The 56,308-nt window shown below is 71.8% G+C and carries 56 protein-coding genes (2 of these 56 cut by a window edge); 31 read left to right on the forward strand and 25 right to left on the reverse strand.

All coding sequences use genetic code 11. The features are described from left to right. Positions 1-63: the final stretch of a ParB/RepB/Spo0J family partition protein gene (locus BCF44_RS19925; RefSeq protein ID WP_116175813.1), read on the forward strand. Its footprint begins 900 nt before the window's first position; only the last 63 of its 963 coding nucleotides appear in the window; the start codon falls outside the window, past its left edge; the stop codon is at positions 61-63. Positions 64-103: 40 nt separating this feature from the next. On the opposite strand, the gene BCF44_RS19930 is transcribed toward BCF44_RS19925, so the two are convergent. Then, positions 104-1,420 carry an MFS transporter gene (locus BCF44_RS19930; protein WP_170217627.1) on the reverse strand — a complete coding sequence of 439 codons (1,317 nt, stop codon included), beginning with the start codon at positions 1,418-1,420 and terminating at the stop codon, positions 104-106. Between the two features lie 188 nt (positions 1,421-1,608). Here BCF44_RS19930 and BCF44_RS19935 point away from each other — a divergent pair, with 188 nt between their 5' ends. Further along, positions 1,609-3,096 (forward strand): aldehyde dehydrogenase family protein, encoded by a 1,488-nt coding sequence (locus BCF44_RS19935; protein ID WP_116175815.1) that lies wholly within the window; start codon positions 1,609-1,611, stop codon positions 3,094-3,096. Between the two features lie 9 nt (positions 3,097-3,105). Here BCF44_RS19935 and BCF44_RS19940 read toward each other — a convergent pair whose 3' ends face one another. After that, positions 3,106-4,104 carry a hypothetical protein gene (locus BCF44_RS19940; protein WP_116175816.1) on the reverse strand — a complete coding sequence of 333 codons (999 nt, stop codon included), beginning with the start codon at positions 4,102-4,104 and terminating at the stop codon, positions 3,106-3,108. 12 nt (positions 4,105-4,116) lie between these two features. Beyond that, positions 4,117-5,145: an aromatic ring-hydroxylating oxygenase subunit alpha gene (locus tag BCF44_RS19945; protein ID WP_170217628.1), complete on the reverse strand. Its 1,029-nt coding sequence runs from the start codon at positions 5,143-5,145 to the stop codon at positions 4,117-4,119. A 171-nt stretch (positions 5,146-5,316) separates the two neighbouring features. Here BCF44_RS19945 and BCF44_RS19950 point away from each other — a divergent pair, with 171 nt between their 5' ends. From BCF44_RS19950 to BCF44_RS19990, 9 genes are all read left to right on the forward strand, one after another. Next, on the forward strand, positions 5,317-6,960 hold the full coding sequence (locus BCF44_RS19950) for a class I adenylate-forming enzyme family protein (RefSeq protein ID WP_211353112.1): 1,644 nt from the start codon (positions 5,317-5,319) through the stop codon (positions 6,958-6,960). Positions 6,961-6,987: 27 nt separating this feature from the next. After that, on the forward strand, positions 6,988-7,575 hold the full coding sequence (locus BCF44_RS19955; protein ID WP_116175818.1) for a TIGR03086 family metal-binding protein: 588 nt from the start codon (positions 6,988-6,990) through the stop codon (positions 7,573-7,575). Positions 7,576-7,854: 279 nt separating this feature from the next. Beyond that, complete coding sequence (locus tag BCF44_RS19960) at positions 7,855-9,585, forward strand: non-ribosomal peptide synthetase (protein WP_116175819.1); 1,731 nt, start codon at positions 7,855-7,857, stop codon at positions 9,583-9,585. Beyond that, the gene (locus BCF44_RS19965; protein WP_246015300.1) at positions 9,582-10,355 is read left to right on the forward strand and encodes a thioesterase II family protein; all 774 of its coding nucleotides are present in this window, start codon (positions 9,582-9,584) and stop codon (positions 10,353-10,355) included. The genes BCF44_RS19960 and BCF44_RS19965 overlap by 4 nt, the downstream gene beginning before the upstream one ends. Then, on the forward strand, positions 10,352-11,551 hold the full coding sequence (locus BCF44_RS19970; protein ID WP_116175820.1) for a cytochrome P450: 1,200 nt from the start codon (positions 10,352-10,354) through the stop codon (positions 11,549-11,551). The genes BCF44_RS19965 and BCF44_RS19970 overlap by 4 nt, the downstream gene beginning before the upstream one ends. A 74-nt stretch (positions 11,552-11,625) precedes the next feature. Then, positions 11,626-12,192 (forward strand): DUF3090 domain-containing protein, encoded by a 567-nt coding sequence (locus tag BCF44_RS19975; protein ID WP_116175821.1) that lies wholly within the window; start codon positions 11,626-11,628, stop codon positions 12,190-12,192. A 7-nt stretch (positions 12,193-12,199) separates the two neighbouring features. After that, on the forward strand, positions 12,200-12,994 hold the full coding sequence (locus tag BCF44_RS19980) for an SCO1664 family protein (RefSeq protein ID WP_116175822.1): 795 nt from the start codon (positions 12,200-12,202) through the stop codon (positions 12,992-12,994). Positions 12,995-13,076: 82 nt separating this feature from the next. After that, the gene (locus BCF44_RS19985; protein ID WP_116175823.1) at positions 13,077-13,403 is read left to right on the forward strand and encodes a YciI family protein; all 327 of its coding nucleotides are present in this window, start codon (positions 13,077-13,079) and stop codon (positions 13,401-13,403) included. Beyond that, complete coding sequence (locus BCF44_RS19990; protein ID WP_379801612.1) at positions 13,391-15,070, forward strand: DUF6596 domain-containing protein; 1,680 nt, start codon at positions 13,391-13,393, stop codon at positions 15,068-15,070. The genes BCF44_RS19985 and BCF44_RS19990 overlap by 13 nt, the downstream gene beginning before the upstream one ends. On the opposite strand, the gene BCF44_RS19995 is transcribed toward BCF44_RS19990, so the two are convergent. Next, positions 15,067-16,239, reverse strand: a complete 1,173-nt coding sequence (locus tag BCF44_RS19995) for a trans-sulfuration enzyme family protein (protein WP_116175824.1) — start codon at positions 16,237-16,239, stop codon at positions 15,067-15,069. The two genes, BCF44_RS19990 and BCF44_RS19995, sit on opposite strands and share 4 nt — an antisense overlap. Before the next feature lie 62 nt (positions 16,240-16,301). Between BCF44_RS19995 and BCF44_RS20000 the strand changes: the two genes are divergently transcribed. The 3 genes from BCF44_RS20000 to BCF44_RS20010 are packed head-to-tail and all read left to right on the forward strand — an operon-like array spanning position 16,302 to position 18,515. Continuing rightward, positions 16,302-17,729 carry an aminotransferase-like domain-containing protein gene (locus tag BCF44_RS20000; RefSeq protein ID WP_246015301.1) on the forward strand — a complete coding sequence of 476 codons (1,428 nt, stop codon included), beginning with the start codon at positions 16,302-16,304 and terminating at the stop codon, positions 17,727-17,729. 57 nt (positions 17,730-17,786) lie between these two features. Beyond that, positions 17,787-18,101, forward strand: a complete 315-nt coding sequence (locus tag BCF44_RS20005) for a hypothetical protein (RefSeq protein ID WP_147328548.1) — start codon at positions 17,787-17,789, stop codon at positions 18,099-18,101. A 15-nt stretch (positions 18,102-18,116) separates the two neighbouring features. Beyond that, positions 18,117-18,515: a RidA family protein gene (locus BCF44_RS20010; RefSeq protein WP_116175826.1), complete on the forward strand. Its 399-nt coding sequence runs from the start codon at positions 18,117-18,119 to the stop codon at positions 18,513-18,515. A 1-nt stretch (position 18,516) separates the two neighbouring features. Here BCF44_RS20010 and BCF44_RS20015 read toward each other — a convergent pair whose 3' ends face one another. The 6 genes from BCF44_RS20015 to BCF44_RS20040 form a co-directional block, all read right to left on the reverse strand. Further along, a complete protein-coding gene (locus tag BCF44_RS20015; RefSeq protein ID WP_116175827.1) occupies positions 18,517-19,278 on the reverse strand; it encodes an SDR family NAD(P)-dependent oxidoreductase in 762 nt (253 codons plus the stop codon). 11 nt (positions 19,279-19,289) lie between these two features. Continuing rightward, the gene (locus tag BCF44_RS20020; RefSeq protein ID WP_170217630.1) at positions 19,290-20,012 is read right to left on the reverse strand and encodes an SRPBCC family protein; all 723 of its coding nucleotides are present in this window, start codon (positions 20,010-20,012) and stop codon (positions 19,290-19,292) included. Continuing rightward, positions 20,009-20,587: an ArsR/SmtB family transcription factor gene (locus tag BCF44_RS20025; RefSeq protein WP_116175829.1), complete on the reverse strand. Its 579-nt coding sequence runs from the start codon at positions 20,585-20,587 to the stop codon at positions 20,009-20,011. Before BCF44_RS20025 ends, BCF44_RS20020 begins: the two co-directional genes overlap by 4 nt. Positions 20,588-20,714: 127 nt before the next feature. Further along, a complete protein-coding gene (locus BCF44_RS20030; protein WP_116175830.1) occupies positions 20,715-21,314 on the reverse strand; it encodes a lamin tail domain-containing protein in 600 nt (199 codons plus the stop codon). Between the two features lie 364 nt (positions 21,315-21,678). Further along, positions 21,679-24,720, reverse strand: coding sequence for an AfsR/SARP family transcriptional regulator (locus tag BCF44_RS20035; protein WP_116175831.1), 3,042 nt, complete (start codon positions 24,718-24,720; stop codon positions 21,679-21,681). Between the two features lie 11 nt (positions 24,721-24,731). After that, entirely contained in the window at positions 24,732-27,575 is a 2,844-nt protein-coding gene (locus BCF44_RS20040; RefSeq protein ID WP_116175832.1) for a GH92 family glycosyl hydrolase, read from the reverse strand. Positions 27,576-27,776: 201 nt separating this feature from the next. On the opposite strand from BCF44_RS20040, the gene BCF44_RS20045 reads away from it, so the two are divergent. After that, positions 27,777-28,250 (forward strand): hypothetical protein, encoded by a 474-nt coding sequence (locus BCF44_RS20045; RefSeq protein WP_116175833.1) that lies wholly within the window; start codon positions 27,777-27,779, stop codon positions 28,248-28,250. A gap of 66 nt (positions 28,251-28,316) precedes the next feature. Continuing rightward, positions 28,317-28,775 carry a hypothetical protein gene (locus BCF44_RS20050; protein WP_116175834.1) on the forward strand — a complete coding sequence of 153 codons (459 nt, stop codon included), beginning with the start codon at positions 28,317-28,319 and terminating at the stop codon, positions 28,773-28,775. Here BCF44_RS20050 and BCF44_RS20055 read toward each other — a convergent pair. After that, positions 28,772-29,245 carry a GNAT family N-acetyltransferase gene (locus BCF44_RS20055; RefSeq protein ID WP_116175835.1) on the reverse strand — a complete coding sequence of 158 codons (474 nt, stop codon included), beginning with the start codon at positions 29,243-29,245 and terminating at the stop codon, positions 28,772-28,774. The genes BCF44_RS20050 and BCF44_RS20055 overlap by 4 nt on opposite strands. A gap of 42 nt (positions 29,246-29,287) precedes the next feature. Between BCF44_RS20055 and BCF44_RS20060 the strand changes: the two genes are divergently transcribed. Both BCF44_RS20060 and BCF44_RS20065 read left to right on the forward strand, forming a co-directional pair. Beyond that, on the forward strand, positions 29,288-29,830 hold the full coding sequence (locus BCF44_RS20060) for a TetR/AcrR family transcriptional regulator (RefSeq protein ID WP_116175836.1): 543 nt from the start codon (positions 29,288-29,290) through the stop codon (positions 29,828-29,830). A gap of 55 nt (positions 29,831-29,885) precedes the next feature. Next, on the forward strand, positions 29,886-30,644 hold the full coding sequence (locus BCF44_RS20065; protein WP_116175837.1) for an isocitrate lyase/PEP mutase family protein: 759 nt from the start codon (positions 29,886-29,888) through the stop codon (positions 30,642-30,644). Here BCF44_RS20065 and BCF44_RS20070 read toward each other — a convergent pair. Both BCF44_RS20070 and BCF44_RS55565 read right to left on the reverse strand, forming a co-directional pair. After that, positions 30,614-31,738 (reverse strand): helix-turn-helix domain-containing protein, encoded by a 1,125-nt coding sequence (locus BCF44_RS20070; protein WP_116175838.1) that lies wholly within the window; start codon positions 31,736-31,738, stop codon positions 30,614-30,616. The genes BCF44_RS20065 and BCF44_RS20070 overlap by 31 nt on opposite strands. Further along, positions 31,735-32,220, reverse strand: coding sequence for a hypothetical protein (locus BCF44_RS55565; RefSeq protein ID WP_170217631.1), 486 nt, complete (start codon positions 32,218-32,220; stop codon positions 31,735-31,737). Before BCF44_RS55565 ends, BCF44_RS20070 begins: the two co-directional genes overlap by 4 nt. Positions 32,221-32,276: 56 nt before the next feature. Between BCF44_RS55565 and BCF44_RS20080 the strand changes: the two genes are divergently transcribed. The 4 genes from BCF44_RS20080 (at position 32,277) to BCF44_RS20095 (ending at position 35,605) form a co-directional block, all read left to right on the forward strand. Next, a complete protein-coding gene (locus tag BCF44_RS20080) occupies positions 32,277-33,122 on the forward strand; it encodes an acyl-CoA thioester hydrolase/BAAT C-terminal domain-containing protein (protein WP_170217632.1) in 846 nt (281 codons plus the stop codon). A gap of 11 nt (positions 33,123-33,133) precedes the next feature. Beyond that, positions 33,134-33,940 carry a DUF3097 domain-containing protein gene (locus BCF44_RS20085; RefSeq protein ID WP_116175841.1) on the forward strand — a complete coding sequence of 269 codons (807 nt, stop codon included), beginning with the start codon at positions 33,134-33,136 and terminating at the stop codon, positions 33,938-33,940. Positions 33,941-34,007: 67 nt separating this feature from the next. Further along, positions 34,008-34,439: an NfeD family protein gene (locus tag BCF44_RS20090; RefSeq protein ID WP_116175842.1), complete on the forward strand. Its 432-nt coding sequence runs from the start codon at positions 34,008-34,010 to the stop codon at positions 34,437-34,439. After that, positions 34,439-35,605, forward strand: coding sequence for an SPFH domain-containing protein (locus BCF44_RS20095; protein ID WP_116176030.1), 1,167 nt, complete (start codon positions 34,439-34,441; stop codon positions 35,603-35,605). The genes BCF44_RS20090 and BCF44_RS20095 overlap by 1 nt, the downstream gene beginning before the upstream one ends. 132 nt (positions 35,606-35,737) lie before the next feature. Here the strand turns inward: BCF44_RS20095 and BCF44_RS20100 are convergent, their stop codons facing one another. Beyond that, positions 35,738-36,514 carry a class I SAM-dependent methyltransferase gene (locus BCF44_RS20100; RefSeq protein ID WP_116175843.1) on the reverse strand — a complete coding sequence of 259 codons (777 nt, stop codon included), beginning with the start codon at positions 36,512-36,514 and terminating at the stop codon, positions 35,738-35,740. A 308-nt stretch (positions 36,515-36,822) separates the two neighbouring features. Here BCF44_RS20100 and BCF44_RS20105 point away from each other — a divergent pair, with 308 nt between their 5' ends. Then, a complete protein-coding gene (locus BCF44_RS20105) occupies positions 36,823-38,085 on the forward strand; it encodes a hypothetical protein (RefSeq protein ID WP_147328549.1) in 1,263 nt (420 codons plus the stop codon). A gap of 42 nt (positions 38,086-38,127) precedes the next feature. On the opposite strand, the gene BCF44_RS20110 is transcribed toward BCF44_RS20105, so the two are convergent. The 3 genes from BCF44_RS20110 to BCF44_RS20120 form a co-directional block, all read right to left on the reverse strand. Further along, positions 38,128-38,478, reverse strand: coding sequence for a YciI family protein (locus tag BCF44_RS20110; protein WP_116175845.1), 351 nt, complete (start codon positions 38,476-38,478; stop codon positions 38,128-38,130). A 14-nt stretch (positions 38,479-38,492) separates the two neighbouring features. Beyond that, positions 38,493-39,065 carry a dihydrofolate reductase family protein gene (locus BCF44_RS20115; RefSeq protein WP_116175846.1) on the reverse strand — a complete coding sequence of 191 codons (573 nt, stop codon included), beginning with the start codon at positions 39,063-39,065 and terminating at the stop codon, positions 38,493-38,495. A gap of 109 nt (positions 39,066-39,174) precedes the next feature. After that, positions 39,175-39,696, reverse strand: coding sequence for a CGNR zinc finger domain-containing protein (locus tag BCF44_RS20120; RefSeq protein ID WP_116175847.1), 522 nt, complete (start codon positions 39,694-39,696; stop codon positions 39,175-39,177). 70 nt (positions 39,697-39,766) lie between these two features. Here BCF44_RS20120 and BCF44_RS20125 point away from each other — a divergent pair, with 70 nt between their 5' ends. Next, complete coding sequence (locus tag BCF44_RS20125; RefSeq protein ID WP_116175848.1) at positions 39,767-41,086, forward strand: MATE family efflux transporter; 1,320 nt, start codon at positions 39,767-39,769, stop codon at positions 41,084-41,086. Here the strand turns inward: BCF44_RS20125 and BCF44_RS20130 are convergent. Continuing rightward, a complete protein-coding gene (locus tag BCF44_RS20130) occupies positions 41,077-41,709 on the reverse strand; it encodes an RING finger protein (RefSeq protein ID WP_116175849.1) in 633 nt (210 codons plus the stop codon). The two genes, BCF44_RS20125 and BCF44_RS20130, sit on opposite strands and share 10 nt — an antisense overlap. A gap of 85 nt (positions 41,710-41,794) precedes the next feature. Then, a complete protein-coding gene (locus BCF44_RS20135; RefSeq protein WP_116175850.1) occupies positions 41,795-42,655 on the reverse strand; it encodes a dihydrodipicolinate synthase family protein in 861 nt (286 codons plus the stop codon). A gap of 70 nt (positions 42,656-42,725) precedes the next feature. Between BCF44_RS20135 and BCF44_RS20140 the strand changes: the two genes are divergently transcribed. After that, positions 42,726-43,604, forward strand: coding sequence for a LysR family transcriptional regulator (locus tag BCF44_RS20140; protein ID WP_116175851.1), 879 nt, complete (start codon positions 42,726-42,728; stop codon positions 43,602-43,604). Here the strand turns inward: BCF44_RS20140 and BCF44_RS20145 are convergent. Beyond that, complete coding sequence (locus tag BCF44_RS20145; protein WP_116175852.1) at positions 43,601-45,013, reverse strand: amidase; 1,413 nt, start codon at positions 45,011-45,013, stop codon at positions 43,601-43,603. The genes BCF44_RS20140 and BCF44_RS20145 overlap by 4 nt on opposite strands. A gap of 23 nt (positions 45,014-45,036) precedes the next feature. Continuing rightward, positions 45,037-45,420 carry a DUF1707 SHOCT-like domain-containing protein gene (locus BCF44_RS20150; RefSeq protein ID WP_211353114.1) on the reverse strand — a complete coding sequence of 128 codons (384 nt, stop codon included), beginning with the start codon at positions 45,418-45,420 and terminating at the stop codon, positions 45,037-45,039. Positions 45,421-45,511: 91 nt separating this feature from the next. Between BCF44_RS20150 and BCF44_RS20155 the strand changes: the two genes are divergently transcribed. From BCF44_RS20155 to BCF44_RS20165, 3 genes are all read left to right on the forward strand, one after another. Continuing rightward, positions 45,512-46,249: an SDR family NAD(P)-dependent oxidoreductase gene (locus tag BCF44_RS20155; protein WP_170217633.1), complete on the forward strand. Its 738-nt coding sequence runs from the start codon at positions 45,512-45,514 to the stop codon at positions 46,247-46,249. Positions 46,250-46,331: 82 nt separating this feature from the next. Continuing rightward, positions 46,332-46,967, forward strand: coding sequence for a TetR/AcrR family transcriptional regulator (locus tag BCF44_RS20160; protein WP_116175854.1), 636 nt, complete (start codon positions 46,332-46,334; stop codon positions 46,965-46,967). A gap of 59 nt (positions 46,968-47,026) precedes the next feature. Then, on the forward strand, positions 47,027-47,314 hold the full coding sequence (locus BCF44_RS20165) for a hypothetical protein (RefSeq protein ID WP_147328550.1): 288 nt from the start codon (positions 47,027-47,029) through the stop codon (positions 47,312-47,314). On the opposite strand, the gene BCF44_RS20170 is transcribed toward BCF44_RS20165, so the two are convergent. From BCF44_RS20170 to BCF44_RS20180, 3 genes are read right to left on the reverse strand one after another with little or no spacing between them, the layout of a single operon-like run. Beyond that, positions 47,315-48,199 (reverse strand): ferredoxin family protein, encoded by an 885-nt coding sequence (locus BCF44_RS20170; RefSeq protein WP_246015302.1) that lies wholly within the window; start codon positions 48,197-48,199, stop codon positions 47,315-47,317. It abuts the gene before it with no gap. 10 nt (positions 48,200-48,209) lie between these two features. Next, complete coding sequence (locus BCF44_RS20175; RefSeq protein ID WP_116175857.1) at positions 48,210-49,409, reverse strand: cysteine desulfurase-like protein; 1,200 nt, start codon at positions 49,407-49,409, stop codon at positions 48,210-48,212. Then, positions 49,406-49,852 carry a hypothetical protein gene (locus BCF44_RS20180; RefSeq protein WP_116175858.1) on the reverse strand — a complete coding sequence of 149 codons (447 nt, stop codon included), beginning with the start codon at positions 49,850-49,852 and terminating at the stop codon, positions 49,406-49,408. Before BCF44_RS20180 ends, BCF44_RS20175 begins: the two co-directional genes overlap by 4 nt. Before the next feature lie 23 nt (positions 49,853-49,875). On the opposite strand from BCF44_RS20180, the gene BCF44_RS20185 reads away from it, so the two are divergent. Both BCF44_RS20185 and BCF44_RS20190 read left to right on the forward strand, forming a co-directional pair. Beyond that, a complete protein-coding gene (locus BCF44_RS20185; protein WP_211353115.1) occupies positions 49,876-51,426 on the forward strand; it encodes an acyl-CoA carboxylase subunit beta in 1,551 nt (516 codons plus the stop codon). Continuing rightward, positions 51,423-54,500 (forward strand): UvrD-helicase domain-containing protein, encoded by a 3,078-nt coding sequence (locus BCF44_RS20190; protein ID WP_246015304.1) that lies wholly within the window; start codon positions 51,423-51,425, stop codon positions 54,498-54,500. Before BCF44_RS20185 ends, BCF44_RS20190 begins: the two co-directional genes overlap by 4 nt. 3 nt (positions 54,501-54,503) lie before the next feature. Here the strand turns inward: BCF44_RS20190 and BCF44_RS20195 are convergent, their stop codons facing one another. Then, positions 54,504-55,940 (reverse strand): protein kinase domain-containing protein, encoded by a 1,437-nt coding sequence (locus BCF44_RS20195; RefSeq protein ID WP_116175859.1) that lies wholly within the window; start codon positions 55,938-55,940, stop codon positions 54,504-54,506. A 163-nt stretch (positions 55,941-56,103) separates the two neighbouring features. On the opposite strand from BCF44_RS20195, the gene BCF44_RS20200 reads away from it, so the two are divergent. Continuing rightward, positions 56,104-56,308, forward strand: the beginning of a protein-coding gene (locus BCF44_RS20200) for a septation protein IspZ (RefSeq protein ID WP_246015306.1). The gene runs 440 nt beyond the window's last position; the window shows 205 of its 645 coding nt (coding positions 1-205); the start codon lies at positions 56,104-56,106; its stop codon lies off the right edge, out of view.

Below are 56,308 nucleotides of genomic sequence, written 5' to 3' on the forward strand. Positions count from 1 at the left end.
GCCTGGCACACCGCCGACGCGTGGCAGCGGTTCGCCCGTGAGCTCGAACAGCGCGAGTCGTGACGACTGTGGCCTCGGCGTCGAGACGCCGAGGCCACGTTCATCAGTCCAGGTCACGCGCCGGCTCCGGCACCGCGAGCAGCCCGCCGACCGTCGCCAGTCCGCCGATCACCAGCGCGCCCATGACGAACGTCGTCAGGTTCGCCACCCCGCCGCTCCAGGCGTTGACGAGGGTGGGCACCAGACCGGCCAGCGCGAAGCTGAAGTTGATCGACAGCGCCACCCCGGACGCCCGCACCGCGGTGGGGAACCGCTGGTTCAGGAACACCGGCATCGGCCCGAACGCGCCGACGCTCAGGCAGGACATCGCCACCGTCACCACGGCCACCGGCACCAGCGCCTGCGGCCCGTTCAGACCCGCCAGCAAATGGAACAGCACCGGCAGCGCGATCGTGTTGAGAACCGCCACGGCGATCATCACCCGCTTGCGGCCGTACAGCTGGCTCAGGTGCCCCACCAGCGGGCCGAACGCCAGCGTCAGCAGGTTCACCACCACCAGCAGGCCGCTCACCGTGACCGGCGGCAGGTGGTTGACCACCTGGAGATAGGTCGGCAGGAAGCCCAGCGTCAGCAGGAAGTGCGTGGCGATGCCGAACACCACGGGCATGTTGAGCAGCATCAGCTTGCGGTGCGCGCCGAGCACCTCGCGGACCGGCCGGCGGGTCTTGTTGGCGTCCCGGTCCCACATCGGCGACTCCTCCAGGAACACCACCAGGACCAGGCTCAGCACCACCGGCAGGCCGCCGGCGAAGAACATCGCCCGCCAGCCCCACGCGGCGAACTGGTTGCCGGGAAACGCCTGCAACGCAAGGAAGAGCGCCAACGACGCGAGCACGCTGCCGACCGTCGTGCCGCCGCCGCCCACGATCCCCGACACCAGGCCACGCCAGCGCGGGCGCACGGTCTCGATGGCCATGGTGAGCGTGGAGGCGAACACGCCGCCGACGAACATGCCCTGCGCCAAGCGAAGCACCAGCAGCAGGACCGGGGCGATCACGCCGGCGGACGCCTCCACCGGCAGCGCTCCGATCGTGCACGTGACCGCGCCGACGCCGAACAACGCGAGGATCATCGCTCGCCGGCGGCCGAAGCGGTCGGCGATGCTGCCCATCACCGCCGCGCCGATCGGGCGCATCAGCAGCGTCGCGGCGAGCGTGCTGAACGCGCCGGCGAGCGAGAGAGCCTTGTTGTCACTGGGAAAGAACAGCGTCGCGATCACCGGCGCCACGAACACCGCGACGTACATGTCGTAGAAGTCCAGGGTGAAACCGACCGACGAGGAGAGCGTCGCCCGGAATCCGCGGCCCGGCCTCGCCCCCGTCACGGCGCGCGCCGGCGTTCTGTCGATCGTCGTAGTCATGGAAGCCCCTGATGAGTCGGCCGAGGCGGCGGAAGGACGCCAGTCTGCGGCGGCTCCGCACCGGTGTCCACACGCGCTCGAACACCGCCAACGGGCCCGAAAAGCCTTGTGCCGCAAGGTTGACAGTCCCGGGCCGGGCAGGGGAGTTTGCATCGCGACCGCTCGTTCCGCAGCGCAGGGAGGACACCATGACCGCGACCGCCGAAGTGAGAACGCTGACATCGCAGTGGATCGGGGGCGAGTGGACGCCCTCGGACGCGCGGCAGGGCATCGCGGTGACCGATCCGAGCGACGAGACCACGATCGCCACCGTGCCGGCCGGCACCGAGTCAGACATGCGCCGCGCGATCGCCGCCGCCTCCGGCGCGGCCGAGGCCTGGGCGCAAACCCCCGTGGCGCAACGCCTTGCGTTCCTCGAGCGGCTGCTGATCGGCCTGGACAAGCACCGCGAGGACCTCGCCGAGACCATCACCAGTGAGGTCGGCGCGCCCACCATGCTGGCCCGCCGCCTGCACGTCGGCATGGCGCTGGGCATCGCCGAGTCCTTTGTGGACATCACCCGGAACTTCGAATTCGAGCGCCGGGTCGGCAACTCGCTGGTGGTGCGCGAGGCGGCCGGCGTGGTCGGCGCGATCACGCCGTGGAACGTGCCGCTGATCCTGGCCCTGCAGAAGATCGTGCCGGCGCTGATGGCCGGCTGCACGGTGGTGCACAAGCCGTCCGAGCTGACGCCGCTGCACGCGTACCTGCTCGCCGAGATCCTCGCCGAGGCGGACCTGCCACCCGGCGTGTTCAACATGGTCGTCGGCGAGGGCCTGACCGCCGGCGCCGCGCTGGCCGCGCACCCGGACGTGGACCTGCTGTCGTTCACCGGCTCCGTGCGCGCCGGCCGTGAGGTCGCGCGGCTGGCCTCGCAGCACCTCGCCCAGGTGCACCTGGAGCTCGGCGGCAAGAGCGCCAGCCTGGTGCTGGACGACGCCGACCTGGACTCGGCCGTGCGGGCCACGGTGGACCAGATCTGCTTCAACTCCGGCCAGGCGTGCTTGCAGTGGAGCCGGCTGCTGGTGCCCGCCGACCGTTACGACGAGGCGCTGGAGATCGCGGCTCAGACGGCCAACAACTACCGGGTCGGGCCGCCGCGCGCGGAGGACACCGACCTCGGCCCGCTGGTCTCGGCGGCGGCCCTGGAGCGGGTGCGCGGCTACATCAACACCGGCATCGCCGAAGGCGCCCGGCTGGTGGCCGGCGGCCCGGAGCCAGTGGAGGGCCTGCCGGTCGGCCACTACGTGCGACCCACCGTCTTCGGCGACGTCACCGAGGACATGACGCTCGCCCGTGAGGAGGTCTTCGGGCCGGTCCTGTCGGTCATGCGCTACGAGGACGAGCAGGACGCCATCCGGCTGGCCAACAACACCGCCTACGGCCTGCACGGCTCGGTCTGGTCCGGCGACGTGGACCGCGCGCAGCGCGTGGCCCGCCGGATCCGCACCGGCCAGGTCGACATCAACGGCGGCCCGTTCAACATCCTCGCGCCGTTCGGCGGCGTGAAGGGCTCGGGCTACGGCCGGGAATGCGGCGTGGAGGGACTCGACGGCTTCTGCGCCGTCAAGTCCCTCCAGCTGCCGGTGGAGGAGAACGCCGAGCCGGTCGGCCCCCGGCTGCGTCGCGCGGAGTGACCGGCTCCGCTACCCGACCGCGACTGGCGGTCGGGTAGCGGCCCGGGCGCGCAGCCCGGTGACCGCGGCGAACACCACGAGGCCGACAACGCCCCACACCGCGAGCACGGTGATCGAACCCGCCACGCCGGCACCGCCGAAGTAGTGCGCGGCGGAAATGGCCGGGATGACCTGGCTCATCGGCAGAATCGGTTGCAGGAACTGGAAGAACGCCGGCAGGAAGTGCGCGAGACCGGCGGGACCGCCGGTGGTCGGCACGCCGAGCACGACGAACAGCAGACCGGCCAGAGCGATGCCGCGCGGGTTGATCCGCGCCAGCGCCGCCGTGGACGCCGCGACCGCCAGCGAGAACAGCGCAAGCAGCAGCGCCAGCGTCAGGAAGTGGCCGGTCAAAGCGCCGATCACGCCGTCGGCCAACGTTGCCGCGCCGAAGCCCGCCACCAGCGCGAAGGTGATCAGCAGCAGCACGTGCACCTCGGCGCGGGCTCCCCGTCCGACCAGCGCGCTCGCCGCGCCGAAGATCAGGCTCGGGAACAGCAGCGCCAGCACGACGAAGAACGGCGACAGCCCCTGGCGGTCACCCGGCGGCAACGGCGCGGCGTCCACGACGTGCAGGGTCTGGCCCTGCGCTGCGGCGACCTTCGTGAAGACCTGCGTGAGCACGTTGACCGGCACGCTGCCGCCCGCGCTCGCGACCATCAGTTCGGCGTCCCGGCCGTCCTCGACGAACGCCCCGTGATGGGAGCCGTCCGCGACCGCAGCCCGCGCCTGACCGGCGTCGGGATAGCGGTCGAACTTGAACGCCCCCGGCTGCTGCGAGTCCACGGCCGCCTGCACGTGCGCGGCCACGTCGTCCGCAGCCACCAGCGCCACCGGCAGCGACCTGGGCGCCGGGGCGTGGAACGCCGCCAGCAGCGATCCGACCAGACAGAGTCCGAAAACCAGGCCAACGGCCGCGCCCAGCACGATTCGGCGTTCCGCCGGGCGCAGCCCCCTCTCGTTGTCCACGATTGCTCCTCGTCAGCCGGCCTGCTCGGCGGCGATCATGCGTTCGATGATCCGGCGGGCGCGCAGGGCCCCGTTGTCCGCGCGCAAGTTGATCTCGAAAGGATAGTCGGGCTCATAGGGCGCGATCACCCGTTCGATCGCCTCCACCGCGTCCACGTCCTGCATCAGCACGCCGGGCGTGCCCTCCTGCCAGATCTGGCTGACGGCCTCGTCGTCGACGTGGTAATCGCGGGCGATGAGCCAGAAGTAGTGCGCGGACGTCTCCGTTTCCGGCGTCACGCAGTGGACCGCCTTGTGCCGGCAGGCCCGCGGGTCGTCGCTGGCCGCGCCGGCCGGCTTGGCCAGCACGTGGCTGATGTGGAATCCGGGCGCGGTGTACTCGGCGACCGACTCCCGGTCGATCATGCCGGACAGGCCCATCACCTTCTCGAACAGCGGCGGGCACAGCACCGACGGCATCGGCCGGGTGACGAACACCGTGTCGCCGCGCACCTCGGTCGTCGCGGGCGTCTCGGCGACCTCGTTGGTGCCGATGGAGTCCGCGTGCAGGAACGACACGTGCGTCAGATCCAGCAGGTTCTCGTTGAGCAGCTGGGCACGGGCGTTCATGTGCAGCGTGCCACGCACGATCGCCCAGTCCGGCGAGTCCAGCCACGGATGCACCGGGATCATGCTCTCGTCGGCCTTGTCCGGGTCGCCGAGCCAGATCCACAGCAGGCCGCCGCGGTCCCGCACGGGGTAGCGGTGCACGCGACAGTTCGGCGGGACGGGGTTCTGGGACGGCACCTTGGTCGCCTGGCCGTCCGGGCCGTAGACGATGCCGTGGTAGCCGCACTCGACGCTGTCGCCGGTGAGCTTGCCCAGCGTCAGCGGCATCTGGCGGTGCACGCAGCGGTCGGTGAGCGCGACCGGCGTGCCGTCGACCCTGCGGTAGAAGCAGATCGGATCACCGAGAATCCACCGCGACAGCAGGGTGCGACCGAAATCCTGGGCGTGGCCCGCGACATACCACTGATTACGCGGAAAGGATTTGGGATACACGCGCCATTCGTAGGGCGGCGGCCGCGTGACTGTCAAGGAATTGCCGGATCCGTGGTTGAACGCGGTGTTGTTCGATCACGGATCCGTGGCGCATCCTTGGGCCTCGCCGCGGCCGGGCGGCTCACTGCCCGATTCGCGCTTTTCGTTATCAATTCGTGGAGGGGCACAGTCATGACGGACGGATACATCACGCTCGGCGGCCGCTGGCACAAGCTGATGCGCCGGGCGTTCGCCGGCCGCGGCCTGTGGATCGGCGAGATCTTCCACAACGCGGCCCGCAGGCACGGCAGCACCACCGTCGAGCTGGACCGGCCGCTGGCCTGCGTGTCCGACGACCGCCTGGTGCTCACAGTGGCCGACCTGGCCGAGATCGTGGACGAGCTGGCCGCGCGGCTGTGGGCCGCCGGCGTGCGGCCGGGCGACCGGCTGGCGATCCACAAGACCGACAACTTCGACATCGCGCTGCTGGCGTGTGCCGCCGCCCGGATCGGCGGCGTGCCGGCGATGCTCTCGCCCGCGCTGGACGGCGACGTCGTCGGCAAGCTGCTCATCCGCATCGACCAGCCGTGGCTGATCACCGACGCCGAGACCCTCGACGGCAAGCTCGCCGACGAGCGCGTGACCGAGAAGTCCCGGGGAGTCCTGCTGTCCTCGGGCGGCCCCCGGCCGGGGACGGTGTCGCTGGCCGCGCACGCCGGGGCGGCCACGCCGGCGCCGGTCCGCCAGGGCCTGCGGGCGCCGATGCTCGTCACGCACAGCTCGGGCACCACCGGCGTGCCGAAGCTGGCCGTGCACTGCCCGGAGGGCCTGTGGCACCGGGTCGCGCCGCAGAAGATCATCGCGTGGCCGATCCGCGGCCGGGACAAGGCGTTCCTGTCCATGACGCTGGTGCACACCCGCTTCTACATGGCGCTGGAGATGTTCCTCAGCCGCGGCAACCCGATGGTGATCGCCGTCGACCCGGACCCGGCCAGCATCGGCCCGCTGCTGGTCAAGACCCGTCCCGGTTTCCTGGAGACGCACCCGAACACGTTCGTCGACTGGGAGGTGCTGGCCGACGCGCCGGGCTCGCCGCTGGGCGGCGTCCGCTACTTCCACGCCGCGTTCGACGCCATCCACCCGCGGACCATGGCGAACATGTTGAACGCGTCCAAGCGCCGCAACCCGCTGTTCTTCCGGTTCTACGGCCAGTCGGAGATCGGCCCCGTCTCCGGGCACTGGTACACCCGCCGCAGCGCGCCCAAGGCCGCCGGCCAGTGCGTCGGCTTCCGGCTGTTCGGCTTCATCTCCATGCGGGTCGTCGACGACGCCGGCCGGCCGCAGCGGCCCGGCGGGCACGGCCACATCGAGGTCCGCGGGCCCAGCGAGATCCTCACGTACCTCGGCGAGGAGGACCGCTACGCCCGCGAGGTGCACGACGGCTGGTGGCGGATGGGCGACATGGGGTACCTGGACCGGCTCGGGCGGCTGTACCTGCTGGACCGGGAGGTCGACCAGATCGAGTCGCTGCCCAGCAACCTCGAGGTCGAGGACGTCCTGATGTCGCGGCTGCACGAACTGCGCGAGGTCGTCGTCGTGGCCGACGGCGAGGGCCGGCCCGTCCCGGTGATCGCCACCCGTGACGAGCGTCCGCTGCCCGCCGACCGCTGGGCCGACGCCGTCCGCGACATGCCCGCGATGGCCCCCGTCGTGCACGCGCCGTACCAGCAGCTGCCGTACACCGCGACCCGCAAGATCCGCCGCAGCGAGCTGTCGCGTCGTCTCGCGGCGGGACTGATCGACGACCTCTCCCGTACAGTCGGTAGCCACGAGTAACGGATGATCAACGGAAGGTGATTCTCGATGGACTACCGGCCTGGCAACCGGCGCGCGCTCGAGCTCGTGGGTGAGATCGTCGCGCGGGTGCGCCCGGACCAGCTCGGCAATGCCACGCCGTGCGCGCCGTGGACGCTGGGGGAGCTGCTGGAGCACGTGGTCAGCCAGAACATCCGGTTCGCCGCCGCGGCCCGGGGCGAGGATCCCGACGTCGCCTGTCCCTCCGACCGCGCCGACCTCGGCGGCGACCCCGGGCGGGCCTTCGCCGAGTCGGCCAAGCTCGTCAACGAGGCCTTCGCCGCCCCCGAGCTGGTCAACCGCCTGGTCGTGCTGCCCGAGCTCCCCGCCCCGCTGCCCGGCATGGTCACCGTCGGCTTCCACCTCACAGACACCTACGTGCACGGCTGGGACATCGCCGTCTCCGCCGGCGTCGAGTTCGCGCCTCCGGGCGACCTGACCGCCGCGGTGCTGGACCGAGCCGCCAAGATCCCCGACGCCGCTCGGGCCGAGGGCGGCCCGTTCGGCCCGGTGGTGTCCACGGATCCGGGCACCGGCGACGTGGACAAGGTGCTCGCCCTGACCGGCCGCGTGCCGGACTGGTCGCCAACCGACTGACCGGCACTCGCAGGCATCGTCCTGGCCCCAAAAACCCACCTTCCGACCGCCCGGGAAATCTTCGGATTTCCCGGGCGGGTTTCTGTTCGAACGCGTATTTCCCGTGCTTGAACACCGGGCGGCCTGTCAAGGGATCGGCGTCGGTCACGCCGGGACTCCTGCCGACCGCATATCCGTGTTGCGTCCCCGCGTCGGCGTCGCCTCTAATGGCCCGAGGAAACAGGCGTCGTCGCCGTTTCCCCACAATTGTCGACGTGCGGTTTCGCGCAAGGAGCATCGATGATCCAGTCTGTGCATTCCCCCGTGCGCGGGGTCGACCGTCTGGCCGACGCCGTGACGCGATGGTCCCGTCTCAGCGGGAACGCCACCGCGGTGTCCGCGGCCGACGGCGAACTCACCTTCACCGAACTCGCCGAGCAGGTCGCGGCGCTGGCCGGCAAGCTGGCGGCGCACGGCGTCGGCCGGCGCACCCCGGTCGGTCTGCTGCTGGGCCGCTCGCGGCTCGGCCTGGCCAGCCTGCTCGCGGTCTTTTCCCTTGGCGCGACGGCGGTTCTGCTCGACGAGCGGCACCCGTCGGAGCGGATCGGCTTCGCGCTCCGCGACACCGGAACGCGAGTGGTGCTCGGCGAGCGGGCCGACGCCGGCCTGCTTCCCGGCGACGTCAAGCTGATCGACCCGAACACGGCGGGCGTGCACCCGGCCGAGCCGGTCGTGCCGGAACCCGAGGACTGCGCGTACATCGTCTACACCTCGGGCACGACCGGCTGGCCCAAGGGCGTGGAGGTGACGTACCGCAACCTCGGCACGTTCCTCGACGCGGTCACCACCATCGGCCTGGAGCCCGGCGGCCTCGGCATCAACGCGGTCTCGCCGGCCTTCGACGGCTGGCTCTGGTGCACGTTGGTCTACCTCGTGCACGGTCAGGGCGTCGCCCTGGTGGACTTCAACGCCGCCAGCGGCTCCGGCGACCTCGCCGCGCTGGTCGCCGACCGCAAGCCGGCGACAGTCTGCCTGACGCCGACGCTGCTGGCGGCCCTCGGCGAGATCCCGACCACCGACGTGATCATGGTGGCCGGCGAGGCCTGCCCGCCGGCGCTGCTGGCCCGGCTCGCCGACACGCCCCGCGTCCTCAACGTCTACGGCCCCACCGAGGCGACCATCGCCTGCACCTGGGCCGACACCGCGCGCGGCGACGACCCGTCCACCATCGGCCGGCCGATCCCCGGCTACCGGATCCACGTGCTGGACGAGCACGGCGAGCCGGTCGCCGACGGCGTCGAGGGGGAACTGCACGTGGCGGGCCCGGCCGTCAGCCGCGGCTACCGCAACCAGCCGGAGCTGACCGCGGAGCGGTTCGTCGCCGACCCGGACGGCGAGGGGCGCATGTACCGCACCGGCGATATGGTCGTCGTTCGGCCGGACGGCCAACTGGAGTACCGCGGCCGCGCCGACGCCCAGGTGAAGGTCCGCGGCTTCCGTGTGGAGCTGCGGGAACTGGAGCAGGTTGTGGCCGAGGTCGACGGCGTCGCCTCCGTCGCCGCGTTCACGGTGTCCACAGGGGACAGTCTGGGCGTCGCTGTCACGGTGCTCGACGGCATGGACGTGGTCGACTGCGTGACCAGGATCCGCGTCCGCTGCGCCATCCGGCTGCCCGACTACCTGCGGCCCACGGCGGTCGGCGTCGTCGACGCGCTGCCGGCACTGCCCACCGGCAAGGTCGACCGCGAGACGTTGAAGAACACGGTCCAGCCGGAGGTCGAGGGCAGCGCCCCCGCCACCGAGCGCGAGCAGCAGGTCTGTGCAGTGTGGAGCGACGTGCTCGACCGCCCGATCAACGACGTGAGTGCGAACTTCTTCGAGGTGGGCGGGCACTCGCTGCTGGCCGCCCGCACGGTCGGCGTGCTGCGGCGCAGCACCGGCCTGCCGCTGTCGGTCGGGCACCTGCTGGCCGACCCGACGCCGGCCGGGCTGGCCCGCGAGCTCGACGCGCTGGCCGGGAACGCGTCGTGACCGGCTCCTGGCTGATGTCCTGGCACCCGGCGCCGACGGGTCGGCCCACGCTGCTGTGCGTGCCGCCCGCCGGCGCCGGCTGCGCCCAGTTCCGCGCGTGGCAACAGGAAGCGGGCGACGACATCGCGGTGCTCGGGGTCCAACTGCCGGGTCGGGAGAACCGCTGGCTCGATCCTTCGCCCGCCTCCGTCGGCGACGCCGTCGACGCGGTGCTGGCCGAACTGGCCGACCGCGTGGCGCCCGGCCAGCCGCTGGTGATCTTCGGGCACAGCTTCGGCGCGCTGCTGGGGTACGAGATCGCCAAGGCGCTGCTCGCCTACGGCCGCACGCCGCCGAAGGCCCTTGTCGTGTCGGCGGTCCGTCCACCCGAGCACTGGGTGGCGCAGAGCCCGGGACGGCGGCTCGCCGACGACGGCCTGGCCGACCTGAACCTGCTGCTGGACGCACGCGGCCTCAGCGCCGACGACCTCGACGAGGACAGCCGCGAGCTGATGCTGGAGGTGCTCCGCCGGGACGCCGAACTGTCGGCCAGCTACCACCCCCGCTGGGGAACCGGCATCGTCTGCCCGCTCGAGGCGTGGGGCGGCACGGACGACGCGACCGTCCGGGCCGACCACGTCGCCGGCTGGGCCGACTACGCCGACGGCGGATTCCAGCAGCGCATGTTCCCCGGCGGCCACTACTTCTGCCTCGAAGACCCCCGCACCGCCCTCCAACTGCTCGGGCCGATGACCGTCCAGGTCCCCGCCATGGAAGGAAAGACACGATGACGCGGACACAGGCGGTCGACCTGTGCGACCCAGACCTGTTCGCCAGCAACGAGTTCTGGTCGGCCTTCGCCTGGCTGCGGGCCAACGACCCGGTGCACTGGCACGAGGAGCCGGAAGGCCCCGGGTTCTGGGCCGTCACCCGGTACAAGGACATCACCGCGGTCTACGCCGACCACGAGTCGTTCAGCTCCCGCTACGGCATGCGCCTGGGCAGCAACGCCGACGCGGTCGCCGCCGTCGCGCAGCGGATGCTGATCGTCTCCGACGTCCCGGACCACACCCAGCTCAAGCGGGTCCTGTCGCGGGCCTTCGCGCCCGGCGAGATGCCCCGCCTGGAGCAGGTCGTCACCCGGGTCGTGCGGCAGGTCGTCGCCGAGGCCGTCGAGACCGGCGAGCTGGACTTCATCGAGGTGGCCAAGCTGCTGCCCAACTACGTGGTGTGCGCGGTGATGGACCTGCCCCGGTCGGAGTGGGCCTGGGTCGGCCAGACCACCACCGACGCCTTCGAGGGCGCGGACGAGCAGACCCGCAGCGGCGCCAACAGCGAGATCTTCCTGTACTTCGACGACCTGGTGCGCCAGCGCCGCGGCAGCGACGCCGAGGACTTCATCAGCCGGATCATCCGCGAGCCGCGGGTGGTCGACGGCGGCGAGCGCCTGCTCACCGACGAGGAAGTGATCTTCAACTGCAACGGCGTGCTGTCCGGGGCCAACGAGACCACCCGCTACTCCACCGCCGGCGGCGTGCTGGCGCTGGCCCAGAACCCCGACCAGTGGCAGGAGCTGCGCGGCGCGTCCGCCGAGGGCATCTCCACCGCCGTCGAGGAGATCCTGCGCTGGACCGTGCCCGGCATGCACACCATGCGCACGGTCACCCGACCGGTGAGCATCGGCGGCGTGGAACTGGCCGTCGGCGACCGGGTGACCAACTGGAACGGCTCGGCCAACCGGGACGAGGAGCTGTTCGCCGAGGCGGACCGGTTCCGGGTCGGGCGGCGGCCCAACCGGCACATCGCGTTCGGCTCCGGGCGGCACCTGTGCCTGGGCGCGCGGCTGGCCCGGCTGGAGATGGCGGCGTTCTTCGGCGAGCTGGTCGAGCGGGTGGCGGCCATCGAGATCACCGGCGAGCCGGTGTTCAACGCGTCCAACTTCACGTGGGGGCTGACGGCGCTGCCGGTGCGGCTGGTGGCCCGGTAGCCGAATCGGACAAACCGCGAACCGGAGGGCACGTGCGGCCCGGGTGGCGCGCGTGCCTTAGGGTCATTACTGCCATGGCTCGTGTCATTCATGTATTCCGCCAGCCCGACCGGTTCGTAGCCGGAACCGTCGGGGAACCTGGTGACCGCACCTTCTACCTCCAGGCGGCCGAGGAAGGCCGCCTGGTCAGCGTGGTGCTGGAGAAAACGCAGCTGTCCGTGCTCGCCGACCGGATCGGCTCGCTGCTGGAGGAGGTGCACCGGCGCTTCGGCGCCGAGGTCCCCGACAGCGCGCCCGACGAGCTGGTCGACACCGAGCCCCTCACGGTGCCGGTCGAGGAGGAGTTCCGCGTCGGCACCATGGGGCTGGGCTGGGACGCCGAGTCCACCGCGGTGGTGGTGGAGCTGCTGGCCGCCACCGAGGACGAGGTGGACGAGGCGGTGGTGCTCGACGACACCGAGGAGGGGCCGGACGCGGTCCGGGTCTTCCTCACGCCGCCGGCCGCCCGCGCCTTCGCCCTGCGCGCCGACCGGGTGGTCAACGCCGGCCGCAAACCCTGCCCGCTGTGCGAGGAGCCGCTCGACCCCAGTGGTCACGTCTGCCCGAGGCAGAACGGCTACCGCCGCACCGAGGACAGCTGAGCCCGCGGTGCTGCCCACCGACCCCGGGGCCCTGGAGCTGGTCGAGCACGGTCGGATCGAGGTGACCGGCCGGCTGGTGGACGCGTCCAACGCGACGCTGTTCGGCGCCATCAGCCACCAGGGCGTGCAGGCCAACTGCGTGTACAAGCCGATCAACGGCGAGCGGCCGCTGTGGGACTTCCCGGACGGCACGCTGGCCGGCCGCGAGGTCGCCACCTACCTGGTGTCCAAGGCGGCCGGCTTCGACGTGGTGCCGCCCACGGTGTTACGGCCCGGTCCGTTCGGGCCGGGCATGGTGCAGCTGTGGGTGGACACCGACGAGGACGCCGACCTGATCGACATCGTCGCCGCGGACGAGGTGCCCGACGGCTGGCGGACCATCCTGCACGCCACCGACCGCTACGGCGACCCGGCCGTGCTGGCGCACGCCGACCACCCGCGGATGCGGCTGATGGCGGCGATGGACGTCGTCGTCAACAACGCCGACCGCAAGGGCGGGCACGTCCTGCACACCGAGGCCGACGCGGTGTACGGCGTGGACCACGGCATCTGCCTGCACGCCGAGACCAAGCTGCGGACCGTGCTGTGGGGCTGGCTGGGGGAGCCGCTGCCGGCCGAGGCCGTGGAGGCGCTGCGCAAGCTGCGGGCCGGCCTGGACGGCGAGGTGGCCGAGCAACTCGCCGAGCACCTCACCCGGCGCGAGGTGTCGGCGCTGATCACCCGCACCGACCTGCTGCTGGCCGCCGGCGTCTACCCGGAGCCCTCCGGCGACTGGCCGGCGATCCCCTGGCCGGCCTTCTGATCGACGTCTTGGGCGCGAAACTGTCCGACCTGCGTGGTTCCATTCGACGTGTCGGTGCGAACCACCGAGACCGGGAGGACACATGCAGTACGCGTTGCTGATCGCCGGCGACCACGAGCCCACGCCCGAGGAGATGGCCCTGGGCTGCGGCGGCTGGTCGGAGGAGATGGAGGCCCGCGGCGTGGTGCGCGGCGGCGCGGGCCTGCGGCCGCCGACCGAGTCGACCACGGTCCGGGTGCGCGACGGACAGGTGCTGCTGACCGACGGCCCGTTCGCCGACACCAAGGAGCAGATCGGCGGCCTGGTCCTGATCGAGTGCGCCGACCTGGACGAGGCGGTGGAGATCGCCGCCAAGCACCCCGCGGCCGGCTACGGGATGATCGAGGTCCGGCCGCTCTGGCAGTCGTGACCGATCCCGTTGCCGATGCCTTCCGCGAGGAGTGGGGCAAGGTCGTCGCCACGCTGATCCGGGTCACCGGCGACTGGGACCTGGCCGAGGAGTGCGCCCAGGAGGCGTTCGCCGCGGCGGTCCGGCAGTGGCCCGTGGAGGGCGTTCCCCGCAAGCCGGGCGCGTGGCTGACCACGATCGCCCGGCACCGGGCCGTCGACCGGATGCGGCGGGAGGCGGTCGGCGCGGCCAAGCTGCGGGAGGTCGCGGTGATGTCGTACGAACCGGAACCGGTTGACGATGCCGGTATCCCGGATGATCGGCTCCGCCTGATCTTCACGTGCTGCCACCCGGCGCTGGTGTTCGAGGCGCAGGTGGCGTTGGCGCTGCGGACGCTGGCCGGCCTGAACATGGCGGAGATCGCCCGCGCGTTCCTCGTGCCGGAGACGACCATGGCACGTCGGCTGGGGCGGGCGAAGGCGAAGATCCGCAACGCCGCCATCCCGTACCGGGTGCCGCCGGCGCGTCTGCTGCCGGAGCGCACGATCGCGGTGCTCGGCGTGCTGTACCTGATGTTCAACGAGGGCTACACCTCGCCGGAGCGGCGGCCGCTCTGCGACGAGGCGATCCGGCTGGCCCGGCTGCTGACCGAGCTGATGCCGGACGAGCCGGAGGCCGGCGGGCTGCTGGCGTTGATGCTGCTGCACGACGCCCGACGCGCCACCCGGCTCGACGCCAACGGCGACGTCGTGCTGTTGGCCGACCAGGACCGGAGCCGGTGGGACGCCGCGCAGATCGCCGAGGGCCGGGCGGCACTGGCGCGGGCGACACGTCTGGACCGGCTCGGGCCTTACCAACTCCAGGCGGCGATCGCCGAAAGCCACGCCACCGGCTCGGACTGGCCGCTGATCGCCCGCCTGTACGAGCAGCTCGCCGCGGTCGTGCCGTCGCCGGTCGTGGCGCTCAATCACGCGGCGGCGGTCGCGATGGCGTTCGGCCCCGCGGCCGGTCTCGCGTTGTTGGACGGGCTCGACATCCCCGGCTACCACCTGCTGCCGGCGACCCGCGCGGACTTCCTCCGTCGAATGGGCCGCCACGCCGAGGCGGCGGTGATATACGAGGAGGCGCTGGGGATGGCGACCGTCGAGGCCGATCGCCGCTTTCTGGTGAAGCGACTGAACGAGACGAGAGGACGGGCCATGGAGCCCAGCGTGATCGAGCGGGGCGAGCAGCCCTACGTCGGCATCCGGCGGACCGTGACGATGCAGACGATCCCGGAGATCGCCGACCAGATCCCGGTGCTCGCCGGCTGGCTCGGCCAGCGCGGCATCGCCCCGGCCGGCGCGCCCTTCCTGCGCTACCTGGTCATAGACATGGCGCGGGAGCTGGTGATCGAGGCCGGTTTCCCGGTGGCGGCCCCGGTCGAGGGCGAGGGCGAGGTGTTCGCCGGCGTTCTGCCGGCGGGTCGCTACGTGTCGGTGGTGCACGTCGGCCACCCGAGCGGCCTGTACGGCGCGATCACCGAGCTCAACGCGTGGGCCGACGCCCAGGGCCTGCGGTGGGACGCCGAGCAGACCCCGGACGGCGACAAGTTCGCCTGCCGGCTGGAGAACTACCTCACCGACCCGCGCGTGCAGCCGGACATGGACAAGTGGGAGACCGAGCTGGCGTTCAAGCTGGCGGACTAGGGGAGCGCCTGCTCGACGTCGGCCCAGATGTCGTCAGCGTGCTCGATGCCGACGGACAGCCGGATCGTGCCCTCGGCGATGCCGGCGGCGCGCAGCGCGTCGGCGTCGAGCTGCCGGTGCGAAGTGCTGGCCGGGTGTAGCGCCATGCTCTCGACCCCGCCCAGTGACGCGGCGAGCTTCACCATCCGGATGCCCTTGGTGAACGTGTAGCCGGCGTCGCGCCCGCCGGCCAAGTCGAAGCTGACCATGCCGCCGAAATCGGCCAGCACCCGCTTGGCCACCTCGTGATCAGGGTGCGTGGCCAGGCCGGGATAGTGCACGGCCTCGACGGACGGGTGCGCGGCGAGCAACTCGGCGATGCGAGCGGCGTTGGCGCAGTGCTGACGCATCCGCAGGGCCAGCGTCTGGATGCCGCGCAGCGTCAGCCACGCCGCGAACGGATCGATCGCCGCGCCCATCTCCATGGTGTGGTGCCAGCCGTCGCGGTACCGCGCGTCGTCGGCGAACACGAGGATGCCGGCGGTGACGTCGGAGTGGCCGCCGAGGTACTTGGTGATCGAGTGCAGCACAACGTCGGCGCCGTGTTCGATCGGCCGGCACAGCAACGGCGTGGCGAAGGTGTTGTCGACGACCGTCAGCAGGCCTGCTTCCTTGCCGGCGGCCAGAAACGCCGGCAGGTCCACGACTCGCGTCACCGGGTTGGTGATCGTCTCCAGGTACAGCATCCTCGTGGACGGCCGCACCGCCGTGGCGACCTCGGCCGGGTCCTCGCCGCGGACGTAGCTGACGTCGATGCCGAAGTGGTCGTGCAGGTAGTTGAGCGTCGCGTACGTGCCGCCGTACAGGCAGCTCAGCGCGATGACGTGGTCGCCGGCGCGCAGCGCGCCCGTCAGCGCGGAGGTGATCGCGCCCATGCCGGACGCCGTCGCCACCGCGGCGGTGCCGCCCTCCAGCGCGGCGACGGTCTCCTCCAACGCGCGGGTCGTCGGGTTGCCGTAGCGGCTGTAGGCGAAGCCCTGGTCGGGGGCGTTGAGCGCGTCCGACAGCGCGTCCGGGTCGTCGAAGCCGAAGTTGGACGCCTGGTAGATGGGCACGCTGATCGGGTGCGAGGTGGGCAGCGGCGGCGTGTGCTGGTGGACCACGCGGGTGGCCGGGTGCTGGGGCGTCATGGCTTCGAGCCTGCTCGGCGGCGGCCGGCCGGGACAGCGCCAATCCCGGCTAGATTGGTCCCGTGACGGAGCCAATCCCGTGGCCGGCGGACCGGCTGGTGGCGCAACTGGGCCGGTGGTCGGCCAGCCGAGGCCCGCTCTACCTGCTGCTGGCCGAGCGGCTGCGGCAGCTCATCGACTCCGGTCAGCTGCCGCAACGCGCGATGCTGCCGCCGGATCGAGTGCTCGCGCAGCGGCTGGCCGTCGGCCGGAACACGGTGGTCGCCGCGTACGAGAGGCTGCGCCAGGACGGCAAGGTCGACCGGCACCAGGGCCGTGGCACCTGGGTGAAGCCGGCCGTGATCGGCGTTCGGCCGAGCGCCGTGCCGGGGACCAATCCGCTGTTCGTGAACTACCTGGAGCCGATGGGGGACGTCCTGTCGCTCGCCTGCGCCGCGCCGCAGGACCCGCCGCCGACGCTGGCCGCGGCCCTGACCAGGGCGATCGGCCGGCTGCCGACGAACGACATCGGCTACTACCCGCTCGGGCTGCCGGAGCTGCGGGTGGCGATCGCCGACCGGTACTGCCGGCAGGGGCTGCCGACGACGTCCGAGCAGATCCTCGTCACCACCGGGGGCCAGCAGGCGCTCGCGCTGATCACGCGCCTGTTCCTGGCCCCCGGGGATCCCGTGCTGGCCCAGACACCGACCTATCCCGGTGCCCTGGAGCTGTTCCGGGAGGCCACCGCGCCGATCACCGGCGTCCTCATCGACGAGCTGGCGGCCGCGATCGTGGCGCACCGGCCGCGGCTGGCCTATGTCAATCCCACCAACCACAATCCGACCGGCGCCACGCTGTCCGGCCTGAGTCGCCGGCGGCTCGTCGAGGCCGCCGCCTCCGCCGACACCGTCCTGATCGACGACGAGGTGCTGGCCGACCTGTCGTTCGACGGCGTCCGCCCGCCCGGGCTCGCCTCGTACGGGTTGGGGCAGGTGCTGACCGTCGGTTCGGTGACCAAGCTGCTGTGGGGCGGGCTGCGGGTCGGGTGGATCCGTGGTTCCGCCGGGGACATCGCGCAGCTCGGGCGGCTCAAGGCGATCCACGACCTTGGCGGCGCCGCGCTGGAGCAGCTGGCCGTCGCCGACCTGCTGCCCGGGCTGGAGCCGATCATCGCCGACCGGGTCGTGGACCTCCGCGTGCGGCATAACCACTTGCGCGCCGAACTGGGGAAACTCCTGCCCGACTGGACGTTCGAGCCGGCCTCGGGCGGCCAGTGCCTGTGGGTGGCGCTGCCGTCCGGCGACGCCTCCGCGTTTGCCCAGGTCGCGCTGCGTCACGCCGTCGCCATCCTGCCCGGGTCGGCCCTCGGCGGCTCCGACTCGCACGTGCGGATCCCGTTCACCGCAACGGTTTCCCTGCTGACCGAAGGCGTGCGCCGCATCGCCGCCGCCTGGCGCGACTACCGCCCGACCACCGGTCCCTCGCCGGCACTACACGCCCTGGTGGTTTGAGGCACGACCGGGTGGTGGCCCTTCCGAGCCCGCTCGCGGCACTGGTAGGCCGGTTGTATGAGGAGAACTCGGTTCGTCGCCGCCACCGCCCTCGCGATGCTCGCGATCACCGCCGTCCCGGCCGCCGCCGCGCCCCCGTCACACCTCGACGGCGTGATGCCGGCGCTGGTCGGCAAGACGGTGTTCGACGCGGACAAGGAGGTGCCGCTCGGCACCCGCCTGCTGCTCGTCGACGGGACCGGGCAGCACCGCAAGGTGATCTGGCCGGCCAACTGGCGCGTCTGCACCCAGAATCCCGCCGGCGGCGCCCCGCTCACGCCCAGCACCGCCGTGACCCTTGTCGTCGTCAAGCTCGAGGAGAAGTGCCCGTGATCATATGATCCGGTCATGGCCGATTCGAACCTGACGCACATCGCCGCGCCCGAAGGTGTCGCCCCCGGCGTCGGATACTCACACGTCGTCATGGGCACCGGGCGGTTCGTCGCGATCTCCGGCCAGGTCGCCCTCGACGAGCAGGGTGACGTCGTCGGCGCCGGGGACGCGGCGGCGCAGGCGCGGCAGGTATTCGCCAACCTCCAGCGCTGCCTGGCCGCCGCCGGCGCGACCTTCGACGACGTCGTCAAGTTCACCTTCTACCTGACCGACATCCGCCACCTGCCGGCCGTCCGCGAGGCTCGTGACGCGTACGTGAACGCATCGCGCCCGCCGGCCAGCAGCGCGGTGCAGGTGACGTCGCTGGTGCGGCCCGAACTGCTGCTGGAGATCGAGGCGTTCGCGGTGATCTGAGTCAGTCGGCGATGGCCCCGCAGGTGATGTTGAGCGAGGTCGCCGTCATGGCGCGGGCCAGGTCGGAGGCGGCGAACACCGCCACGTTGCCGACGTCGGCCAGGCTCGCCGCGCGCTTGAGCATCGTCTTGTCGACGATCATGTCCGTGATCGCCTGCCGGCCGTCGAAGTCCGCGGGCAGGCTCTCCGTGATGCCGCCGGTGTGCAGCCCGAGCACCCGGATGCCGTGCGGGCCGAGCTCGGCCGCCAGTTGGCGACGCAGGAAATCGACCGCGTTGAGCGCCACCTGGAGCCCGCCGATCGAGTAGTCGCGCATCGGCTGGCCGCCACCGTCGCCGCCGAACGTCAGGATCACGCCAGAGCGCTGCCGGATCATGTGCCGGGCGGCCGCGCGAGCGGTCACGAACGTCGAGCGCAGCGCGATGCGCACCGGCCGCTCGAAGTCCTCCAACTCCATCTCGACCAGCGGCGTCCCTTGGTGATCCGCGATGTCGATCACGCTCACCGAGATGTCTACGCTGCCGTCTTCGGCCGCCACCTCGTCCGCGTGCGCATTCACCGCCGCCTCGTCCAACGCATCAACCACCGCCGGCTCCGCGCGCCCGCCTGCTTTCCGAATCCGCTCCGCCACATCGTCGAGCGTCTTCGCCGTACGGCCCGTCAGATGCACCTTCGCGCCCTCGCGGGCGAATGCCGTCGACAGCGCCGTGCCGATCGTGCCCGCTGCCCCGTAGACGATCGCGTTCTTCCCCGCCAACAGCATGCGCCCGCTCCTCAAATGGTTTCGACGAACCCGTTCAGCCATTCCCGCCACCGGCGGCGTTCCTTGATCGCCCTTGCTTCGGCCTCCGGCCCGTACAGGCGGCCCGTGACGTTGATCGACAGCGTCACCGCGTCCATCGGGAAGCAGGACACGGCGAACATTCCCGGCTTTTTCGTCCGCACCAGCGCGAAATACGGTCCTCTGTGGTCGACCTCGCCGCTGATCAACGGACCGTCACACGTGTTGTCGCCGATCCCCAACTCCCCGGCCAGCCTCTCGCCGATCTCCGCCCGCGCCGTCGGCGGCGCTTTCACCGGCACGATCAGATCGACCTTCGCCGCCGGTTGTCCCGCGAAGTGGGTGACATACGTCCGCAGCACTTGGAGCGTCATCCGCCACCCGGCGGCCGCTTCCTCCGCGATTTCATCCCACCCCTCGCCGTCCGTTTGGAGGCTGCTCACCACCCGCACCACACAACTGCCTTGGTCGCGGGCCGTCACCAGGAATTCCGTCGCGAAGGTCTCGTCGCGATACCCGAATCGTGTCGGCGGTTCCCATGCCGACACCGTCGCCTCCGTTTCACCGGCAAACGGCTCCCGCCCGATCCGCACCGCCCCGCCGACTCGCGGTTCCACGTCCATCCGGAACGACCACGCCGCACTTCCCTTCGCTGTCGTGATCGCCTCCCACACCTGCTCCGGCGTCCCCGCAATCACGATCTCGTCGTCATTCACGCGTCCGCGTCCTTCGGCTTGGGGTGCACCGCCAGCACCACCCGCTGCCACCGACCGTCCTGCGCCCGCTCGTCGTGGTACCTAGCCGCGACCTTCGCCACCGCCGCCACCAACTCGTCCGCGAACGCCGCCCGATCCGCCGGCGTCGCGAACCTGATCTCCGTGTCCAGCGCGAACACCGGCGCCTCCTTGCCCGCCCCCGCCGCCCTCCGGGCAAGCCTGCCCACCTCTCGCACCGTCCTCGCCGCCAGCGCGATCAGGTACGCCGCCGACCTCGGCCGCACCGCCTCGCTCGGCGTCCCCAGCGGCTCCGGGGCCACCACGTACCCCTTCGCCGTCGCCACCAGCAGCCGCTCCGTCAGGCCTCCCCAGGTGCGCGTCTCCGCCACCTCCACCAGGCCGTGCTCCTCCAGTTGGCGCAGGTGGTAGTTCACCTTCTGCCTCGTCAGCCCCACCCTGCTCGCCAACGTCGCCGCCGACGCCGGCTCCCTCAACTCCGCCAGCAGCCTCGCCCTGACCGGGTCCAGCGCCACCACCGCCGCCCCCGGCTCCCCGATCACCTCGACGTCTCGCACACACCCAGCGAACCCCTTGACAACTTTTTTTGTCAAGGGGTTCGGCAACCACGCCCGTGGTGCTGCTCCCGTCATGGCAGGGCCCGCCCCCTTCGAGGACGGGCCCTGCCATGTGCGAGTTCTCAGGTCAGCACGACCCCACCGGGCCGGGCACACCCGGCGTCCGGGTCAAGATGCTGAAGTCGACCGCGTTGTTGCCGGTGTTGGTGAGCCGCATGTTCGCGAGCGGCTGGGTGTTCGGCGGCTGCGGGCTGGCCGCGGCGCCCCGCACGAACATCGACGACGCGATGGTGGCCGCCGCGTCGACCGTGGTGCCGGGAGGGGAGACCAGGCCGACGCCCACCCGGTCGGGCAGCGTGATGCCGGACCAGAACTGGTCGGGGAGGGGGCCGGAGTAACCCGCGTTGGCGATCAGGTACGGCCGGCCGGGCAGCAGGATCGTGCCCATCGGGATGGTGGCCAAAACAAAGGGCGGGGTCGAGGCGCCGGTATCGGCCATGACCCTGAAGTCGCCCAGGCTCAGCGACCCGATGCCGATGTTCTTGAGCTGGATGTACTGATCGTTCTGGCCGGCGGGGCCACGGGTGGCGAACTGGTCGATCACGACGGTACAGGACATCTGCGCCGCCGTCGCCGAATGCGGTGTGGCGGACGCCGCGGCGGTGCCGGTGAGCAGTGAGAGAGCCGCGATACCCGCTGTGACGAGGGCCGTGAAGGAACGCCTCATCGATGTTGCCTCCTTCTCGGAATGGTGGAAGCCGGCGCGGGGGATCCTGGCAGCGCGGTGCCGGAATCCCCCGCTCGAACGGCAAGCCTGCGGAATTTGCCACCGAGTCGACAATGATGTTAAACGGGGGCAGCAGACCAACGCCGAAATGTTCAGTGAACGAGAAATACTACGATTGACTCATTTGCTGCGGCCGATAAGGCGACCCGGCCGCACCTCCGTTGGTGTCGCTATCGGAATTTCCGACCCCCGCCGGCAATGAGGGGCCGATCTCAGAGTGGGGGCGTCGGATGCCCGGCGCAAGGAAGCCATTCACGTGGCCCCCTCAGGCGATTTCGGGTGGCCACGCCGAATAGCTAGGGCGTCAGATTCCGGCCAGGGACAGAGCCTCCGTACGGGAAAGAGACAGGCCGCGGCCGTAGGCGGCGTCGAAGGCGTCGCCGATGAGTTCGCGGGCACCGGCGACGGTGCGGGCCACTTCGGTGTCGCCGACGGCCTCGGTGCCCCTGACGACGACGGCGGCGCCGAGCATGAGGGCGGCCTGATCGCCGTCGCCTTCGAGGACGGCGAGGGAGGCGAGGCCCTCCGCGATGTCGGCGGCGACGAGGTACAGGCCGTGAGAGGTGGCGCGAACCTCGTCGTGCAGCTGACGGATGCGCATGGGGTCGCCCTCGGCGAGGTGGGCGAGCCCGACGAGGACGGCGGAGCGCACGCCGGAGGCGCCGACGGTGTCGGCGCGGGAGCCGGCGAGGGCGAGGTCGTAGTAGCGGCGGGCCTCGGCACGCCGCCCCTGGAGGCGGGCGATGTCGCCAAGACCCCGCTGCGCGTTGGCGATGGTCTCGGGAATGCCGGTACGGCGGGCGAGCACCTCGGCACGGGTGTAGTCCTCGTGCGCCCCGGCGAGGTCGCCGGCGTGCAGCCGCCGGAACGCGCGACGGCACGTGAGGTCGGCGAGGTCCTCCATGCCCTCCATCTCGGCGGTGAGCGAGATGGCCTCGTCGGTGAGGCGCAGCGCCTCGTCGAACTCGCCGCGCCAGTGGGCGAGCATGGCCAGCGCGTCGACGGCGTTGGACATGCCCCACCGGTCGCCGACGGCGCGATAGCGGACCAGCGACTGCTCGAAGCCGTCACGGGCCATGGCGATGTCGCCGGTGAACAGCCCGTTCCACCCGGCGGAGAAGTGCCGTAGCCCCTGCAACCAGCCGGAGGAGTCGAAGTAGCTCTCGGACGGCCGGTCGTCGGGCACGTCCAGCGGCCCGGCGGTCAGCGCCCACAACACGACCAGGTACGGCAGCCGAGGCGGCGTGGTCTGCGCGAACACGATCGTCCGCGCGGCGGCCATGTGCGGCAGCAGCCACGGGGTCTCGGCGCCGTGCACGACGGCGGCGACCAGCACGCAGAGCACGTACTCCTCGGACAGCTCCGCCGGCGGCGTGGTGCCGATCTTGCCGAGCAGCTCGGTGGCGATGGGCGCGACCTCGGCCCGCAGCCCCCGCAAGTACCAGTACGAGGCGAGCTCGCCGGCGAGGAGCAGCGCGGTCGACGGCGCGGTCTGCACGGCCCGACGCAGCGCGGCGAGGATGTTGGCGTGCTCGGTGTTGAGCAACGAGATCCACCCCAGCTGCTCCTGCCCGCGCAGGTGCGGCTCGGCGGTCTGCACGAGCTCCAGGAAGTACGCGAGGTGGGCGTCGCGGACAGTGTCCTGCTCGCCGGAGGCCAGCAGCTGCTCGGCGCCGAACGCGCGGATGGTGTCCAGCATCCGGTAGCGCCCGTCGGCGACCTCGATGAACGACTTGTCGACGAGGTCGGCGAGCAGGTCGATGGTGTCCGGCAGCGCGCACACGCGCTCGGCGGCGGCCAGGCTCGCGCCGCCGGTGAAGACGGTCAGCCGCCGCGCGACGGCCTGCTCGTCGGGACTGAGCAGATCCCAGCTCCAGTCAACGACGGCGTGCAGGGTCTGGTGCCGCTGCGCCTTGGTGCGGTCGCCACGCGACAGCAGCCGGAACCGGTCGTCCAGCCGCGCGTCGATGTCGGCGAGGGTGAGGGTGCGCAGCCGCGCGGCGGCCAGCTCGATGGCCAGCGGCAGACCGTCCAGGCCGGCGCAGATCCGGTCGACGAGCAGCTCGTCGATGACGAAGTCGGGGCGCACGGCCTTGGCGCGGTCCGCGAACAGCTTGCGAGCGGCCTGCGCGTCCAGCCTGCTGACGGGGTGGATGGTCTCGCCGGTGATGCCGAGTGGTGCCCGGCTGGTCGCCAGCACCCGCAGCCGCGGGCAGGCGGCGAGCAGTTCATGCACGAGCAGCGCGATGTCGGTGATGACGTGCTCGCAGTTGTCCACGAGCAACAGCACGGGCCGGTCTTCCAGTGCCGTGGCCAGCCGATCCACGATGTCGCCGGTGGGCGCGGCGGAGAACACTCCGGCGTCGCGCAGCCCCAGAGCCGCGACGACGGCGTGCGCGACCTGGTCGTCCTCGGCCAGTGCGGCCAGGTCGACGAAGCAGATCTCGCCGTCGAGGGTACCGGCGGCCTCCACGGCCAGGCGGGTCTTGCCGGCGCCACCGGGCCCCAGCAGCGTCACCAATCGACACGTGCCGAGCAGCGCGGCGACGTAGTCCCGTTCGTCGGCGCGTCCGACGAAGCTGGTCAGCTGCGCGGGCAGCGCACGCCGCCGTGACTGCTGAGCCGGCTCGGACCGCAGCACGGCCATGTGCGTCTCGGCGAGCTCCGGCGACGGGTCGGTGCCGAGCTCGTCGGCGAGCAGCGTGCGGACCTCCTCGAACACCTCCAGCGCCTCGGCCTGCCGGCCCGCCGCGTACAGGGCCCGCATCAGCAGCGCCCGCGGTCGCTCGCGCAGCGGGTTGCGGCCGATGAGCTGCCGCAGCTCCGCTATGGCGCTGGGGTTGTCGCCGGTGGCGAGCTCGGCGTCGAACAGGTCCTCGGTGGCGGTCATGCGCAGTTCGTCGAGCCGCGTCGCCTCCGCCTCGGCCAGCGGGGCGTCGCCCAAGGCCGGCCCGCGCCACAGCTGCAACGCCTCCTTGAGCAGCTTGGCCGCACGCTGGTGGTCGCCGCCGGCCAGCGCGTGCCGGCCGTCGGCGGCCAGCCGCGCGAACACGTGGGCGTCGATCTCGGCCCAGTTCACGGCCAGGCGGTAGCCGGTCGGGTGGAACTCGACCTCGCCGCCGGGCAGCGCCCGGCGCAGCCGGGACACCTGCGCCTGGAGCGCGTTGGTGGCGTTGGCCGGCGGGTCCTCGCCGTAGAGGCCGTCGATGAGCCGCTCTGTTGTGACGATCTGACCGGCGTCCAGCAGCAACAACGTGAGCAACGTCCGCACCCGCGGTCCGCCGACGGAGACTTCCTCCCCGTCGGCGGACCACATCAGAGTCGAGCCGAGGACACCGAACCGCATTGATCCATTATTCAGATGGCCGACACCGCGAAAATATGCATGGCCCCCTGGTCGGTGGATGCCGGCAGTGTGACGCTGCGCACCTGCTTACCTACGGTGAGTGCCACAGGTGTGGTGGCGAACAGGTAGGTCTGCAGGCTGGAGCCGTCCGCGGCGTTCCAGTGCGAGAGGGTCGCGGCGATGGTGTCGCCCGACTGCGCGGTGCCGACCGCCCAGTCGGTCATGGTGATCGACACCTGCGAGGTGCTGCCGTCGGTGTAGGTGACGGTCGCGGTGCCGGTGGCCGGGCCGTTGCTGGCCGAGCCGAGGAACGAGATGCGGCTGGCCGACCGGCCGCCCAGGTCGATCACCTGCCCGTTGACCAGCCAGTTGTCCGGCTTGCCGGGCGCGGCCGACGGCCAGGTGAAACTCATGCCGTTGGCGCTGACGGTCCCGCCGGGCTGGATGCCGGCGGCGGCCAGGGCCTGCGTCGAGTAGCTGTGCCCGGACGAGTCGAGGTTGGCGGTGGTGGCGCTGCCGTCGTTGGAGGCGCCGATGTTGTCGAAGCCGTTCTGCCCGTCGGAGAACGACGGCGGGGCGTCGCCGCTGCCGGTGCCCCAGGACGTGGGCGAGCCGGTCATGGTGAAGTCCACGGTGCCGCCGTTGGCGACGAACGACTCGGGCAGCCACGTCTTGGTCTGACCCACGCCGTTGACCGCGACAGCCGACACGTACTGGTTGGAGTCGCTCGAGGCGGAGGCGTTCACGGTGATCACGCGGCCGTTGTCGCGGGTGATCACGGCCTGGGTGAAGATCGGGCTGGCCAGCACCAGCTCGGCGCGGCCGGTGATCGACGGATACATGCCCAGCGCGCCCCACACGTAGCTGGCGGACAGCTCGCCGAGGTCGTCGTTGCCCTGCAACCCGTTGGGGGCGTTGGTGAACAGGCTCGACAGCACCCGGCGGACCAGGGCCTGGGTCTTGCTCGGCGCGCCGACCCAGTCGTACAGGTAGGGCGAGCCGATGCCGGGCTCGTTGGTCAGCCACGCGAACGCGCCGTTGACCACGCCGGCGTTGAGCTGGGTGAAGAAGGTGTCGAGCCGGCTGGACACGGCGGCGTTGCCGCCCATCTTGGCCACCAGTGCGGCGACGTTCTGCGGCACCATCCAGCTGTACTGTGTGCCGGTGCCCTCGACGAACTGGTCGTTGTTGTCGGAGTTGAGGTTGTAGTCGGTGGCGAACAGGCCGTTCTGGTAGCGGGGCGTGATCGACTTGGTGGCCGGGCTGAACAGGTTCTGCCAGTTCTGCGCCCGCTGCATGAAGGCGTTGTAGTCGGCGGTGTCGCCGAGCCGGCCGGCCAGCTGGGCGATGCCGAAGTCGTCGATGGCGTACTCGAGGGTGGTCGCGCCCGGGCCCCAGACGTTGGCGGTGCCACGCGGGATGTAGCCCGTGCCGGCGTACTCGTACAGGCCGCCGCGGATGGTCTTCGTGGCCGGTAGGGACTGGGTGGAGACCATGCTGGACAGCGCGCCGGCGGCGTTGAACCCGGTGCCGCCGAAGGAGTAGATGCTGGAGATGATCGATTCCAGCGAGTCGCCGTTCATGATGTTGATCGGCACGTTGGCGTACGGCCAGTTGTACCAGCTGCCGGCCTGGGTGGCGTCGTTGGTCAGGGACTGCGCCATGTCCGCGCCGACGCTGGGGAACAGCAGCGTGATCAGCTGCACCTCGGAGCGGTAGACGTCCCAGCCGGAGAAGTTGGCGTACTGGTGGTGCCCGGCGGCGACGGTGTGCGATTGGCCGTCCATGCCGAGGTACTCGCCGTTGGCGTCGTCGAAGACGTTGGGGTGCAGCAGCGCGTGGTACAGGGCCGTGTAGAACACGGACTGCTGGGTGGCCGATCCGCCAGTGGCGCGGACGGCGCCGAGCTTGGCGGCCCAGGTGCTGGCGGCGTTGGCCGCCACGGTGTCGAAGCTCGCCGACGGGTTCTCGGCGCTCACGTTGGCGGCGGCGTTGCCGGTGCGCACATAGGACAGTCCAACCCGGACGGTGACGGTGGACCCGGCCGGGAAGGTGAGGTACGTGCCGGTGCTGGCGCCGGATGCCGAGGTGCCGCGGGCGGTGACGGTGCCACCGTTCCACGTGCCGAAGTTGCTGACGCTCTGGTCGAACGTCGCCGAGAAGTACACCGTGTAGCTGCCGCCGCCGCAGGTGCCGGTGGTGCGGGCGGAGCCGGTGACGGTGTTGCCGCTGACCGACACCGCCGAGGCGCTGTCGCCGTTGGCCGAGCCGCCGGCGTTGATCAGCACGGTGGCCGGCTTGCCGGCGGGGAAGGTGAACCGGGCCATGCCGGTGCGGGTGGTCGCGGTGAGCTCGACCTTCGCGCCGTTGGCCAGGGTGACGGCGTAGCGCCCGGGGCTGGCGGACTCGGTGCTGTGGCTGAAGCCCGAACGGTAGGTGGCCGCGCTGGTGGCGGGGGAGGACGGCAGCGAGCCGTTGCCGTTGAGGCTGCCGGTGTAGGGCATGAACGGCAGGTCGTGGAAGCCGAACGAGCCCTCGCAGCCGGTGCCGTCGAGGTGGGTGAGGCTGAAGCCGCGGATCTGGTTGGCCGGGTACTCGTAGCCGCCCCAGTTGTCCGCGCCGGAGGCGGTGTTGAAGGTGTCGGGGCTGAACTGGACCATGCCGAACGGCGTGGTCGCGCCCGGGAAGGTGTTGCCGTAGCCCTTGCCGAACGGCGGGTAGCTGGCGTTGGGGTTGTTCTGGGTGCCGATGAACGGGTTCACCGAACCGACCGGGTCGGCCACGGCCACCGTGGGCACGCCGACCACTGCCGACAAGGCCACCAGGACCGCGACGATGAGTGCAGGGGGTCTCATCCGTTACCGCCTTCGCTGACATCGATGTCACACGCGCTGGCGGGACGGTACGCGGGCTTGATTGGTCTAGACAAGATCCGGAGGTCGAATCTGGCTCGTTCACGTCAGACCGCCCCGGTACGTTTGGTCCGGTTCGCGGGCTTTCGGGGGACGCCCGCGGTCTCCCCACGCCATGTCCCCCGAGTGTGATCAGGGGGATTCGTGCAGACCATCCGCAGGATCGCCGTGCTCGGCGGCGTGACCGTGCTCGCCGCGGCGGCGCTGGCCGTGCCGGCCGCGGCCGACACGCAGGTGACCGAGCTGGCCTCGCTGGTGGACGGCGGCGGCCGTGACGCCAAGGCCGTCAACGACCAGGGGCAGGCCGCCGGCACGTCGTTGGCGCCGGACAAGAGCGTGCACGCCGTGCGGTGGGACGCCGATGGCACGATCACCGACCTCGGTGACTCCTTCGACGGCAAGTGGAGCATCGCCTACGGCATCAACAACGGCGGCGTGGTCGTCGGCGAGGTGGACGGCGACGGCCACCGCAACCCGACCCGCTGGGACGCCGACGGCACGCCGACCCGGCTGGACCTGCCGGACGGCGCGGTCGGCGGCGAGGCGAGGGCGATCAACAACGACGGGGTGATCGTCGGCTGGACCAAGATCGGCGACGTGGACCACGGCGTGCGCTAGAACCCGGACGGCTCCGTCACCGACCTCGGCGCGGGCACCGACGCGTTCGGCGTCAACAACGAGGGCGTGATCGTCGGCACCGGGCCGGGCGCGGAGTTCGGCGAGGCGGTGCGCTGGAACACCGACGGCACCGTCACGCACCTGGGCACGCTGGAGAGCGGCAAGGGCTACACCGTGGCCCTCGACATCAACGACAGCGGGGTCGTCGTCGGCAGCGGCTCCGGTCCCGACGGCCACACCCACGCCGTGGCGTGGACGTCCGACGGCGCGATCAAGGACCTGCCGCTGCTGCCCGGCGCCGTGAAGTCCGACCGCCAGGCCAGGGCGGTCAGCAACGACGGCACGATCGTCGGCGTCTCCCAGAACGCCGACTTCGCCCGGACCGCGACGCGCTGGACGGTCGACGGCGAGGCCGAGGACCTGGGTTCCCTGCCGGGCCGGGGCGGCAGCGACGCTTACGCCATCAACGACAACGGCATGGCCGTCGGCGACTCGACGGCCATCGCCACCCGCTGGACCTTCTAGACCAGTTCCAGCCGGTAGGTCTCGCCCACCACGTCCGCGCCGAACCTGCGCTGCGGCTGCTCGTCCACGAGGACGAAGCCGCGGCGCAGGTACACCTCGCGCGCAGTGGCCTGCCGGTTCGTCGTCCACAGTCGCAGCCGCTTGAAGCCGCGCTCGCGGGCGTGCGCCAGGCAGGTGTCGACCAGCCGGCTGCCGATGCCGTGCCCGCGGCCGTCGGGGTGGACGAGCAGGATGCGCAGCACCGCTTCGCCGTCGTCACCGGTCACGCACGACACGCAGCCCACCCGGCGGCCGTCCAGCTCCGCGATCCACACCGCGTCGTCCTCGGGGTCCAGCTCGCCGACGACGTTCGCGACCATCCGCTCGAAGCTGGCGTCCCAGCCCAGCTCGCGGGCGTAGAGCTCGCCGTGCGCCTGCACGATCCACCCCAGGTCGCCGGGCCGGTCCGCCGGTCTGATCACCACACCCATGAGCCCCTCCACTGAAACGAGTGTTTCAGTAGGATAGCCGCCATGACCGACCGCCGCGACGACCTTCTCCGCCAGGCCTACGCCTACGCGCTGGAACACGGCCTGGCCGACCTGTCACTGCGGCCGCTGGCCGCCGCGATCGGCTCCAGCCCCCGGGTGCTGCTGTTCCTGTTCGGCAGCAAGGACGGCCTGGTCCGCGAGCTGCTGGCGCGCGCCCGCGCCGACGAGCTGGCGCTGCTCGACCGGGTGCGCGGCGGCGGCCTGGCCGAGGTCGCCGAGGCGGTCTGGTCGTGGCTGGCCGCGCCCGAGCACCGGGCGCTGCTGACGCTGTGGCTGGAGGGCTACAGCCGTTCCCTGCTCGCGCCGGACGGCCCGTGGGCGGACTTCGCCCGCGCCGCCGTCCAGGACTGGCTCGACATCCTCGCCGACGCCCAGCCGTCGAGCGACACCGTCGAGGCCGAGGCGGAGCGCACGCTCGTGCTGGCGGTTCTTCGCGGCGCGCTGTTGGATCTGCTGGCCACCGGCGACGTCGAGCGGACCTCCCGGGCGGTCCGGACGATCATGGCCGAATATGGCCAGACCTGAGCCGCCCGGGACGAAATGCTGGTCCGGACATCGACCACATCCGGGAGGAAAGAACATGAACGCGCTGCGCGAGCTGCCCAGCCCGCTGGTGCTGCCCAACGCCTGGGACCCGGCGTCGGCGGTGGCGATCCAGTCCGCCGGGGCGAAGGCGATCGCGACCACCAGCGGCGGGGTGGCGTGGTCGCGGGGTGTGGCCGACGCCGGCGGCATGAACCGCAGCGTCGCGCTGGAGGCGCTGCGGCGGATCGTGCGGGTGGTGTCCGTGCCGGTGAGCGCCGACATCGAGGCCGGCTACGGCGACACGCCCGAGGAGGTGGCCTGGACGGTGGCGGAGGTGGCGTCGATCGGGGCTCTCGGCGTGAACATCGAGGACAGCGTGGACGGCAAGGTGATCGACGCCTCCGAGCAGGCCGAGCGGCTCGCCGCCGCGCGGCAGGCCGCCGACCTGGTGATCAACGCTCGTACGGACGTGTTCCTGATGGGTTCGCGCAGCGTGGACGAGACGCTGCGGCGGGCCGAGCGCTACGCCGAGGCCGGCGCGGACAGCCTGTTCGTGCCGGGTGTGGTCGACGCCGTGACGATCAAGGCGCTGGTCGACGGTCCGCTGCCGCTGAACGTGATGGCGCATCCGGGCGCGCCGACGGTCGCCGAGCTGGCGGCGCTGGGCGTGGCGCGGATCAGCGTCGGCTCCGGCATCGCGCAGGCCGCCTACGGCCTGGCCGCCAAGGCGGCACGGGAGGTGCTCGGCAGCGGCACGTACGAGTCGCTGACCGAGGCGATGGGCTACGGGGAGCTCAACGACCTGTTGCGGTGAAAGAGCCGCCCGACGATCTTGCCTGCCGCCGGCTCCGGAACCCCCAGCCCGGCCAGGGACGAGAGCAGGTCGTGGCACGGCTCGGCCCAATCGAGGCGGAGCCGGCCGGCGAGGACCGCCCGGGCCACATCGCCGACGATGCCCGGCTCGGCGGCCAGCACCTCGGCGGACGGGAAGGCGTGGGTGAGCCCGTGTCCGAGGCCGGCGACCGGGGCGCCGTACCGACGGACCAGCTCGCCCCCGTCGTCGCTGACGGCGCCGACGACGATCTCCAACGGCGCCCACGCGCCCGGCGACCGGCCTTCTGCGGGCTGGTCGATGCCGACGAGCCGCGCCGCCTTCTCGACGACGTGGATCACGCCCTCCCAGTGCGGCAGATGTGCCGTCAGCAGCAGGTGATCCGCCCCGCCCGGGCCGATCTCCAGCAGGCCCGGGTCACCGTCGAGGATGATCGTCCGCCGGTACGTGCCGTCCACAATGGACTCCACGCCCGGCACGGCGTCGGCCGCCAGCCCATTGAGCATCGCCGGCCAGTCGTACGGGGCGGTGAACGGCAGTCGCAGCGGCAGCCCGCCGTCGGCGACGAGCCGGTCGCTGCGCCGACGGCGGGCCCGCAGATCGCTGGGGGCGGCCCGGAACACCTCGCGCATCGCGCGGTTGAACTGGCGCAGGCTCCCGAAGCCGGAGGCGAACGCGATCTCGGCGATGGTCAGGTCGGTGTCGTCGAGCAGCCGGCGGGCGAAGTGCGCGCGGCGGGACCGGGCGAACCCGTCCGGTGTGACGCCGAGGTGGTCGTGGAACAGCCGCCGCAAGTGTCGGGCCGACACGCCCAGCCGCGCCCCGACCGCCGCCTCGTTGGCCTCGTCGAGCAGCCCGTTGATGATCAGCTGCACCGCCCGGCACACCAGCTCCGGCGCGTCGTCCGCGACCGGGCCCGCCACCCGGTACGGCCGGCACCGCAGGCAGGCACGGTAGCCGGCGGCCTCGGCGGAGGCGGCGTGCTCGAAGGTCTCGGTGTTCTCCGCCAGGGGCTTGGCGCCGCAGCCCGGCCGGCAGTAGATGCCGGTCGTGCGCACGGCCGAGTACGTCGTCACCGACCCATGCTCGGCCGTGTCCGCCGTCCGGTCCAGCCGTTTCCGGACACCTGGCGGAACCGCAGGGACGCGAGCGCGTCCAGCACGCCCTTGTGCGGTTGGCCGCACGCGTAGGTGGGGACGTCCGGCTCGACGGCCTCGCCGTCGGCGTCGACCAACGCGAAGAACTCCAACTGAATGGCCTGCGCGGCGCAGACGGCGTCCGCGGGCGTCGGTTCCGACGGCATTCGCAGCTGCCGCACCAGCTCATCCGCCGGGCCGTCCGCACGCTCGGTGATCTGCGGCGAACCGTTGATGCGGAACGGGCAGCGCAGCACCCACACCGCCTTGAAGTCCACCAGCGTCACCGTATTCGGTGAAATCTGCCGCGACGGACAGGTCGCGGTGACCGGATGCCCCGAGCCGGCGGTGAGCTCCGGCGGGGTGGATTGGGCGGCGCAGCCGGCCAGCAGCACAGCGACAAGAACCAGGATTCCCCTCACAGCGGTGACACGGAACCCGCCTGCGGGCGGGTTGCCCGCATCGGCAGACTCGACGGGTGACCGAGAGCCTCCTGATCACCCAGCCCGTGTCCGCGCCCGGCGTTCTGCTGCTGGGCGGCTCGGAGGGCAGCCTGCCCGAGCGCGACGCCCGCGTGTTGGCCGAGGAGGGCTACCACGTGCTGGCGCTGGCCTACTTCGGCCGGCCGACGCTGCCGCCGGGGCTGGTGGACATCCCGCTGGAGTACTTCTTCGCCGCCGTCGACAAGATCGCGTCGTTCTCCGACGGCCCGATCGCGATCGTCGGCGGCTCCCGTGGCGGCGAGGCGGCGCTGCTGATCGGCGCGCACGACAAGCGGGTCGGCGCGGTGGTCAGCGTCGCCGGCAGCGGGCTGGTCACGCAGGGCATCGACTACCGCGCCGGGGCGCTGCTGGACATCCTCGGCACTCCTGCCGCCTCGTGGACGCTGCGTCGCCGGCCGCTGGACTACGTGCCCTACGAGGTCGGCGACGAGATGCGGGACCTGGTCGAGCGCGGCGAACCGGTGCCGCTGCGGCTGGCCTACCCGGAGCCGCCGGCGGAGGTCGAGCGGTACCGGATCCCGGTGGAGCGGATCGGCGGCCCGGTGCTGATGCTGTCCGGCGGCGACGACACGATGTGGCCGTCGGTGGGCTACAGCCAGCTCGCCGCCGACTCCGCCGACAACGTGGAGCACCGTATCTACGAGGGCGCCGGGCACACCATCGCCGGACCGCCCGGCGCGCCGTTCACCACCACCGTCCTGCCGGGACCGGGCGTGCGGTTCGAGGTGGGCGGCACGCCGGAGATCAACACGAAGGCCCGCGCCGCCGCCTGGTCCGCCACGCTGGAGTTCCTCCACGAGAATCTCGGCGTCACCCGATAGGGTCCGGCGCTGTGCGTTCCCACGACTACGGCCGCGACGTGCTGGCCGGACCGAAGAAGCGCCGGCAGATCCCCGAGGTCGTGGCCGAGCCGGGGGTGGTCGTGGAGGACCCGGCGTCGGGGTTCTGCGGCGCGGTCGTCCGGTTCGAGTCGGGCCACGTGGTGCTGGAGGACCGGCACGGCCGGCACCGGTTGTTCCCGTTGACGCCGGCGGGGTTCCTCATCGACGGGCAGCCGGTCACGCTGGTGCGGCCGGCCGCCGAAGCCCCGAAGCGCCAGCTGTCGGCGTCCGGGTCGGTGAAGGTCGAGGGGCTCAAGGCCCGCACGGCGCGGGACAGCCGGATCTGGGTGGAGGGCCTGCACGACGCGACGCTGGTGGAGCGCGTGTGGGGGCACGACCTGCGCGTCGAGGGTGTCGTGGTGGAGCCGCTGGACGGCGTGGACGTGCTGCCCGACCGCATCGAGGAGTTCGGCACCGGCCCCGGGCGGCGGCTGGGCGTGCTGGTGGACCACCTGGTCGACGGCTCGAAGGAGTCCAGGCTGGTGTCGTCGATCCGTGACGGCAACGTGCTGGTGACGGGCCACCCCTACGTCGACATCTGGCAGGCGGTGAAGCCGGCGTCGGTGGGCATCCGGGCGTGGCCGACGGTGCCGCGCGGGATCCCGTGGAAGGAGGGCATCTGCGACGCGCTCGGCTGGGGCGACCCGACCGAGGGCTGGCGGCGGGTGCTGGCCGGCGTGAAGGGCTTCCGGGATCTGGAGACGCCCCTGCTGGGGGCGGTCGAGCGGCTGATCGACTTCGTCACGGAACCGGTATAGGTCACACACGTGTCACGTGCGGTGCGGTCGCCCGATGGTGGCGGGCGGGTTCTGCCACGATGGGGTCATGGCCGCTCTGTTGTGGCTCCTGTTCGGCGTCGCGCTGGTGCTCGCCGAGGTCCTGTCCGGGGACTTCGTCCTCGTGATGCTGGGCGTCGCGGGGCTGGCGGCCGCGCTGACCGACGTGATCGGCGGGAGCCTGCTCGCTGACGGGATCGTGTTCGCCGTGACGTCTTTGGTGGGAATCTTCGCCGTCCGCCCGCTGCTGCGCAGCCGGCTGATGTCGGGGCACGAGCACCTGAGCACCAACATCCAGGCGCTCAAGGGTGTGCAAGCGGTGGTGCTGTCCACGGTCGACGAACACGACGGCCGGGTGCGCATCAACGGTGAGGTGTGGTCGGCTCGTGCGTTCGAGCCGACGCAGCGGTTGGAGCCGGGCCGGCAGGTGATCGTCATGGACATCTCGGGAGCGACGGCAATCGTGTGGGCGGAGAACTGATGGAGGCAGCGACAGTGACCACGATCATCGTCGTGATCGTCATCATCCTGGTGGTGCTGACGATCGCGGTGAAGTCCGTGCTGATCATCCCGCAGGCGCAGGCCGCGGTGATCGAGCGGCTCGGCCGGTACCGGGCGACGGCGACGCCCGGCCCGAAGCTGTTGATGCCGTTCCTGGACCGCGTGCGGGCCCGCATCGACCTGCGCGAGCAGGTGGTGTCCTTCCCGCCGCAGCCGGTGATCACCGAGGACAACCTGACGGTCTCCATCGACACCGTCGTGTACTTCCAGGTGACCGACCCGCGCGCGGCGGTGTACGAGATCTCCAACTACATCGTGGGTGTGGAGCAGCTGACCACCACCACGCTGCGCAACGTGGTCGGCGGCATGAGCCTGGAGCAGACGCTGACCTCCCGCGACTCGATCAACAACCAGCTGCGCGGGGTGCTGGACGAGGCGACCGGCCGCTGGGGCATCCGGGTGGCCCGGGTGGAGCTCAAGGCGATCGACCCGCCGCCGTCCATCCAGGACTCCATGGAGAAGCAGATGCGCGCCGACCGGGAGAAGCGCGCGATGATCCTGACCGCCGAGGGCCAGCGGGAGTCGGCGATCAAGACGGCCGAGGGCCAGAAGCAGGGTCAGATCCTGGCGGCCGAGGGCGCCAAGCAGGCGGCGATCCTGGCCGCGGAGGCCGACCGGCAGTCCCGGATCCTGCGCGCGGAGGGCGAGCGGGCGGCCCGCTACCTCCAGGCGCAGGGTCAGGCCAAGGCGATCGAGAAGGTGTTCGCGGCGATCAAGGCCGGCAAGCCGACCCCGGAGGTGCTGGCCTACCAGTACCTCCAGACGCTGCCACAGATGGCGCAGGGCGACGCCAACAAGGTGTGGCTGATCCCGTCGGACTACGGCAAGGCCCTGGAGGGCTTCGCCCGGATGCTCGGCGCGCCCGGCGAGGACGGCGTGTTCCGGTACGAGCCCCCGGTGACCGACGCGTCCGCGCCGGCCCCGGAGGAGACCGAGGACGCCGTCGCCAACTGGTTCGATCCGCCGGCCCCGACGGAGGCCACCCAGGCGGTGCGGGCGGCGGAACGGGCGGCCGCGGAGATCACCTCCGACGAGCCGCAGCCCGGCGCCGGTTACACCGAGTTGTCGGACGGGCCGCGCCCCTGACGGTCCGGCGGCAGCCCCGGACCGCCGCGGTCCGGGGCTGCCGCATTTCCGGGATTAGCGGCCGGGGCTCGCCCGTCCGGCCGTGTGCAACGGTTTTCCGAGATTTCCGACACACCGAGTGTGGGTGCGCGACTACGCGTCGACGCGCTCCAGGACGAGCATGTCGGCCGTTTGGATTACCGGCTCCGGCGGCGCGCCTTCGGCTCGTCTTGCGGCGGCCTGCATGGCGGCCATGCCTTCGGCGATCTCCTCTTCCGACATATGCTGCAAGGTGGAAAAGGAGCGGTGTCGGAATCGCTCGAAATAGGCGGGCAGGCTGGCGGCGACCTGCTGGTCGACGTGGTCGAGGGTGACGTAGCGGAGGCCGGCCTCGGCGAACTGGGCGATGACCTCGTCCAGCCGCGGGAACACCATGTCGTCGACCTGGCGGGCGCGGGGGAAGAAGCGGTACCAGACGTGGTCGTGCATCTGGCCGGAGAAGCCGCTGTGCACGCACAGCCGGGCGCCCGGGCGCAGCACCCGGGCCAGCTCCTTCACGCCCAGCGTGCGGTGCTCGACATGGTGCAGGACCAGGAACATCACCGCCAGGTCGCAGCTGTTGTCGGGCAGCGGGATCGCCTCGGCGCGGCCGTCGGAGTAGGTGACCCGCGGGTGCGGGTGGGCGGCTGCGGCGACCTCGCGCATCCGTGCGGAGGGCTCCACGCCGTGCACCGGGCCGCCGAAGGTGTCGGCGAGGGCGTCGCTGAACCGGCCGGTGCCCGATCCCAGGTCGAGCACGGTGAGCGGGCGGCGGGTGGGGGCGTTGCGCTCCAGGGCGGCCATCCACGTGGCGACGGTCTCCGGCGGCAGCACTCGTCCGCGTTCGTAGACGGCGTGCAGCCCCTCGTCGTAATCCACGCGATTATGCATGGAACAACCCTAGGGTTGCGCATATGCGGCCGCACTGCTCCGGACGAGTGATGGACTGTGAATAGGTTGCATACGCTTCACCTTCGTGACCGGACGGCAACAATTGACAGTTCTCCGGTCGCGAAATACGCGTCACGATCGGCGCACATGTGCTATCGATGCGTGGTGGGCAATTAGCCCTGCCCTGGCGCGCGGGCCGACCACGGTCGGTCACGCCGGGCCGCCTTTCCGTGTCCGCCCGGTGATCGGACTGCTCCGAACGGTTCGACTGCGTTCACCTGCCGTGTGATGTGGGGTTTGATTGTGCGGTGATCAGCGGCCAACCCGGTGGCCCCGGGGCGGAGGAGGGCGGGGACGCGGTTCGCACCCGTGTCGCCGTGGACGCCGCGCTCACGGGCAGTGACGATCCCGGGCGGGCACTGGCCGAGGTGGTGTCGGCACTGGAGGGTCTGGTCCGCGCCGCGAAGGCCACCGACGCCGTCGAGCTCGCCGAGTACGTCGTGGAGGCGTTGGCCACCGCGCTGGCGCGGCTGCCGGAACGGGTCACGGTGCTGCGGGCGCTGGCCGATCGGGCACTGGCCGCGCACGTCACGGCCTGCCGGCTGCACCAGGGAGATCCGCTGCGGCTGGCGCGATGGTTGCTCACATTGCAGGTGGAGCATCCCGAGGGACCGCAGGTTCACCTGACCGACTACGCCGGCACGTTGGGTTCGGCCGGGCTGACGGCGTATCGGGAGGCGGTGGAGGCGCTGTGCGCGGCGCTTCCCGTGTTGGAGTTCGCGCAGCGGCCGGTGTTCGACCGGCACCGGTGGGCGGTGCTGCGGGTCACCGAGGACCTCGCCGAGCACCTGGGCGATGTCGAGCTGCAGGTGACGGCGCTGGCCAAGGACCTGTCCTCGGGCTGGCACTACCTGCGGATCGCCACCCTGCTGCAAGAGGCCGGCCGGTCCGAGCAGGTGCTGGAGTGGGTCGGGCGCGGGCTGACCGCCAGCGGGTGGCGTGGTGTCGCATCGCGGCTGGTGGACGTCGCGGTGGACGAGTGCGTGCGGATGGGCTGGTTCGACCGCGCGGTGGCGATGCGGATGCGGATCTTCAGCAACCAGCCCGCAATGGACACCTATCTGCGGCTGCGCACCGTCGCCGAGCACGCCGGCAGCTGGTCCGAGCAGCGCGACGCCGTGCTGCGGCGGCTGTCCGACGGCGCCTCGGACGTCGCCGTGAACTCCGTGCTGGTGCGGGTGCTTCTGCACGACGACCAGCCGGAGGCGGCGTGGCAGACCGCCGTGGCGCACGGCTGCACCGACGAGGTGTGGGCGGAGCTGGCGCGTGTGCGGTCCGCCGACCATCCCGGCGACGCCATCGCCGTGTATCGGGGGTTGGTGGAGCAGGCGTTGGACGACGACTCCCACGCGCACAACGAGGCGTTGGTGGTGGAATTGCTGGCGCAGCTGCGGACGCTGTTCGCGCGCACCGGGCGGCAGGACGCCTTCAATTCGTACTTGGACGGCGTGAAGGGCCGGCACGTGGCCGACCGCCAGTTGCTGGACGAGCTGACCAAGCGCGGCCTCTAGACCTGGTCGGCACCGCCATGACGGCAGTGCCGACCAGGCCGACTACTCGTCGAGCTGCCGGATCTCGAGCTCGATGGTCCAGGCCGGTCCGTGCAGCGCGAGGAACCGCGTGCTCCACTCCACCGCTTCGTCGTGCGACCGGGTGTCGAGCAGGCAGTAGCCGCCGACGATCTCCTTGGACTCGGTGAACGGGCCGTCGCGCACGGTCGTCCGACCCTTGGCCAGATAGATGCGCGTGGCCTCCTCGATCGGGCGCAGTCCGGCCGTCTCCAGCAGGACGCCGGCCTCGGTCATCTCCTCGAGGAGCCGCTCCATGGAGTCGGCCAGCGCCGGATCCGGGCCCGCGGAGGGCGCGGTGGCGGGGTCGAGGCGGATCAGCATCAGGTGGCGCACGGGCGCATCCTCTCCTAGGCGACCCGGTACCGCAGGTACACCGCGCCCGCGTCGAACGACCTGGTCTCCAGCAGTTCCAGGTCGAGCGCGGACTTGTCGTGGAACAGCGGCGTGCCTGAGCCGATCACCACCGGGTGCACGACGATGCGGAACTCGTCGACCAGCTTCAGCTCGACGAGGCTGTGCACCAGCTTCGGGCTGGCGTAGACCGCGATGGCGCCGCCCGTCCCGGCCTTGAGCCGGCTGAACTCCTCGGCGAGGCCGCCGCGGATCAGGCGCGTGTTGTTCCAGTCGGCCGACTCCAGCGTGGTGGAGCAGACGATCTTGTCCACCGCGTTGACCCACTCGGCGTGCGCGCGCTCGTGCGGCGCGCTCTCCGCGGTGGGCTGGGTGCTCCAGAAGTTGTACATGCCCAGGTAGGTCTGCCGGCCGTAGACCGCGGTGTCGAAGTCGGCCTGGATGTGGTCCTGGCCGTAGACGCCGAGGTCCTCGCTGTAGGAGCGGAACGTCCACTCGAAGCCCATTCCCTGGCCCGAGGAGGCGTAGCCGTCCACCGTCATGTGCTCGAAGGCCACCAGTTTCCGCATGTGTCCGTTCCCCTGCCGGTGCTGGGGCCGCCGTTCGGCCCCGTCACCTAACCCGTCGGACGCGTCTCGACGGAATCGACATCGAGAATCGGGAGGTTTTTCGACGGGGTCAGTCGCGCCTGCGGGAGCGGAAGGCGGCGACGTGGACGCGGTTGGCGCACCGGGCCGAGCAGAACCGCTTGGCGCGGTTGGTCGAGGTGTCCAGGAAGAACTTGCCGCAGTCCTCGGCGGCGCAGCGGCCCCAGCGCTCCAGTCCGTAGTGGACGATGCCCTGCGCGACGCCCCACGCCGCCGCGGCGGCGACCTCGGTGGCCGGCGGCTGGCCGGGGTCGGCGACGTGGACGTGCCAGTTCTCCTTCTCGTCGTGGCCGGAGGACAGCTGCGGCCGCAGCGGGTGCGCGGCGAGCAGGGCGTTGGCATCGCGGGTCACGCCCTCGCGGTCGGCGCCCACTGCGTCGGCCAGCACGCGCCGCAGGCCGTCGGCGACCGCGCGCAGCGCTCGGAGGTCGTTCTCGTCGACACGGTCGGCCCACCACGGCTCCTCGTACAGGGCCTCGCGCAGGCCGTCGACCTCGGTCAGGTCGGCGTTGGCCAGCCGCAGCGCGACGTCCAGGTAAGCAGCATTGTCCATGAGCGATCCTTACCGTAGGCTCCGGCGCGTCAGGGGCGAAAGCGTGATGGGCACATTACCGGAGGGGCGCATGGTCCAGCAGGTCGAACCGGCGTCACCGCTGCGGCAGCTGATCACGTTGGCGGTGCCGGCGCTGGGCGTGCTGGCCGCCGAGCCGCTCTACCTGCTCGTGGACACCGCGGTGGTCGGGCACCTGGGCGCGGCGCAGCTGGCCGGACTGTCGGTCGGGGCGATCGTGCTGGCGCAGGTGGCGCAGCAGATGACGTTCCTGACCTTCGGCACCACCGCTCGCGCGGCCCGGCTGCACGGCGCCGGCCGGCGGGCCGATGCGGTGGCCGAGGGCGTGCAGTCGACGTGGTTCGCGGCCCTCGCCGGACTCGCGCTCCTCACGGCCGGTCAGCTGCTGGCCGAGCCGGTGGCGAACCTGCTCGCCGGCGACGCGCGGTCGGCTGCGGCCGCCGTGGGCTGGCTGCGGATCGCGTTGTTCGGGGCGCCGCTGATCCTGATCACGATGGCCGGCAACGGGTGGCTGCGCGGCGTGCAGGACATGCGCCGCCCGCTGCGGTTCGTGCTGGCCGGCAATGGCATCTCGGCGGTGCTGTGTCCGCTGTTGGTGCACGGGCTCGGCTGGGGCCTCAACGGCTCGGCGATCGCCAACGTCGTCGCCCAGCTCATCTCGGCGACCCTGTTCGTACGGGCGTTGCGGGGCGAGGGCGTGTCGCTGCGGCTTGCGCCGTCCCAGCTGTGGGCGCAGCTCACCTACGGCCGCGACCTGGCGCTGCTCGGGCTGGCGTTCCAAGCGTGCTGGGTGTCGGCGACGGCCGTGGCCGCCCACACCTCGGCCGCGGCCGTCGGCGCGCACCAGGTCGTGTTCCAACTGTGGATGTTCCTGGCGTTCGTGCTCGATGCCCTCGCCGTCGCCGCGCAGGCCCTGGTCGGCTCCGCGCTCGGCGGCAACGACCGTGGCCGGGCGCTGCGCGTCGCGTGGCAGGTCACCGGCTGCGGCCTGGTCTTCGGCGCCGCGCTGTCCGCCGTGTTCGCGGCTCTGTCCGGGGTGCTGCCGCACGTGTTCACCACCGACGCCGCGGTGCTCGCGGAGATGCCCAAGGCGTGGTGGTTCTTCGTGGCGGTGCAGCCCGTCGGTGGCGTCGTGTTCGTGCTGGACGGCGTGCTGCTCGGCGCCGGCGACGCCAAGTTCCTGCGCACCGGCACGGCGTGCGCCGCGCTGCTGGGCTTCCTGCCGGTGGTGTGGGCGTCGCTCAGCCTGGGCTGGGGCCTGGTCGGCATCTGGTCCGCGCTGACCGTGTTCCTGCTGATCCGGCTCGGCAACGGCGTGTGGCGGCTGCGGTCAGGCCGGTGGGCGGTGGTGGGCGCGGTGCGTCAGGGGTAGTAGGTCGTGTGCGCGCAGCTGAGGGACGCGATGTTGTTGCCGGAGTACTCGACCGCCGCGTCCTGGATGAGCACCCGCGGCGTGGGGAGCCACACGTCGTACCGACCCGCCGGCAGACTGCCGGCGTTTCCGCCCTCCGCGTCGAAGTACAGCCGTCCATGCACGACCTCGCCCGTGCCCTCCAGGGTCGCTCGTTGCACGACGGAGTTGCTCCAGTCGTGGTTCGGGTTCTGACCGGCCGGGAAGAGCCACACCTCCGCGTGGTTCGCGGCCGTCATCCAGGTGGCGGCGCTGCTGCTCGAACTCGAGCTCGAACTCGAGGTGGCGGCGTAGTTCCAGTCGTCGCGCAGCTCGTGGACCGGATGCCCGGTGACCGATGTCGCCGTCGCCGACGCAGCCGCTGCCATGGGCGCGGCGGCCGCCGGAAGAAGGTTCGCCATGTCGGTTGCCCCGATGGCGCCTCGGCACAGGGGGCAGGTGGGGTTCGTCGCGATCCACGTCGCGATGCAGATCCGGTGGAACGAATGGCTGCACTCGAGCGTGACGGCGGTTCCGTCCGCGAACTGCGAGGATTCCATGTTGTCCCGGCAGATCGCGCACATCGGGATCTCGGTCGATGACACGCGTGCTCCTTGGGCGGCTCAAGGGGTGGGCGTTCGTCACGGTAGGCAGACCAAGATCGGTCGAGGCAGGCCCGCACAGGCGTCCTTAGGGGCATACCAAGGTGAGCACGGCGGCGACCGTTCGGGCGCTTGCCGGCACCATCGGCAGGCGCACATCCGGCGTGGGGATGCGGCCCTGCGCGTGCAGAACTCCCTTGAGCACGGTCGGGTTGGGCTCGGCGAACAGCGCGGTGGACAGCCGGTTGAGGGCGTGCCCGAGCGGACGGGCGGTCGCCGCGTCGCCCTTGTGCCAAGCCGACACGAGCTGGGCGAACTGGTCGGTGCACAGGTGTGCGGACGCGGTGATGCCACCGCGTGCGCCGAGGGCGAGCATCGGCGACAGGTAGGCGTCGTCGCCGGCGAGGACGGCGAAGTTCTCCGGGCAGTCGCCCAACAGGGTGATGGCGTCCTCGGTCATGCCGCTGGCGATCTTCGCGCCGACGACGTTGGGCAGCCGGCTCAGGGTGAGCAGCGTGGCGGGGCTCAGCGGCTGCGCCGTGCGGTGCGGCACGTGGTAGACGAGCAGCGGCACGGGGCTGTCGGCGGCGAGCCGGGCGTAGTGCGCGATGACGCCAGCCTCGCCGGGGCGCACGTAGTACGGCACGGGTACGAGCGCGGCGTCGGCTCGCGGGTGTGCGGCCAGCGCGGCGGCGCTGGAGGCGGTGTCGCTGCCGCCCGCGCCGACGACCAGGGTGGCGCCGTGCTCGGCGCAGGCCTGCGCGCACACGTCCAGCACCGTCTGCTTCTCGTCGGCGTCCAGCGCGAAGGGCTCGCCGGTGGTGCCGAGCGCCACGAGGCCGGACGCGCCCTGCGTGAGCACGTCGTCGGCCAGCGCTGCGAGGGCATCGGCGGCGAGGCTTCCGTCGGCGGCGAACGGCGTGATCAGGGGGACGAGGATGCCTTCCATCCGGCCAGCCTGCTGCCACCGATCATGAAGGTCCAGTTCGCTTTTCTACGGCGATACGTAAGCTGTTCTGATGCTCGATGTGCGCCGGCTGCGGCTGCTGCGGGAACTGGCCCACCGCGGCACCATCGCCGCCGTCGCCGAAGCGGTCGCCTTCACGCCGTCGGCGGTGTCGCAGCAGCTCACCGCGCTGGAGCGGGAGGCCGGCGTGCCGCTGCTGGTCCGCACCGGCCGCCGCGTGGCGTTGACGCCGGCCGCGCGCAACCTCGTCCGGCACGCCGAGGCCGTGTTGGCCCAGCTGGAACGCGCCTCCGCCGAGCTGGACGGCGCGCGGCGGGACCTGTCGGGGTCGCTGCGCATCGGCACCTTCCCCAGCGCCGGCCGCGCGATGATGCCGGCGGCGCTGGCCGAACTGGGACGGCGGCACCCCGGCCTGGAGCCGATGGTCGTCGAGCTCGACCCGGCGCTGGTGCCGGCCGCCCTGCGCGCCGGCGACCTGGACGTCGCCCTGGTGCACGAGTACGACTTCGCGCCGGTGCCGCTCGAGCCTGGTATCGCGGTGATACCGCTGTGTCGGGAGGCGATGTACCTGGCCACCACCGACGCCGCGCGCACCGCCGTCGCCGACTGCCGCGACCAGCCGTGGATCCTGTCGGTGGAGGGCACGCTGTGCCACCGCATGACCCTGCACGCCTGCCAGGCCGCCGGCTTCACCCCGCATGTGCGCCATCACATCGACGACTTCGCCACGGTGCTCGCGCTCGTCGCCGCCGGCCAGGGCGTGGCGCTGATCCCGCGACTCGGTCTGGTGGACCGCCCCCACGGCGTCACCCTGACCCGGCTGTCCATCGGCCGGCACACCCGCATCGCCCACCGCAGCGGCGCGGAGCACCACCCCGCCGTGCGGGCATTCGCCGACGCCCTGCGCGCGGCGGTGCCCGGCGACCTCTAGAACCCCGGTGGCCGCTGGTCGGCCCAGGGACGCGCCTGCTCGATCTGGGACGAAAGGGACAGCAGCGTGCACTCGTCGTGCGGGCGGCCGACCAGCTGCACGGCCAGCGGCAGGCCGTCGGCGGTGAAGCCGGCGGGCACGGACGCGGCGGGGTTGCCGGCAATGTTCCACTGCGGCAGGAACGCCGTGTACCGGTTGGCGGCGAGAAGCGCGGTGAGGGTGGAGCGGCCCTGCCACTCGCCGACCCTGATCGGCGGCCGGTTCAAGGTCGGCGTGAGCAGCACGTCAACGTCGGCGAAGATCTGGTTGGCGACCTGCGAGAACTTCTCCCCGAACCGCCGCGACCGCACGACCAGCCAGCGCGGCACCGCCCGCCCCATGGCCGCGACCTGGCGGGTGCGGCGCTCGATCGCCTGCGGGCGGTCCAGGCCGGCGACGCCCTCGGCGGCGCTGGACAGGTAACGCGGGGCGAGCGCGAGCTGCGTGGTGGGGTCGAGCAGCTTCGGATCGCGCTCGATGACCTCGTGACCGAGCCCCCGCAGCAGCTCCGCCATCCCCAGCACCGCGTCCCGTACGCGCTGATCGACCGGCGCACCGGCCACCCACGGTTTGAGCGACACCGCCACGCGCAGCTTGCCGGGCGGCGTGGCGGCGGCCTCGACGAAGCTGGTGCGCGGCGGGATCGCGGCGACGGGGTCGCTGGGCAGCGAGCCACGGATCTGGTCGGCGACCAGCGCCCAGTCCCGAACGTGTCGGCTCAGCGGCCCGGCCACCACCATGCCGGTCCACAGCTCGCCGGACGGATGCAGCGACACCCGCCCACGCTGCGGCTTGAGGCCGAAGATGCCGGTGGACGCGGCCGGAATGCGGATCGACCCCGCGCCGTCGGAGCCGATCGCCGCCCCGGCCAGGCCCGCGCACACCGCGCTGGCCGAGCCGCCGCTGGAGCCGCCGGAGGTGTGCTCGGGCGACCACGGGTTGCGGGTCGCGCCGGCGAACGCCGACTCCGTGTACGGCCACAGCCCCAGCTCGGGCATGCGGGTGCGGCCGACGATGACCGCGCCGGCGGCGCGCAGCCGCCGCACCACCTCCGAGTCGGACGGCTCGGACCGGTCCATGGCGGCGGTGCCGGTGGTGGTGGGCAGGCCGGCGATCGCCAGGTCCTCCTTCACGGCGATCGGCACGCCCAGCAGCGGCGCGTCCTCGCCGCGGGCCCGGCGCTCGTCGGCGGCGGCCGCGTGCTCCAGGGCCTGCTCGGCGAACACCAGTCGGTAGGCGTTGAGCTCACGGTCGTGCTGGTCGATGCGCCGAAGCGTGGCGTCGACCAGTTCCCGTGACGACAACTCGCCGGCGCGCAGCAGGTCGGCCTGGGCGGCGGCGCCGGCGAAACACGCGTCGGCGAGGTCCATGCCCCCGACCCTAGGGCGGATTTCTACATCCGGGCAGGGCGTCCCCACCCGCCGCGGTGCCACGGCCCGAACCGGAACGCGAGGAAGGCCAGCGGAATCAGCGGGAAGAAGAAGCCGTGCGTGATCACGATCACGGTGGCGAGCACGGCCAGCACGACGAGCACGCGGGGGCCGAAGCCGGGGCCGCGCCGCCAGCCGCGTTCACGGCGGGGCGGCGTCGGATCGGGTTCGGGTCCGGGCAGGTCGGCGGTCAGCGGGGTCAGGTCGTCGAGGTACTTGGCGGCGTAGGCGGTGGCGATGCGTTCCTCGGCCTCGGGCAGGGTCAGCAGGCCGAGTCCGACGGCGGCGTTGAGCCGCTCGACGACCTGCTCCCGGTCCTGGTCGGACGCTCTCATCTGGGTGGTCATGTCACCCATGCTCCGCGCGCCGATCTGGGCCGACGTCGGTCGGAAAGCGGCTTGTCGGCGTACGTCGGCAGGCGTACGCCATGATCGGGGCATGACTCTGGAGGGAAGGGCCGCGCTGGTGACGGGCGCGGGGCGGGGGATCGGTCGCGCGCTGGCGGTCGGGTTGGGGGAGCTGGGCGCCAACCTGGTGCTGGTGGCCCGGTCGAAGGACGAGCTGGACGAGACGGCGGCGCTGGTGGCCACCTCGGCCAAGGTGATCACCGCCGACCTGGGGGACCTCGCGCAGGTCGCGGCCGTCGCCGAGCAGGCCGGGGCGGTGGACGTGCTGATCAACAACGCGGCGGTGCCGTGGCCGGCGGGCCCGACGGCGAACGTCGATCCGGCGGCGTACGCGGCGGCGATCGCGGTGAACGTGACCGGCGTCGTGGCACTGACCATCGGCGTGCTCCCGGGCATGCTGGCGCGCGGCTGGGGCCGGATCGTGAACCTGTCCAGCGGCGTCACGCAGGTGCCGAAGTTCATGATCGGCGGCAACGCGTACACCACGACCAAGATCGCGGTCGAGGGGCACAGCCGCAACCTCGCGGCCGAACTGGACGGCACGGGCGTGACGGTGAACATCTATCAGCCGGGCACCGTCGACACGTCGATGCAGACCTGGGTACGAGAGGAGGGCAGCGACCACATGAGCTCGGCGACCAAGGCGTACTTCACCGACGCGCACGAACGCGGCGCGCTGCTCACCCCGGAGTTCAGCGCGGGGCGGCTGATCGAGCGGCTGGCCGGCGACGACACAGGGCAGACCTGGTTCGCGGTCGACCCGAAGTGATCTAGTGATGTGATCGACATTGCTGCTGGCCTGCGGCGCGTCGCCACCACCACAGCCGTGGTACCACAGCTAGGGTGATCATGTGGTTGATCGACGTCCGGGGTCCCGGCGGGCGCTGCTGGGCGATGCCGCCATCGCCATCCTCGCGCGGGAGGGCGGCCGTGGGCTGACCCACCGCGCGGTGGACCGCGAGGCGGGCGTACCGCAGGGCACCACCAAGAACTACTTCCCGACCAGGGAGTCGCTGCTGGAGGCGGCGGCCGCGCGGATGGCCGACGAGCACCGCGCGGCCGTCGAGCGGCTGCACAGCACGACGCCCTCGCAGGTCTCGCCCAGCCAGCTCGGCGAGCTGTACCCGGCGCTGCTCAACCGGGCGGTCAACGGCGACCCGACGCAGCTGCTGGCGATGGCCGAGCTGTACCTGGAGGCGGTGCGGCGGCCGGGGGTGCGCACGGCGCTGGGGGAAATGGCGATCGCCAATGCGGAGTCGGCGGTGGCCCTGCACCGGGTCGCCGGGCTCGACAGCACCACCCGCGATGTCGGCGTGCTCGACGCCTATCTGTTGGGAATCTCGTTGTCATTGCTGGCACTGCCGGCCGACGCGCTGCGCCGGATCGGACTCGACGACCCCTATTCACTGGGCCTCGGCGTGTTCGCGGCGGCCGTGCCGCAGACCTCCGAGCGCGATAGCGGGCACGTCGAGCAGGAATGCTCCTAAACGCGTTTCACCCACCTGGACGAATTGTTTTCGCGCATTCCTGTGTCATCCTGACGTTTGTGCGTGACCCGCAGGTGAGCACGTCCGTGCTGGTGGACGTGGTGTACGTGCTGGGCGGCGACCTGGTTATCCCCACCGCCGGCCAGCCGGTGTGCGATGCCGAGACCGCGGAGCGACTGCTCGCCGCGGCGGCCCTGATGGGCATTGCCCGTCAGATTATGCATGAAATCGTGGTGGCCAACGGACTACCGATCGACCAGGCCCGACTACTGGCCGCGGAGGCGGCCCGGGCCGCCGGGTGGATTTCCGGTGACGGCGACGGAACGGAATGGTTGCGCGCCGGCTGATCAGCGGGTGCGAATCACGGTGTCGGCGACAAAGGCGCTCGGCACCGATGGAGTCTTGCCACAACTGGTCGGCCGCGCCGGCGGAAGCGGATGTTCCGTCACGGTGACGGCCCATTCCCGGCCGTCGGAATGCGTGACGACCGTGCCGCCGGGGGATACCGACAACGACTCGGGATCGTGGTCGCCGATCTGTTCCCGTACCGCCAGCTCGGCCACCTGTCCCGGCCCTGACCAGCAGGAACGCCCCCGGTTGCCGGCGAGCAGGACATCGCCGGAATCGAGCAGCCGCTGCCCGTCCGCAACGGAAACGCGGCCGTGGAGATAACCGGTGGGCAGCAGCACCGTGGTCGGCGCGAATCGGTGCCCGCCGGTGTGTGTGGCCTCCCACACCCGGCCCGGGTTGGCAGCGGCCAGCGAACCGGCGAGCGGACGGCCCTGCACGGCGCAGCACACGTCGCGGCGGCCGTTGGTGCACACCAGCAACACCGGGTCCGCGATGCGGGTGCCCAGGCCCACGTGCAGGCCCGCGCCGGCGGCCGCGAAGTCGAGGTCCAGCAGCTGCTTGGGATCGGTCAGCACGGTCGACTCCAGCCAGCACGCCCCCGGCCGCGTGGACGCGAGGTAGACCTGGCGGGGCTGCGCGTGGTGGTGATCGGCATGCACACCGGGGCGGCGGATCAACACGATCCGCACACCGCTGCCCTCGGACCGCGCGGACAGCTCCGTGGCCAGGCCACGGTCGAGATGGCTGTCGAGCAGGGCGTCGGAACCCCACGGGCCAGGTTGCTCTACGCACAGCCAGGCGGACGCGACTGACGCAGTGCCGGCGGGTGGCTCGGCCAGCGCGGCGGACAGTGCCGAGCAGCTGCCGGACGTGTCATGCACCCACGCAACCCTACATCTGGGTGATCTCCAAGAGAGCGGCCAGGAGTCGATCCACGTCGTCCGTGTCGTTGTAGTGCACCGCGCCCGCGCGCACGGCGCTGCCGCCGTCGCGAATGCCCAGTGCGGCGGTGACCTCCCACGCGTAGTTGTGCCCGTTCCACACGTTGACCTGGCGCGACGCGAGGTGCTGGGCGACCTGCTCGGGCGTGCGGCCCGGCACGTTGAAGTACACCGTCGCCGTGCGGTCGGCCGCGTCGCCGTAGAGGGTCACGCCCCGCAGGCCGTCCAGCATGCGCCGCAGCAGCCCCTGCTCGTGCGCCTCGACCGCCGCCATCGACGTCAGCAGCCGCTCCCGACGAGTGCCGGTCGCCTCGTCGTCCAGGCCCGCCAGGTGCTCCACGGCCGCCGTCACACCGGCGAGGTCGGCAAAGGCCGGCGTGCCCCACTCGAACCGGTCGGGCACCGTGTCGTCGGAGCTGGCGAGCTTGTCCGGCCGCAGCGTCTCCAGCAGCGCCGGATCGGCGATCACCGCCCCGATGTGCGGGCCCGACCACTTGTAGGCGCTGGTGGCGTAGAAGTCCGCGCCCAGCGCCGTCACATCGATCGGGCCGTGCGGGGTGGCGTGCACGCCGTCCACGTAGACCAGCGCGCCGGCCTCGTGTGCGATGCCGCTGATCGCCGCCACGTCCGGCTTGGTGCCCAACACGTTGCTGGCCGCCGTGACCGCCACCAGCCGCGTCCGCTCGGTGACCAGCTGCCGGTACTGCTCCACGTCCAGCTCACCGGTCTTGGTGTCGACGTCCGCCCACCGGACCGTCGCGCCGGCGCGCTCGGCGGCCTGCACCCACGGCCGCACGTTGGCGTCGTGATCCAGGCGGGTCAGCAGCACCTCGTCGCCGGGACCCCAGTTCTTCGCGAGGGTGGCGGCCACGCGGTAGGTCAGCGTGGTCATGTTCGGGCCTAGCACCACGCCCTCGGCCTGCCCACCGACCAGGTCGGCGACCGCCGCGCGGCACTCAGCGACGATCGCGTCGCTGCGGCGGCTGGCGGCGAACGCGCCGCCGGTGTTGCCGATGCCGGTGCGGTACGCGTCCGCGATGGCGTCGATGACTGCCGTGGGCACCTGCGTGCCGGCGGCGCCGTCCAGGTAGGCGTGGCCGTCGGCCAGCGCGGGGTATGCGGCCCGAATCCTGCTCACGTCGTAGGTCACGCCTCGACACTAGGCGGCCAGGGGCCGTGAGTGATCCGCCGCGGCGACGACGGTTCGCGCCAGTCGAACTCGGTGACGAGGTCGTCGGTGTCGTGCACGTACAGGACGTCGCCGTGCAGGGCGATGTCCTCGATGATCTCGCCGGGGATCTGCCGCACCCGCTCGGTGGCGTGCAGGCGCAGCCGCCCGTCGACGACCTCGATGACGCACAGCACGTGCGGGTCGTCGCCGATGTCGGCGGCGAAGGCAACCGCGTCGCCGTCGTGGGCGAAGAACACGCCCTCGGCCCAGTCCGGCAGCGGGCCCTCGCCGAACCGCACCGGCAGCTCGTCGATGCTGTCCAGCACCGTCCCGGTGACCGCGTCGCGCAGCTGGATCCGCGCCGGCTCGGTCAGCCCGACCAGCAGGAAGCCGGCCACCGACGTCTCCCACTCGATGTGCACGCGGCGACCCTAGGCTGACGGCCATGATCGAGGACTGGTCGGACGAGGTAGCCGAGATCCAGCGCCGTCGCTCGCACGCCGAAGGCCTCGGCGGGCCTGACAAGGTCGCCCGCCAGCACGCCACCGGGCGGCTGACCGTCCGCGAACGCATCGACGCCCTGGCCGACGCCGGCAGCTTCGCCGAGATCGGGGCGCTGGCCGGCTTCGCCAACGCCGACGGAACCGTCACCCCGGCGAACTTCGTCGCCGGCACCGCGCGCATCGAGGGCCGCAAGGTCGTGCTCGGCGCCGACGACTTCACCGGCCGCGGCGGCTCCGGCGACGCCGCCATCCACGCCAAGCAGGTGTACTCCGAGCAGCTGGCCGGCCAGTTCCGGCTGCCGCTGATCCGGCTGCTCGACGGGGCCAGCGGCGGCGGCAGCGTGAAGATGATCGAGGAGGCCGGCTACAGCTACGTGCCGGTCAACCCGGGGTGGGACCACGTCGTGGCCAACCTGTCCACGGTGCCGGTCGTGTCGGCCTGCCTGGGGCCCGTGGTGGGACTGGGGGCGGCGCGCGCGGTGATGTCGCACCTGTGCGTGTTCGTGGAGGGCGTGGCGCAGCTGTTCGTCGCCGGGCCGCCGGTGGTCAAAGGCGGCGTCGGCGAGGACGTCGACAAGGAGACCCTCGGCGGCGCCGACGTGCACCGCCGCAATGGCAACGTCGACCGCTTCGTCGCCACCGAGGCCGAGGCGTTCGACGTGATCCGTCGGTTCCTGTCCTACCTGCCGTCCAGCGTGCACGAGCTGCCACCCGTCACGACCAGCGGCGATCCCGTGTCACGCGCCGATGAGTCCCTGCTGTCGGCGATCCCGCGCAGCCCGCGCCGCCCGTACCGGATCGCGCCGATCCTGGACGCCCTGTTCGACGCCGGCTCCGTGTTCCGCTACGCCGACTACGGCGGCGCGACCGTCACCGCCCTGGCCCGCCTGGACGGCCACCCGGTCGGCGTCGTCGCCACCGACCCGTACCGCGGCAACACGCTGTCCGCCGCCGGCGCGCTCGCCCTCACCCGGCTGGTCGACCTGTGCGAGACCTTCCACCTGCCGCTGGTCAGCCTCACCGACCAGGGCGGCATGACCATCGGCACCACCGCCGAACGCGCCGGCACCCTGCGCACCGGCGCCCGCGCCATCAGCGCCGTCTACCAGGCCCGCGTGCCGCAGGCCGAGCTCATCCTGCGCCGCGTGTACGGCGTCGGCGGCGCTGCCATCGTCAACCGCCACACCGGCGGCCGCAGCTGGGCCTGGCCCTCCGGCGACTGGGGCTCCCTGCCGGCCAAGGGCGGCATCGAGGCCGCCTACCGCGCCGAACTCGCCCGCTCCACCGACCCCGAGGCCGACCTGGAGATCATCCAGGGTCGCCTGGCCCCCCTGACCAACCCGTTCCGCACCGCCGAGCACTTCGGCGTGCAGGACATCATCGACCCCCCGCGAGAGCCGCGCCCTGCTCTGCGAGTGGGCGCGCGACGCCTACCGGCTACTGCCCGCGCTCGCGGGACCACCCAGCTGGGGAACGCGGCCCTAGTGGCATGATCGACCCGGTGCGCTTCTACGCCGACCTGCACATCCACTCGAAGTACTCCCGGGCATGCAGCCGCGACTGCGATCTCGAGCACCTGACCTGGTGGGCCCAGCGCAAGGGCATCAGCCTCGTCGGCACCGGCGACTTCACCCATCCCGCCTGGTACGACCACCTGCGCGAGACCCTGGTGCCGGCCGAGCCGGGCCTGTTCCGGCTGCGCCCCGAGCTGGACCGCGACATCGCCCGCACCCTGCCGCCCAGCTGCGTCGGCGACGTCCGCTTCATGCTCAGCGTGGAGATCAGCACGATCTACAAGCGCGACGACCGCACCCGCAAGGTGCACCACCTGATCTACATGCCCTCCTTCGACGCCGCCGCCGAGTTCAACAAGCGGCTGGGCAAGATCGGCAACCTCGGCTCCGACGGCCGCCCCATCCTCGGCCTGGACTCCCGCGACCTGCTGGAGATCACCCTGGAGAGCGGCGAGGGCTCCTACCTCGTGCCCGCCCACGTGTGGACGCCGTGGTTCGCGGTGCTCGGTTCCAAGTCCGGCTTCGACGCCATCGCCGACTGCTACGCCGACCTCGCCGACCACGTCTTCGCCGCCGAGACCGGCCTGTCCAGCGACCCCGAGATGAACTGGCGCGTCTCCGGCCTGGACAAGTACACGCTGGTCAGCAACTCCGACGCGCACTCGCCGCCCGTGCTCGGCCGCGAGGCCACCGTCTTCGACACCGACCTGGACTACTGGTCGGTCAGGCGTGCGCTGGAGACCCGGGAGGGCTTCGCCGGCACCGTCGAGTTCTTCCCCGAGGAGGGCAAGTACCACTCCGACGGACACCGCAAGTGCGACGTGCGGTTCGACCCGGCCGAGACCATCGCGCACAACGGCCTGTGCCCCGAGTGCGGCAAGCCGCTGACGGTCGGCGTGCTCAGCCGCATCCAGGAGCTGGCCGACCGCGCACCCGGCTACCGGCCGGCCGACGCCGTCGACTTCCGCAGCCTCATCCCGCTGCCGGAGATCATGAGCGAGCTGCTCGGCGTCGGCCCCAAGAGCAAGAAGGTGCTGGCCGAGATCGCCACGCTCACCGCCGCGCACGGCCCCGAGCTGGCCATCCTCGACGAGGTGCCGATCGACGACATCACCGCCTCCGACGCCCGCCTCGGCGAGGCGATCAGCCGGCTGCGCCGCGGCGAGGTCGTCCGCGACGCCGGCTACGACGGCGAGTACGGCGTGATCCGGCTGTTCGAGCCGGGGGAGCTGGCCAAGGCGTCCGGCTCGGTGTCGCTGTTCGACGACGACCTGTTCGCGGCGCCGGAACCGGCCAAGCCCAAGCGGGTGGCGAAGTCGCTGCCGATCGAGGAAATGGCCGCCCTCGAGTTGGTTGACGAGACCACGCCGGCCGCTGAGCTGGTCGAACCGGTGCCGTCCGCCGCCTCGCTGCTCGACGGCCTCGACCCCGACCAGCGGGCCGCCGCGGCCGTGCCGTCCGGGCCGCTGCTGATCATCGCCGGGCCCGGCACCGGCAAGACCCGCACCCTGACCCACCGCATCGCCCACCTCGTCACCGAACGTGGCGTGCCGGCTTCGCAGTGCCTGGCCATCACCTTCACCCGCCGCGCCGCCGCCGAGATGGCCGAGCGGCTGGAAGCCCTGGTCGGGCCGCAGGCGCGGGACCTCACCGTGGCCACCTTCCACTCGCTCGGCGTGCGGATCCTGCGCGAGCAGCACGCCCGCGTCGGCCTCACCGCGCGCTTCGGCATCGCCGACGAGACCGTCGTCCAGGAGCTCCGCGACGAGCACGGCGACATGTACAAGAAGGAGCTGCGCGCCCGCGACCTCGTCGACTTCGACGACCTGGTCGAGATGCCGGTCGAGCTGCTCGCCGGCGACACCTCGCTGATCGAGCACTACCGCGCCCGCTGGCCGTGGGTCAGCGTCGACGAGTACCAGGACGTCGACGAGACCCAGTACCGGCTGCTGCGCCTGCTGTGCCCTGCGCCAACTCTCGATCCCGCAAGCGGATCTTCGGCAGACGGCGGCCTTACCGTAATCGGCGACCCCGACCAGGCGATCTACCGGTTCCGCGGCGCGGACGTCGGGTTCTTCCTGCGGTTCCAGGAGGACTTCCCGGGCGCGACTCAGGTGCAGCTGGGCCGCAACTACCGGTCCGGCAAGCACATCCTCGCCGGAGCCGTGCAGGCCATCACCCCGACCACGCTCGTCGAGGACCGATCACTGCAACCGTGCGGCTCACACACCGAGCACGCGCTCATCGGCCTGCACCACGCCATCGACGAACAGGCCGAGGCGAGCTTCGTCTCCCGCACCATCGACCAGCTGCTCGGCGGATCCTCGTTCCACTCGCTCGACAGCGGCCGCGTCGCCGGCGACGGCACGCAGGGCCTGTCGTTCAACGACTTCGCCGTGCTCTACCGGACCAGCAGCCAGGCCCGGGCCGTCATGGAGGCGCTGACCCGCGCCGGCGTGCCGTTCCAGAAGCGGTCCCACGACCGGCTCACCGACCGCCCCGGCGTGCGGGCACTGGCCCGTGAACTGGGGCTCGTCGGCCTGCACGGCTCCGTCGTCGAGCGGGTGCGGCAGGCAGCCAAGGCCGTTGACGACGAGGACGCCTTCACGGCGTTGGAGCTGCTCATGCCGCTGGCCACGCGGCACGGCGACGACCTCGCCGGCTTCTTGTCCGAACTGGCGCTGGGCGCCGAGGTCGACACCTGGGACCCGCGCGCCGACCGGGTCTCGCTGCTGACCCTGCATGCATCCAAGGGGCTGGAGTTCCCGGTGGTGTTCCTCGTCGGCTGCGAGGACGGGCTGCTGCCGATGCGATGGCCGGGGGAGCAGCCCGACCCCGAGGCCGTCAACGAGGAGCGCCGACTGTTCTTCGTCGGCATGACCCGGGCCCAGCAGCACCTCTACCTCAGCCACGCCTCGACCCGGCTGCGCAATGGCGCCGTCCGCACCGCCGCCCCGTCCCCGTTCCTGGCCGACATCAGCCCGACGGTCACCGAGCGCATCGGCGAGGCGGTGCCGAAGAAGCGGAAACCCAAGCAGGAGAGCCTGTTCTGACCGTCACTGCGACAGCGTGGTGCAGGTGAGCTTGGGCTGCGGCGGGGACGTGCCCGGAGTGCCGGCCACCAGGCCGAAGCTGGTGGAGGTGTTGCCGGCCAGCACCGCGTTCCACGACGCGTTGCGCACCACCAGCACCGACCCCTGCTGCGAGAACGTGCCGTTCCACAGGCTCGTCACCCGCTGACCGCCCGGCAGCCGCCAGCTCACCTGCCACCCCGTCAGCTGCGACCCGGTCAGATTGGTGATCGTCACCGCCGCCTGGTAACCGGTCGACCAGCTGTTCATCACGTCGTAGTGCGCCGAACACGCCCCCGACGACGACACCGGATCGGCTGCGTCCGAGGATGTCGTCGGGGCAGGCGTCGCCACCGAGGACGTCGACGGCTTCATCGTCGGCGGCGCGGCCGACGCCACGGGATGCACCATCCCGAACTGCTGCGCCACCACCAGCCCCACGGCGACCACCGCGGCGGTCACCGGCACCGCCAACCCCAGCCACCGACCCACCGGCGAACCCCGCCGCTGCGCCGGCACCGGCACCGGCTCCGCCAGCGCCGGCATCTGCCGCGTGCCCGTGGTCGCCTGCTGAGGCAACGAAGCAGGCAGAGGGGACGAACCGGCCAGCACCATCTCGAACCGGTCCGCCACCTCCGCCATCGTCGGACGCGTCTCCGGATCACGCCGCAACATCTCCACCAGCAGGTCCGCCACGGCGCCGGCCCGCTTGGGCGGCGTGATCTCCCCGTAGGCGACCTGATGGAGCAGCGCGATCGTGTTCTGGTCCATCCCGTGCGGCGGCTTGCCCTCGAAAGCCGCGTACAGGGTCGAACCCAGCGAGAACACGTCCGACCGCGGGCTGCTGTCCGAACCGGTGGCCACCTCCGGAGCAAGGTAGGCCGGGGTGCCCGCGAGGATGCCCGCCGCGGTCACCGCCCCGTCGTCGGGCGCCCGCGCGATCCCGAAATCAGTGATCTTGGCCGTGCCGTCGTCGGCCAGCAGGATGTTGTCCGGCTTCACGTCCCGGTGCACGATGCCCAGCTCGTGCGCCGCGGCCAGCGCCGAGGCGACCTGGAAGCCGATCGTCGCCACCTCGGTCGGCTGGAGCACACCATTGGTCTCCACGACGTCGGACAGGCTCCGCGAGGGCAGGTACTCCATCACCAGGCACGGCCGGCCGTCGTGCTCCACCACGTCGTGCACCGAGATGGCGTTCGGGTGCTGGAGCCGGGCCGTGATCCGACCCTCCCGCTGCGCCCGCTTCACCGCCTCCTGCTCGCTGGCGTCGTCGGGGGACAGGCCGCGCAGCACCACCAGCTTGAGCGCGACCACCCGGTCCAGCCGCTCGTCCCGGGCCCGCCAGACCGCCCCCATGGAGCCGCGTCCGATGCACGACACCAGGCGGTAGCGCCCGTCGATCAACTCACCACTGTCCGGCACAACGCTTCCTACGCGTCAATCGACGAACCGGATCAGTCCGAACCGGTGAACCCATCCCAGGGTTTGAACGTCCTCCCTCACAGGAACCCAGCACGCGCGTCCGCTAGCATTCGCCCACCCCCGACAACGACTGCGAGACGGCCGACCCCCCATGCCCGAGCACATGACGGTCCACCTCCCAGCACCACTGGCCCTGCTCCGCCGTGGCGCCCAGCACCTGCTGGAGTCGACCCTGGTCCCGCTTGGCCTGTTCTACATCGTGTTCACCCTCGTCGGCCTCCAGGGCGCGCTGTTCGCCGCCCTCGGCTGGTCGCTGGCGGCGCTCGCGCGCCGCGTCGTCCTGCGCAAGGAGATCCCCTCGGTGCTGT

The sequence above is a fragment of the Kutzneria buriramensis genome, from assembly GCF_003387475.1.
Classification (GTDB): domain Bacteria; phylum Actinomycetota; class Actinomycetes; order Mycobacteriales; family Pseudonocardiaceae; genus Kutzneria; species Kutzneria buriramensis.

Coding starts and splice junctions, on each gene's coding strand:
- BCF44_RS19930 (WP_170217627.1), bottom strand. CDS start 1,420: ATGACTACGACGATCGACAGAACGCCGGCGCGCGCCGTGACGGGGGCG.
- BCF44_RS19935 (WP_116175815.1), top strand. CDS start 1,609: ATGACCGCGACCGCCGAAGTGAGAACGCTGACATCGCAGTGGATCGGG.
- BCF44_RS19950 (WP_211353112.1), top strand. CDS start 5,317: ATGACGGACGGATACATCACGCTCGGCGGCCGCTGGCACAAGCTGATG.
- BCF44_RS19955 (WP_116175818.1), top strand. CDS start 6,988: ATGGACTACCGGCCTGGCAACCGGCGCGCGCTCGAGCTCGTGGGTGAG.
- BCF44_RS19960 (WP_116175819.1), top strand. CDS start 7,855: ATGATCCAGTCTGTGCATTCCCCCGTGCGCGGGGTCGACCGTCTGGCC.
- BCF44_RS19970 (WP_116175820.1), top strand. CDS start 10,352: ATGACGCGGACACAGGCGGTCGACCTGTGCGACCCAGACCTGTTCGCC.
- BCF44_RS19975 (WP_116175821.1), top strand. CDS start 11,626: ATGGCTCGTGTCATTCATGTATTCCGCCAGCCCGACCGGTTCGTAGCC.
- BCF44_RS19985 (WP_116175823.1), top strand. CDS start 13,077: ATGCAGTACGCGTTGCTGATCGCCGGCGACCACGAGCCCACGCCCGAG.
- BCF44_RS19995 (WP_116175824.1), bottom strand. CDS start 16,239: ATGACGCCCCAGCACCCGGCCACCCGCGTGGTCCACCAGCACACGCCG.
- BCF44_RS20005 (WP_147328548.1), top strand. CDS start 17,787: ATGAGGAGAACTCGGTTCGTCGCCGCCACCGCCCTCGCGATGCTCGCG.
- BCF44_RS20010 (WP_116175826.1), top strand. CDS start 18,117: ATGGCCGATTCGAACCTGACGCACATCGCCGCGCCCGAAGGTGTCGCC.
- BCF44_RS20015 (WP_116175827.1), bottom strand. CDS start 19,278: ATGCTGTTGGCGGGGAAGAACGCGATCGTCTACGGGGCAGCGGGCACG.
- BCF44_RS20030 (WP_116175830.1), bottom strand. CDS start 21,314: ATGAGGCGTTCCTTCACGGCCCTCGTCACAGCGGGTATCGCGGCTCTC.
- BCF44_RS20035 (WP_116175831.1), bottom strand. CDS start 24,720: ATGCGGTTCGGTGTCCTCGGCTCGACTCTGATGTGGTCCGCCGACGGG.
- BCF44_RS20040 (WP_116175832.1), bottom strand. CDS start 27,575: ATGAGACCCCCTGCACTCATCGTCGCGGTCCTGGTGGCCTTGTCGGCA.
- BCF44_RS20055 (WP_116175835.1), bottom strand. CDS start 29,245: ATGGGTGTGGTGATCAGACCGGCGGACCGGCCCGGCGACCTGGGGTGG.
- BCF44_RS20060 (WP_116175836.1), top strand. CDS start 29,288: ATGACCGACCGCCGCGACGACCTTCTCCGCCAGGCCTACGCCTACGCG.
- BCF44_RS20065 (WP_116175837.1), top strand. CDS start 29,886: ATGAACGCGCTGCGCGAGCTGCCCAGCCCGCTGGTGCTGCCCAACGCC.
- BCF44_RS20090 (WP_116175842.1), top strand. CDS start 34,008: ATGGCCGCTCTGTTGTGGCTCCTGTTCGGCGTCGCGCTGGTGCTCGCC.
- BCF44_RS20095 (WP_116176030.1), top strand. CDS start 34,439: ATGGAGGCAGCGACAGTGACCACGATCATCGTCGTGATCGTCATCATC.
- BCF44_RS20100 (WP_116175843.1), bottom strand. CDS start 36,514: ATGCATAATCGCGTGGATTACGACGAGGGGCTGCACGCCGTCTACGAA.
- BCF44_RS20115 (WP_116175846.1), bottom strand. CDS start 39,065: ATGCGGAAACTGGTGGCCTTCGAGCACATGACGGTGGACGGCTACGCC.
- BCF44_RS20120 (WP_116175847.1), bottom strand. CDS start 39,696: ATGGACAATGCTGCTTACCTGGACGTCGCGCTGCGGCTGGCCAACGCC.
- BCF44_RS20125 (WP_116175848.1), top strand. CDS start 39,767: ATGGTCCAGCAGGTCGAACCGGCGTCACCGCTGCGGCAGCTGATCACG.
- BCF44_RS20135 (WP_116175850.1), bottom strand. CDS start 42,655: ATGGAAGGCATCCTCGTCCCCCTGATCACGCCGTTCGCCGCCGACGGA.
- BCF44_RS20140 (WP_116175851.1), top strand. CDS start 42,726: ATGCTCGATGTGCGCCGGCTGCGGCTGCTGCGGGAACTGGCCCACCGC.
- BCF44_RS20145 (WP_116175852.1), bottom strand. CDS start 45,013: ATGGACCTCGCCGACGCGTGTTTCGCCGGCGCCGCCGCCCAGGCCGAC.
- BCF44_RS20150 (WP_211353114.1), bottom strand. CDS start 45,420: ATGACCACCCAGATGAGAGCGTCCGACCAGGACCGGGAGCAGGTCGTC.
- BCF44_RS20155 (WP_170217633.1), top strand. CDS start 45,512: ATGACTCTGGAGGGAAGGGCCGCGCTGGTGACGGGCGCGGGGCGGGGG.
- BCF44_RS20185 (WP_211353115.1), top strand. CDS start 49,876: ATGATCGAGGACTGGTCGGACGAGGTAGCCGAGATCCAGCGCCGTCGC.
- BCF44_RS20190 (WP_246015304.1), top strand. CDS start 51,423: ATGATCGACCCGGTGCGCTTCTACGCCGACCTGCACATCCACTCGAAG.